Raw genomic sequence first — 56,147 nt, 5'->3', positions numbered from 1 at the left:
AGGTCCGAACTCTTCAGCGTCACCGCCAGCGCCCGGCGGACGAGCTCGGCGGCGTCATCGGCTAGGATGCGCAGGATCTTCTGCGCCGCCTGCCGGTCTTCATCCGTCAGGTCGATCGAGTCCATGCTGCGGCACAGCTTGTGCGCGGCGGCCGCCCGGTCATCATCGTCGGACGCCTTGATCAGGCGGCGGATGTCGAACTCGGTCAGTCGGGCGCGGGCGGCGGTCATGGCGGAGGCGAGTGTCCCTTGAGTCGCGTAGAATGGTGAGCGGCCAGGCTTAACGCCCGGTTTACCACCCCGCGTCGGTCGCCGATTTCTCCGGCCCGAAGGCCCCGCCGAAGCCGACGCCCGAGCCGGACTTGAACTGGCCTTCTCCATCCTGACCGAGCAGCAGGGCGAGCAGGCTCTGGTCCTGCTTCAGCCGGTCCATCCGCGCCGCCAGAGCCATCGCCTGCTCGTCCAGTGGCGGCGCCGACGGCGTTGTCGGGCCGATCACAGGCGCGGGCCCGCCCGCCGTGCTCTGCAAGTTGGCGTGAACTTCCGCCACCGTCGCGGGGCGACCATCGCGGTAGAAGATCGACCGGTTGGCGGCCGCCGCCTGCGGGAACATGGCGACCGCGCTGGCGCCGGGCCGCGTCGCCATCGCCTCCATGATCTGCGCCGCCCCGGCCGGTCCCAGGAAATGGGCCGCATACAGGTCGCCCGCCCCAGGCTCCCGCCCGGTACGCCCCCGCAGATAGGCGGCGTTCTGGGCCGTCAGCTCGCCCGCCATCAGGGACGCCGCCTGCGGATCGAACCTCAGATCCAGCACAACGTTGCGCGCCGAGCCCTCGACCCGCCAGCGCCCGTCGGCGCCCCTGTGGATCAGGTCGGCGTACTGGCCATAGCCGTGCTTGGCCCCGTGCTGCTTCAGCGTGGCCAGCCAGGTCTGCTCGATGAACTGGAACAGGCCCGACGCCGAGGATGTCGGCGCCCGGGCATTGGGGTTGAAGGCGCTTTCCCTGCGCGCCGTCTTCATCAGGAAGTCGAAATCGACGCCGGTCGACTGGGACGCGCGACGAATCGCGGCCTCCACCCCTCCCGACGCTGGAATCGCCCTGATGCTCATGCGCGAAAGGCTGAAAGAACGTGGTTAAGCGGCCGTTAACGTCGGTTAACGGCCCAGCTCGACGCCGGCGCTCAAGCAGCGAGCGACCGCGTCGCGAGCGGTAGCGCAATAAACACTCCCGTCAGGAAGCATCAGAAACCGTCATTACTCCCTGCCCCAATCCCGACATCGGCCGCGCGCGCCATCGTCGCGGGCGCTGTGGAGCGCCGCTGCAACAGGGAGTGACGACCATGATGATCCAGGCCGCGGGCGGACCCCGCATCACCCATCCGATGGACTATGGCGAGCGCCGCCGCTCCCTGCCCCGCTCGACCGTCGCGGTCGTGGGTGCGGTCGTTCTGGCCCACGCCGGACTGGCCACCGCGCTCTACTATCAGCGGTTCGAGCTGAAACAGATCGAGGCCGCCCCGGATCGCGTCATCGACGGGATCACCCTGCTCCCGCCGCCCCCGCCCCGTCCGCCCGAGCCGACTGTGACGCCGCCCGCGCCCAACCCGCGCCTGAACGTCACGCCTCTACCCACGACGCCGACGGAAACCCTCCCGGCCGTCATCAACGAGACCGCGACCACGACCACCGGCCCGACGATCAACCTCGAAACCATCGTCCCGTCCGACACCGCGACCGGAACGGCCGCCGAGCCCGTCGTCGAGACCCCGCGCGGCCCGCCGGTCATCACCTCGCCCCGCTGGATCAGCCGCCCCAACGGCGACCAGCTGGCCCGCGCCTATCCCGACCGGGCGCTGGATCGCGAGATCGAGGGCGTGGCCAGCCTGACCTGCACAGTCAACGCCAACGGCACGGTGTCGGCCTGCGCCGTGGCGTCCGAGAGCCCCGCCGGAAACGGCTTCGGCCGCGCCGCCCAGGGCCTCAGCCGCTACTTCCGCATGAGCCCCCAGACCGTGGACGGCCAGCCGGTCGACGGCGCCCGCGTCACAATCGGCATCCGCTTCACGCTTCCCGAGGACTGAACCGCAGCCGCGGTTCAGGGGCCGGAAGACTGAACCGCAGAGGATCGAGGGCGGCCGCGCGCGGCCTGCACGGCCGCCCTTCGATCCCGTCGGCCACCACCCCCGCCACCAGCGGCCCCATCAGCCAGCCGTTCCGCCGCGGCGCCAACGCCAGATGCAGCCCCTCGCCCACACCCCCGGCCAATGGCAGCCCGTCGGGCGTCGCCCCTCGCACCGCAGCCCGCCACGCGACGGGCGCATCGATGCGCTCGCCGATCAACGCTTCCGCCTCCGTGATTAGTCGCGCCGAGGCCGTCGCATTCACGACCGCCTCCGGCTGATCTTCGACCATCGTCGCCCCGATCAGCGCACCGCCCTTGGACGGAACCACATAGCCGCCCGGCCCGCGTAGCACCCGGTCGGTCAAGGGACGCTCGACCCACCCGATCTGGCCCGCGATCGCGCGAACGGTGCCAAAGGCCCGAACGGCCGCGTCCGGGAGCCCGGCCGGGGACGGGCCAGAACCCGTGGCCAGAACCACGGCCGCCGCCCGCACCCATCCGCCAGGCGTGGCCACAGCCCAGCCCTCGTCGGTCCGCTCCAGCGCAGACGCCCGTCCGGGGATCAGCGTCACGCCAACTCGGTTGACCAGTCGCGCAAGCGCGTCGCCCGGCTCTATCCGGACATCGTCCGGTACAGTGACGACCCCGCCACGCCGCTCCATGCGAAAGCCCAGCGCGACAAGCCGCTCGGCGACCCCATCTGGATCCGGTCCGCGCCATTCCGCCGGATTCGTATCGATCGCGATCCCATGCGCCTCGCCGAAGCCCGGCCAGAGCGCCGACGCCGCTCGCAGCAGCGCCGCCCGTTCCGCATCTGCTCGGTCCAGCAGGCTCTCGAACGCCGGCGCGATCATCCCAGCAGCCACCAACGACGCATTGGCCGCACCGGGATCGACCACGGCCACGCGATGCCCCCGCGCCGCCAGTTCAGCCGCGACCGACAGGCCCAGCACGCCCGCGCCGATGATGACGATGTCGCTGGAGAGGTCGGCCACGGCCGCTGCATCGTCCCGCCCGCACCCGATTGCAAGCGGCCCGGCCGCGAGGGGGTGCGTCATTTCCGGACGCACCCTCCGTCCACCCCCCTGCCCCAGCCGTTCCGACTCCTGTATCCCCGCCGCATGGCTCGAGACGGCGCGATCTATGTCTGTCAGTCCTGCGGAGCGGTCCACGGCAAGTGGTCCGGCCAATGCGGGGCCTGCGGCCAGTGGAACACCATCGTCGAGGAGAGCCGCTCGGCCCCGCCCGGCGCGCTCAAACCCGCCGCCACGGCCCGCAGCCGGGGTCTGGCGTTCGAGTCCCTTCAATCCGAGACGCCCGAACCGCCGCGCATCATCACCGGCGTGGCCGAGTTCGACCGCGTCTGCGGCGGCGGCGTGGTGCCGGGCTCCGCCATCCTGCTGTCGGGCGACCCCGGGGTGGGCAAGTCCACACTGCTGCTCGACGTCGCCGGTCGCGCGGCGCTGGCGGGCAAACGGGTCGCCTATATCTCCGGCGAAGAGGCGATCGAACAGATCCGCAGCCGGGCCAAGCGCATGGGCCTGTCTTCCGCGCCCGTGGAACTGGCCAGCGCCACGGCGCTGCGCGAAATCCTCGGCACGCTGAAGCGCGAAAAGTTCGACATCGTCATCGTCGATTCCATCCAGACCCTGTGGTCCGAGGCCCATGAGGCGGGGCCCGGCTCGGTCACCCAGGTCCGCGCCTGCGCCGGCGAACTGGTCCGCCTGGCCAAGGCGGGCGGGCCCGCCCTGGTCCTAGTCGGCCATGTCACCAAGGACGGCCAGGTCGCCGGTCCTCGCGTCGTCGAGCACATGGTCGACGCGGTGCTCAGCTTCGAGGGCGAGCGCGGCTATCCGTTCCGCATTCTGCGCGCCGGCAAGAACCGCTTCGGCGCCACCGACGAGATCGGCGTCTTCGAGATGGGCGACGCCGGCCTGTCCGAGGTCTCCAACCCCTCGGCCCTGTTCCTAGGCGAATCCAAGGAACGCGCCCCGGGCTCCGCCGTCTTCGCCGGCATCGAGGGCAGCCGCCCCGTGCTGGTCGAGGTCCAGGCCCTGGTCGCCCCCTCCGCCTACGGCACGCCGCGCCGCGCCGTCATCGGCTGGGACACGGGGCGCCTGGCCATGGTGCTGGCGGTGCTGGAGGCGCGCTGCGGCGTCGGCTTCGGCAATCAGGACGTTTATCTGAACGTCGCCGGCGGCCTGCGCATCAACGAACCCGCTGCCGACCTCGCCGCCGCCGCCGCCCTCATCTCCTCCGTAACCGACACCCCCCTGCCCCAGGGCTGCATCGTCTTCGGCGAGATCAGCCTGTCCGGAGAGGTCCGCGCCGTCGGCCGCGCCGAGGCCCGCCTGCGCGAGGCCCAGAAGCTCGGCTTCGACCAGGCCCTGTCCCCGCCTCTCACCGTCAAGGGCGGTGGCGTTTCGGTCACGCCTGTCAGCCGCCTGACCGAGGCCGTCGAACGAATCTCGCAGAACAGCTATTAGGACGGCATGGCCGCAGCCGCTGACGCATGACCGGGTTCGACGCCTTCGCCTTGCTCGTGATCCTCGCCTCGGCCGCGGCCGGCTGGGTGCGCGGCGGCACGCGCGAAATCATCACCCTGCTCAGCTTCGTGCTGGCGGCCTTCATCGCCCTGGTCGCCCTGCCCCTAACCGCGCCCTTGGGTCGCGCCCTGATCGATCCGGACTGGGCGGGCTCCATCTTCGCCGCGATCGGATCGTTCCTGCTGATCTATTTCGGCATCCGCATCTTCGGCTCGATCCTGTCCAAGAAGGCCCAGGCCCATCCGACGCTGGGCGGCGTCGACCGCTTCCTCGGCATCCTGGTCGGTACGGGTCGCGCCCTGGTGCTGCTGGGGGCGATCCACCTCGTCATCGTCGCCGCCCTGCCGGGAGAGCGCACGCCAAACTGGCTGTCGGAAGCCGCGCTTCGGCCCATCAGCGCCGGAGCCGCCCGCGCCATCCAGATCATCCTGCCCGGCATCGGCCGGGGCGCCGACGCCATCAGCCCCGTGGTGGATTCGTCCGTCCGCAGAGGCTTTTCCAACGATCCCGCCTTGCCTCCGGAGCCATCCGAGCCTACCTCGCCGCCTGCCGCCGCCGAATAGAGTTCTCGCCTGTCATCGGAGCCCCCACGATGATCAAGCTCGACCACGCCATCGCCGCCCCCGTCGTGCACCGCGAGCACCATCGCGACGCCGACGACGATCGACCGCGTCTGGAATGCGGCGTCTGCGGCGTCTGGGGCGCGCCCAATGACGAAGCCTCCTCCATCGTCGCGCTCGGCCTGCACGCGCTCCAGCACAGGGGCCAGGAGGCCTGCGGCATCGCCTCGGTGAAGGCGGCCCGTTTCCACACCGAGCGCCACATGGGCCATGTCGGAGAGGCCTTCGGCGGCTCGGACCTGCCGACCCGCATGCCCGGACCGGCGGCCGTGGGCCACACCCGCTACTCCACCGCCGGTGGGTCGTTCCTGCGCAACATCCAGCCGATGTTCGCCGACCTTGACCAGGGCGGCATCGCCATCGCCCACAACGGCAACCTGACCAACTTCCACTTCCTGCGGAACCAGCTGGTCGGCGAGGGCTCGATCTTCCAGTCGACCTCGGATAGCGAGGTCATCCTCCACCTGATCGCCCGCAGCCGGAAGGCGAAGATCGTCGACCGCTTCATCGATGCGCTGGCCCGCATCGAAGGCGGCTACGCCCTGGTCGCCCAGACCCGCACCAAGATGATCGGCGCGCGCGACCCGCTGGGCATCCGGCCGCTGGTGCTGGGCCAGCTCGGCGACGCCTGGATCTTCGCGTCCGAGACCTGCGCGCTCGACACCATCGGCGCCACCTTCGTGCGCGACGTCGAGCACGGCGAGGTCGTGGTGATCGACCACGAGGGCGTCCGCTCGATCAAGCCCTTCCCGGCCCGCGCCGCCCGCCCCTGCCTGTTCGAGTATGTCTACTTCTCCCGTCCCGACAGCGTCGTGAACGGCCGCTCGGTCTATGGCGTCAGGAAGCGCATGGGTCAGGGCCTGGCCCAGGAGCACGCCGTCGAGGCCGACGTCGTCGTGCCTGTCCCGGACTCAGGCGTCCCGGCCGCCCTCGGCTACGCCCAGGAGAGCGGCATTCCCTACGAGATGGGCATCATCCGCAGCCACTATCTGGGCCGCACCTTCATCCAGCCCAGCCAGGGCGCCCGCCAGAAGGGCGTGGCCATGAAGCACAGCCCCAACCGCTCGGTGATCGAGGGCAAGCGCGTCGTCCTGATCGACGACTCCATCGTGCGGGGCACCACCTCGGTGAAGCTGGTCCGCGCCGTCCGCGCGGCGGGGGCCAAGGAAGTCCACCTGCGCTCGGCCAGCCCCCCGATCCTGTGGCCCGACTTCTACGGCATCGACATGCCCGAGCGCGACCAGCTGATCGCGGCCAACAAGTCGATGGAGGAGATGCGCGAGTATCTCGAGGTCGACAGCCTGGGCTTCCTCTCGGTCGAGGGCCTATACCGCGCCATGGGCGAGGAGCGCCGCGACCCCGCCAGCCCCCAGTTCACCGACCACTACTTCACCGGCGACTACCCCACCCGCCTGCTCGACCGCGAGATCGAGGAGGGCGGCCGGGACCTGACCAACAAGCAACTTTCCCTGCTGGTCAGCGCTTAAGCCGCTGATGCAAACGCAACTCGGCTACTTCACCCTTGAAACCCTCGACATCGCCAAGGCGAGAGCCTTCTACGGCGCGCTCTTCGGCTGGACCTTTGACGCCGAGGCCTCGAAGTCGACCTACGCCCACGTCGCGGGCTCCAGTCCGGCCTTCGGCTTCACCAAGGTCGAGCGCACCGGCGGCCATCCCAACCTCTACTTCCAGGTCGCCGACATCGACGCCGTCTGCGCCAAGGTGACCGAGCTCGGCGGCCGGGCCGCCATGCCGTCGGACAGCCCGTCGGGCCGCTCGGCCACCGTCCACGACGACCAGGGCGTCGCCTTCAGCCTGTGGCAGTCCGCGCCCGGTTACGTCTGACCGCATGGCGAAGCGGAACGGCACGCGCTATCAGGCGCCATGACCGACGACGCCCTCCCCCTCGATGACCGCATCGCGCTGGTGACCGGCGCCTCGCGCGGCATCGGCTATCAGAGCGCCTTGGCGCTTGCGCTCGCCGGCGCCCACGTCGTCGCCACGGGCCGCACGCAAGGCGCTCTGGAGGAGCTGGACGACGCTGTGTATGCCGCCACCGGCCGCCACGCCACGTTAGTGCCCTTCGACCTCGTGGATGGGGGCGGCATCGACCGGCTTGGCGGGGCCATCTTCGGCCGCTTCGGCAAGCTCGACATCTGGGTCCACGCCGCCGCTACGCTGGGCGCGCAGGGCCTGACGCCGGTCAGCCACATCGACCCGCGCGGCTTCGCCAAGATCGAGAAGACCAACTTCACCGCCACCTACCGGCTGATCCGCTCGCTGGAGCCTCTGCTGCGCCAGTCCGACGCCGCCCGCGTCATCCACCTGACCAGCAGCCTGGCGCGAGAACCCAAGGCCTTTTGGGGCCTCTACGCCGCGACCAAGGCGGGGGCGGAGGCCATGATGCTGTCCTGGGCCGACGAGATCGAGAACACCTCCATCCGCATCGCCGTGCTCGATCCGGGACGCATGCGCACCCAGATGCGCGCCCAGGCCTTCCCCGGCGAAGACCCAGAGACCCTGACGCACCCTTCGGAGATCGGCCCGCTCATCGTCGAGCTGGCGCGCGGTGACCGCACGCCGCCTCAGCGCGTCTCGTTCAAGGAGTGGAAGGCGGCATTGCCGCCTGAGGCGCTGATCTAGCCAAGAGGTTCACACAGCGAGCACAGCGAAGGCGCTCCGCCTCAATCGTCCCGATGCACGCGCTCGCGGCGCTCGTGCCGCTCCTGGGCCTCGACCGACAGGGTCGCGGTCGGGCGGGCTTCCAGACGACCCAGGCCGATCGGCTCGCCGGTGTCCTCACAGTAGCCGTAGGATCCGTCCTCGATCCGGCGCAGCGCGTCGTCGATCTTGGAGATCAGCTTGCGCTGCCGGTCCCGCGTCCGCAGTTCCAGCGCCCGGTCCGATTCCGAGGAGGCCCGGTCCACAAGGTCCGGGTGGTTCTCGGTCTCGGCCTTCAGATTGACGACGGTGCCCTTGGATTCGCGAAGGATCTCGTCCTTCCACGCCAGCAGCTTGGATTTGAAGTAGGCCAGCTGCCGTTCGCTCATGAACGGCTCGTCCTCGGTGGGCCGGTAGCCACCCGGTTCGTCCGATGGGACCGAAGCTAAAGCGGTCGTCGCACTCACACTTAAGAACAACGCCCCCCGTGGCGTTAGGCGGCGTATAGGCATGTCCGAGATTCCCGGCAACACGGTTCTCGTTTCCGTGATCACGGCGACGCTTTGGTTGGGTCGTCGGCGTGACATTTCTTCATCACCCGGCGCGTCGATCCGGGGATAGTTCCGGAAAACCCGGCGCTTATGCTGCGTTGCGGCGAACCTCGGCCTTGGCCAGCTCGACGGCGGCGCGGAGGTCGATCTGATCCAGCAAACCGGTCAGGGCCGGATCGGGATCTTCCGGCCGTTCCTCGCGCAGCGACCGCGACAACCGCTCCAGCGACGCCTCCCCGCTCTCGCCCGCCAGCAGGGCCAGCTTGAGTTCGTCGAGCCGGTCGAGCAACCCGCCACCCCGACGCACCGCCCGCCGGCGCCGCTCGGTCGGGCTCTCGACGCCCTGGAGCGCCATCAGGGCGGAGACATCGGAAAGGCCCGACGTTGTCGATGCCGCCTGGGCTGGCGCGGCCGAACCCGCCCCACTCCCCTGGGACACGGCGAACCCGCCCGTCGTCGTCCGCGCCGGACGACCGGGAGCGGCCGGACCGGGACCGTAAGGGCCGGTAATCTTCATCGCGGGGCGCTCCGAGGCATGACCGCACCATCCACGCGTGACCGTCACCGTTTGGTTAACGCCCCGGCAGGATTTGCCCACACGCCGAGACTTCCGCATCCCAATGCGTTGTCATTCCTAGTGATTTCATCCGGCACGTCTCCTGCATCACGCCCAGAGAACGCGTTGTCGAAAGACCGTCCATGCAGAAGTTGCTCACCGCCCTGCTCGCCCCGCTGGCCGCATCGCTGGTTCTCGCAGGTCCGGCGATGGCCCAGTCCCGCATCAAGGACATCGCCTCCATCGAGGGTGTCCGCTCCAACCAGTTGGTCGGCTACGGCCTCGTCGTCGGCCTGAACGGCACGGGCGACAGCCTTCGCAACTGTCCCTTCACCCGCCAGTCGCTGGAGGGCATGACCGAGCGGTTGGGCGTCAACATCCGCGGCACCAACGCCAACTCCAAGAACCTGGCCGCCGTCATGGTCACGGCCGAGCTGCCCCCCTTCGCCACGCCGGGCGCCCGCATCGACGTCTCGGTCTCAAGCCTGTGCGACGCCAAGAGCCTCTTGGGCGGCACGCTTCTGGTCACGAGCCTGCAAGGCGCCGACAGCCAGGTCTATGCCGTCGGCCAGGGCTCCATCCAGACCGGCGCGGTCTCCGGCGCGGGCGGCTCGGGCTCCTCGGTGACGCGCGGCGTACCCACGTCGGGCCGCATCGCCTCGGGCGCCACGGTCGAGCGCGAGACCGGCTTCAACCTCGACAGCATGCCGGAAATCCGTCTGACGCTGCGCAATCCGGACTTCACCACGGCCCAGCGCATCGCCGCAGCGATCAACGCTACCTTCCCGGCCACGGCGCTGGCCGAAAACGGCTCGGTCGTGACCCTGCGGCCCCCTCCCGCTCTGGGCATGGCCGCCTTCATCAGCCGCGTCGAGAACATGCCGGTCGCCGTCGACACGCCGGCCCGCGTCATCATCGACGAGGTCAACGGCGTCATCGTCATGGGCGAGAACGTCCGCATCTCCACCGTCGCGATCGCGCAAGGCAATCTGACCATCTCGGTCCAGGAAAGCCCCCAGGTCAGCCAGCCCGCCCCTTTCAGCCAGGGCGAAACCGTCGTCGTCCCCCAGTCCGACGTGACCGTCGAAGAGGAGCTCGGCCGCGAGATCCGGCTGGTGAACGGTTCGACCTCGCTGTCGACGCTGGTGGAGGGCCTGAACGCGCTGGGCGTCTCGCCCCGCGACATGATCTCCATCCTCCAGGCCATCAAGGCGGCGGGCGCGCTCCAAGCCGACATAGAGGTGATCTGATGAACGACCTCGCCGTCTCTCCCGCCCTGCTCCAGACCGCGCCGACGGCTCCCTCCGGCCCCGAGGCGCGGCGCATGCGCGAGACCGCCGAGCAGTTCGAGGCGTCCTTCCTGTCCCAGATGCTGAAACCCATGTTCGAGGGCCTGGACACCAACGGCCTGTTCGGCGGGGGCGAGGCCGAAGCGACCTGGCGCGGCTTCCTGGTCGACGCCATGGCCCAGCAGACCGTGCGCGCGGGCGGCATCGGCCTGGCCGACACCGTCATGGCCGAGATGATCCGCATGCAGTCCGAACAGACCGCCGGAGCCGCCGCATGACCGCCGACCCGACCACCGCCACCGCCTATCTGCGTCGCCTGACCGAGCTCACCGACCGGCTGACCGCGCGGCTGGAGAAGGAGACCGACGCCTTCGCCTCGCGTCGGCCTCAGGAGGTCGCCGCTGGTCTCGCCGAGACCCAGGAGCTCGCCAACGCCTATCGCCGCGAGACCGCCCAGGTGAAGGCCAACCCCGGCCTGATTGCCTCCGCCCCTTCCGCCGAACGCACCGCCCTGATCCGAGCCACCGAGGCGTTTGAGGCCGCACTCGCCATCCACGCCCGCACCGTCGAGGCCGCCCGCAGCGTCTCGGAAGGCCTCGTCCGCGCCATCGCCCAGGAGGTCGCCAGCGCTCGCGCGCTCGGCACCGGCTACGGCGCCTCGGGGCAGGCCTACGCCGGCGACAGCCGCGCCGTCACCCTCAATCGCACCGCCTGATAGCGGGCGTTAACCGCGCCTCTGCGGCGAAGATTAAGAGTTCGGTGGCAGGGTAGACCCATGCTTACGCGCACCCGTCTGCTCGGCCTCGCTTTTGCCTCGGCCGACCTGCTCATCGAACTGAACGAGCAGGGCACCGTGGTCTTCGCTCTGGGCTCGGGTCCGCACGCCGATCTGCCCAGCGAAGCGATCATGGGCCATGGCCTGCCCGACCTGCTGAACGCCGGGTCAGCAGAGGCGCTGCGCAATGCCCTTGCTGACCTTTCCCCCGGTCGCCGGACAACGCCGCTGGAAGTGCACATTCTCTGCGGCGAGCACCGTGTGCGTCGCGCGACCGCGCGGCTATTCCAGTTGCCGGATCTCGCCCCAAACATCTCCTGCGCCATCCATTATGAAGGGGCGGCTTATCGCCTGACCAGCATCGGCTCGGCGCCCGTTCTGACACCGGTGGCTTTTCTGGAGCGGGCCCATCGGGTCCTGACCGACGCCGACGACGCTCGCCCGCTGGCGGTCACCTTCGTGGACGTCGATGGGTTGGAAGCTGCCGCTGCCTCTGGTGAGGTCGGTGAACGCCTGGTCGCCCGTGTCGAGGCCGCCATCCAGTCCGCCTCGCTGGATGGCGCAAGCGCCGGGAGGCTGGGTGCCGAACGATTCGCCCTGATCAAGGACCGCATCGACCAGACCGATCTGATCGGTGAGGTCCGGGAACTTGGCCGCAGCGAGGGAATCGAACTGTCGCCTCGCGCCGCGGAGGCCGCGATCGAGCACGGCGGCGAACCCCTCAATGCCCTCCGCGCTCTGCGCTTCGCGGTTGAAGGGTGTCTCGCCAACGGCGGGCTTCAGAACCCCGAGATGAGCTTCCAGTCGTCTCTCGCGCGCACGCTGCGCGACGCCGACGCCTTTCGGGCCGTCGTGCGCAGCCGGGACTTTGAGCTTCACTACCAGCCCATCGTCACGCTCGGCACCGGTGCCGTTCATCATTTCGAGGCGTTGGCTCGCTTCAAGAGCCCCGGCGGCCCGGCTGACACCATTCGCATGGCCGAGGAACTGGCCCTTATCGACGGCTTCGACCTCGCCGTCGCCGAAAAGGCTCTGGGTCACCTTCGTCGGCCAGGCGCTGGCCTGATGAAGTTCGCTGTCAATGTTTCCGGCGCCTCGCTCGCCGACGATCGCTACGTCGAGGCCCTGCTGCGCATGACCGCCTCCCGCCCCGAGGATCGCAAACGCCTGATGGTCGAGGTGACCGAGTCCGCCGCCATGGCCGAACTCGACGCCGCCAACCGTCGCCTCGGCGCGCTCAGGGCCGCCGGGATCAAGGTCTGCATCGACGACTTCGGAGCGGGTGCCGCCTCCTACGACTATCTGCGCGCGCTCTCGGTCGATGCGGTCAAGATCGACGGCCGCTTCGTCCAGAACCTGGACGATGATCCTCGCAGTCAGACCATGATCGCCCACCTCGTCGGCATGTGCGCCGACCTCAAGGTCGAGACCATCGCCGAGATGATCGAGACCCAGGCCATCGCCGACATCCTGCTCAACCTCGGCGTCGACCACGGCCAGGGCTGGCTGTTCGGCAAGGCCGAGGCCGAACCCCGCACCAACCTTGCCCCCCCCGAGCCCGCGCGGCGCCGCGGCGAGGTCGTCGGCTGGGCCTGAGCTCGCCACCCTGCTGACAGAGCGTGGCAACATGGCCTTGATGTTCCCACATTGTTCTTGCTGAATCGTCAGTCTCGATCCCCATATAGCGATGTTGCTCCGGACACCGCGTCCGGTCCTTCCGCGTTCTCCGGACAGCATGACCGAAAAGCACAACTTCATCCGCGTGCGCGGCGCGCGCGAGCACAATCTCAAGGGCGTGGACGTCGACATCCCGCGCGAGAAGCTGGTGGTCATGACCGGCCTGTCGGGCTCGGGCAAATCCTCGCTCGCCTTCGACACCATCTACGCCGAGGGCCAGCGCCGCTATGTGGAATCCCTGAGCGCCTACGCCCGCCAGTTCCTGGAGCTGATGGGCAAGCCGGACGTCGACCTGATCGAGGGCCTGTCGCCGGCCATCTCCATCGAACAGAAGACGACGTCCAAGAACCCCCGCTCGACCGTCGGCACGGTCACCGAGATCCACGACTACATGCGCCTGCTGTGGGCGCGGGTGGGCGTGCCCTATTCGCCCGCCACCGGCCTGCCGATCGAGAGCCAGACCATCAGCCAGATGGTCGACAAGCTGTCGGCCCTCCCCGACGGCGAACGCATCCTGCTGCTCGCCCCCGTCGTCCGGGGCCGCAAGGGCGAGTACAGGAAGGAGATCGCCGAGTGGCAGCGGCTGGGCTTCCAGCGGCTCAAGATCGACGGCCAGTTCTACGCCATCGAGGATGCGCCGGCGCTCGACAAGAAGTTCAAGCACGACATCGACATCGTCGTGGACCGCCTCGTCACCAAGGCGGGGCTGGAGAGCCGCTACGCCGACAGCCTGCAGACCGCGCTCAACCTCGCCGACGGCATCGCCACGGCGGAGTGGGCCTCCGCGCCGGAGGGCGAGGAGCCGCGCCGCATCGTCTTCTCCGAGAAGTTCGCCTGCCCGGTCTCCGGCTTCACCATCAGCGAGATCGAGCCCCGGCTGTTCAGCTTCAACAACCCCTTCGGCGCCTGCCCGACCTGCGACGGCCTGGGGCTGAAGCTGACGTTCGACGCCGATCTGGTCATCCCCGATCGCGACAAGACCCTGCACAAGGGCGCCGTCGCCCCCTGGTCGCGTGGTCCGTCGCCCCTTTACACCCAGACGCTGCAGGCGCTGGCGCTCCACTACGGCTTCTCGATGGACAAGCCCTGGCGCGACCTGCCGGAGAAGGCCCACGAGGTCATCCTGCACGGCACGGGGTCGGAGAAGATCAAGTTCGTCTATGACGACAACGCCCGGAAGTACGAGGTCTCCAAGCCCTTCGAGGGCGTCATTCCCAACCTCGATCGTCGCTGGCGCGAGACCGACAGCGCCTGGGTGCGCGAAGAACTGGGCCGCTTCCAGTCCGAGACCCCTTGCGAGGCCTGCGGCGGCAAGCGCCTGAAGCCCGAGGCCCTGGCCGTCAAGGTCGGGGGCGAGGACATCGCCGATATCTCCAACCTGTCGATCTCCAAGGCCTACCTCTGGTTCTCGACGCTGGAGGACAGTCTGACCGAAAAGCAGATGGAGATCGCCCGGCGCATCCTGAAGGAGATCACCGACCGCCTGCGCTTCCTGAACAACGTGGGCCTGGACTACCTCAACCTGTCGCGCAGTTCGGGCACCCTGTCCGGCGGCGAGAGCCAGCGCATCCGCCTGGCTTCGCAGATTGGCTCGGGCCTGACCGGCGTCCTCTATGTGCTGGACGAGCCCTCCATCGGCCTGCACCAGCGCGACAACACCCGCCTGCTGGAATCCCTGTCCGGTCTGCGCGACCTCGGCAACACCGTGCTCGTGGTCGAGCACGACGAGGAGGCCATCCTGACGGCCGACTACGTCATCGACATGGGCCCGGCCGCCGGCGTCCATGGCGGCGAGATCTGCGCCGAAGGCACGCCCCAGCAGGTCATGGCCAACCCGCGCTCCCTGACCGGCAAATACCTGACCGGCGAGCGCGAGATCGAACTGCCACCGGACGGCCGCCGCCCTGTCAACCGCAAGAAGATGCTGAAGGTCTCCGGCGCCACCGGCAACAACCTCAAGGACGTCACGGGCGAAATCCCGGTCGGCCTGTTCACCTGCATCACCGGGGTGTCTGGCGGCGGCAAGTCGACGTTCACGATCGAGACCCTGTACAAGGCCGCCGCGCGTCGCCTGAACAACGCGTCGGACGCCCCCGCTCCGTTCGACCGCATCGAGGGGCTGGAGCATTTCGACAAGGTCATCGATATCGACCAGTCGCCCATCGGCCGCACGCCCCGATCGAACCCCGCCACCTACACCGGCGCGTTTGGCCCCATCCGCGACTGGTACGCCGGCCTGCCGGAATCCAAGGCGCGCGGCTACGGCCCCGGCCGCTTCTCGTTCAATGTGAAGGGCGGGCGCTGCGAGGCCTGCCAGGGCGACGGCGTCATCAAGATCGAGATGCACTTCCTGCCCGACGTCTACGTCACTTGCGACGTCTGCAAGGGCAAGCGCTACAACCGCGAGACGCTGGAGATCGTGTTCAAGGGCAAGTCGATCTCCGACGTGCTGGACATGACGGTGGAGGAGGCCGCGCGCTTCTTCTCGGCCGTGCCCTCCATCCGCGACAAGATGAAGACGCTGGAGCGCGTCGGCCTCGGCTACGTCCAGGTCGGCCAGTCGGCCACCACCCTGTCCGGCGGCGAGGCACAGCGCGTCAAGCTCAGCAAGGAGCTGTCCAAGCGCGCCACCGGCAAGACCCTCTACATCCTCGACGAACCCACCACCGGCCTGCACTTCGAGGACACGAGGAAGCTGCTGGAGGTGCTCCAGGAACTGGTCGAGACCGGCAACACCATCGTCGTCATCGAGCACAACCTGGATGTCATCAAGGTCGCCGATTGGCTGATCGACTTCGGCCCCGAAGGCGGCGACGGCGGCGGCGAGATCGTCGCCGTGGGCACGCCCGAACAGGTCGCGGAGAACAAGGCCAGCTGGACCGGCAAGTACCTCAAGGAGGTCCTGGACCGCCACGAGCAGCGCCGCCGCGCCCGGGTCGCGGCTCTGCCGGAGGCGAAGCCGAAGACGGCGCGCAAGAAGGTCAGCGCCTGAGCCGCAGGCATCGACGTTCCGAGTGAGGCTTTGTTATCATCCCGGCCGAAGCGCAGCGGAGAGCCGGGACAGCCGCTTCGCGTCTTCCGGGAGGTTCGGTCATCAGCGCTCTCGTCCCGGATAATCGATCACGCGATTTCCGGGATGACAATGGAGACGGCAGGGCTCATCCCTCGTGCGGCAACCCCTTGATGTCCCGATAAGCCGCCGAGAACGGCGCGTAGATCACCGCCAACTGCAACGCCGAGAAGATCGCCTGAACCACGCCCCAGGCCAGCAGCCCCGGCCCCGCTGCCTGAATGATCTGCGCGGTCGACATGCCGTCCATGGGCGCCAGCTGCTCCAGCCCGCCGCCGGTCATCATCATGACCGGCAGGGAGATGATGGTCCCCAGCAGGCTGACCAGCATCGACATGATGAAGGCGATCACCGCCATGCCGAGGATCGGCAGGACCTTGCCCCTGGTCACGGCGAAGGACGCGAAGGGCGTGATCCGCTTCTCGGCAACGGTGATCGGCACCGCCAGACTCAACCGGATGGCGAGCCAGCACAGCAGGACGAGCGCGCCCAGCCCCAGCAGCACCCCGGTCAGGACGCCCGCGCCCTGGTTGCCCTGCGCCACCAGGCCGGTCGCGAAGGCCACGACCATGAAGACCACGAAGGAGCCCACGCCCATCACGATCCCGAGGATTATGTTCACCGCCATCACCCGCAGCTCGTCGCCGCCAAGCCGCAGATAGCCGAACGCCTTCTGCGACGGGAACAGCACGCCCCGCGCCACGCCGGCGCTCAGCACCGCGCCCACGATCAGCCCCATCGGCAGGGCGAAACCCAGCAGGGTCGCATAGCTGGCGCCCAGCGCCTGCAGGTCGGCGATATCGGGCTCTCCGCCCTGCAGCGCCTCGGCCTGGGCGATGATCGTGGCCATCTGCCCGCCTACAAGCGCGAAGAAGGCGACGAAGAAGATCACGTATGCCAGACCCCAGAACAGGATCGCCAGCGGGTTCCGCCGCACGATGCGAAAGCCCTCGAACGCGGCCTCGGTGGCTGAAAAGCTCATGGCGAATCCTCTCCCTGCTGTCGGCGACCCTAGGCGTTCGCCGTCTCGACGTCAGCCCCGGCGGGCTCGGGCCGCTGGACCAGGCCTTCCGCCGCCACCGCGAACGGCGCGGTCCACAGCGCCTGCGAGAAGCCGCTGATCCAGGCCAGGATCGGCAGCAGCAGCGCGCCGATGCCCAGTATGGGCCAGGGATTCTCCAGCTGCGCCAGGATCCACGCCTCGACCGCGGCATCGTCCCAGGACCCCGGATCGCCGAACTGCGCCAGCCCGGCTCCCAGCGCCACGGCCGCGATCAGGATGAGCACGAAGAAGACCAGGCCAATCAAGATGGTCACGGCGAAAAGCGTCAGTATCAGCAGGAACAGCTTGCCCGTCTGACCGCGTCCCGCCTTCCATCCCTCATCGAAGGCGAGCGTCTTCAGGATCACGGCGGCCGGCGCGATCAGCGAAAGCCGTCCCCAGATGACCAGGGTGGCGAACAGGCCGAGCAGCCCGATCCCCACCGCCGTCAACGCCGACCATGTCATCTCGCCGCCGGAGGCCCCCGCCGCAATACCGAAACCCGCGATCAGAACCCCCAGCACGATCCAGACGATCACCGTGCCGACGACGATGGCGATGCCGATCACCGCCACATGGAACTCGTCCCGGCTGAACCTCAGGAAGGCTGCGCCGTCCCTGCGCCTTCCCGCCATCGCCGCCCGGATCACCGCTGTGGTGACCAGCAGCGTCGCCAGCAGGCCGAGGATGTTCGACAGCCCGCTCCAAGCCTGGAACTCCATGTACTGGCCAAAGCTCTCGAAGTCGCTCGGCCCGCCCTCAGCGGCCAGCACGGCCGCGTCGCCTGTCTGCATGGCCTCGGCGAACAGAGGCGCGAACGCCGCGAACGCCACGACCGACGGGATGAGCAGCACCAGGCCCCACGCCAACGTCGACAGTGGCTTGCCGAACGCCAGCCGGAACGGCGCGGCGACCGCTTCCCCGATGGAAAATCCGCGTCTCATGCCGGGCCCTCCTGCGGCGACCAGTACTCGAGCTGTCGATAGGCCGCGCCCAGGAACGCCATCGTCAGTGGCAGCTGCACCCCGACCAGCCCCACGACCCATGCCACCGTCGCCGATGTCCCCGTCAGCACTCCGCCCCCGATCAGGGCAATCAGCGCGATCTTGGGCAGGCTGGTCACCACCAGCCCCGCCATCAACTGCCAGAAGCTGCCGTAGGCGATGCCCATGCTGTTGAGCGACACCATCTGCCGACGCCCCAGCGTCGCATGCGCAAACAGCGACAGCCGGACCGCCAGCACCAGGGGAATGATCAGAGCCCCGGCTACCACGACCCCGACCACCGCCAGCCGCCACGGCGCCCCGACCGCCGCCCAGTCCCGCGTCTGGATCGCCTCGACGTTCAGCTCCGCCCCGCCGGCGATGGCCAGCACGATCACGCCCAGCACCGACACGATCATGGCCAGGAAGATCAGGCACAGGAGCGCCGCCCCGATCAGCCTCAGCTCGGGCCATTTGAACTGAAGTCCCCCAGGCCCCAGCCCGAGATCGCGCGCGGCCCTCAGGCTCGGCGTGATCGACAGCCGCGCCAGCGCCCCGACCGCCACGACGCCCAGCACCACCGCAGCGCCCGTCGCCCCAGCGACCGCGCCGCCCAAGGCATCCACGAGCACCGGGGCCAGACACGCCGCCGCCAGCAGGATCAGCGCCCCCGCCGCCCCGGCCCACAGACGCGGAAACGCCGCCCCCGCGTCGCCCAGCGCCCGCGTCAGCTTCAGCCTACGGCTTCCGACATCCCTGTGGCTCATCAAGCCCCCTCTTTGAGCACGGCCGTCCTTATAGCCGTGCGACGCCTTCGCCGACAGACTTCGGCTGACGAACCGGCCGCGCGTGGCTAGAAAGCCGCATGTCTTCCTTCCCCCCTCCCATTCACGTCGTCGGCGGCGGCCTCGCCGGCTCCGAGGCCGCCTGGCAGATCGCCCAGGCCGGCGTCCCCGTCATCCTGCACGAGATGCGTCGACCCGGCGTGACGACCGACGCCCACCACACCGACGGCCTCGCGGAACTCGTCTGCTCCAACTCCTTCCGCTCCGACGACTGGGAGTACAACGCCGTCGGTCTGCTCCACGCCGAGATGCGGGCGCTCGATTCCATCATCATGGCCTGCGGCGACGCCCATCAGGTGCCTGCAGGCGGCGCGCTGGCCGTCGACCGGGAGGGTTTCTCCAACGCCGTGACCCAGCGCCTTCATGCCCACCCGCTCGTCACCGTGGTGCGCGAGGAGATCGCGGGCCTGCCGCCCGCCGACTGGGACAGCGTCATCGTCGCCACCGGCCCCCTGACCTCGCCCGCGCTCGCCGACGCCATCCTCGATCTGACCGGGGAGGAGAGCCTCAGCTTCTTCGACGCCATCGCCCCCATCGTTCACGCTGACTCCATCGACTTCGATATCGCCTGGCGTCAGTCGCGCTACGACAAGGAAGGCCCGGGCGGCGACGCCGCCGCCTACGTCAACTGCCCGATGGACAAGGCCACCTACGACGCCTTCATCGACGCCTTGCTGTCCGGCCCCAAGGCCGAGTTCAAAGAGTGGGAGAATGTCCCCTATTTCGACGGCTGCCTGCCCATCGAGGTCATGGCCGAGCGCGGCCGCGAGACCCTGCGCCACGGCCCCATGAAGCCCGTGGGTCTGACCAACCCCCGCGACCCGACGGTCAAGCCCCACGCCATCGTCCAGCTGCGTCAGGACAATGCGCTCGGCACCCTGTTCAACATGGTGGGCTTCCAGACCAAGTTGAAGCACGGCGCCCAGGCCGAGGTCTTCCGCATGATCCCGGGCCTCCAGAACGCCCAGTTCGCCCGCCTAGGCGGTCTTCATCGAAATACATACCTGAACAGTCCCAAGCTCTTGGATCGTCAACTGCGCCTGAAACCTCAACCCCGCCTGCGCTTCGCCGGCCAGGTCACAGGCGTGGAGGGCTACGTCGAAAGCGCCGCCACCGGCCTGCTCGCCGGCCGCCTCGCCGCCGCCGAGCGGCTGGGCCAGCCGCTGGAGGCCCCGCCCGCGCACACCGCCATTGGCGCGCTGGTCGAGCACATCACCGGCGGCCACCTCGAGGGCGCGAAGTTTTCCCCAATGAACGTCAACTATGGACTGCTGCCCCCGCTGGAGGCGCCGCGGGTCGACGCCGAGGGCAATCGCATCCCGCCCAAAGACCGCGGCCGGGCCAAGAAGCGGCTGATGAGCGTCCGCGCCATCGAGGGCCTCACCGCCTGGCGCGACGCCGCCTGACCGCCATGCGCCCCTCGGAGTTCGTCAAGGTCCGCGTTCGCCGTCGCATCAACGAACTGTTCAACGACTACGAGCGGGGCGAGCGGCCGGCGCTGCGCCGCGCCGACGCCCTGTTCCCGCCGGACTCGGTCGCCTGGCGGGTCAACGGCGACATCGTCACCATGATGATCGGCGGGGTGTCGGGCCTGCTGCTGCAGATGCTGCACCCGGCGGTGCTGGCCGGCGTCTGGGACCACTCCGACTTCCGCGCCGACATGCACGGCCGCCTGCGCCGCACCGCCAAATTCATCGCCGTCACCACCTACGACCACGCCCACAATGGCCAGGCCGCCATCGACCGCGTCCGCCGCATCCACGACAAGCTGGGCGGCACCCTGCCCGACGGCGCACCCTATCGCGTCCGCGACCCGCGTCTGCTCGCCTGGGTTCATGTCACCGAGATCACCAGCTTCCTCGACGCCTGGGTCCGCTACGGCGAGCCGGCGATGAGCCGCGCCGACCAGGACGCCTACATCGCCGAGATGGCACGCATCGGCCGCGTCCTGGGAGCGGATCCGGTGCCGAGCGACCGCGTCGGCGCGGACGCCCTGATCCAGTCGATGCGCCACGAACTGAAGGCCGACGCCCGCACGCGCGAGGTGGCCGACCTCGTCATGCGCCAGAGGATCGGCGGCGCGGCCGAACGCGCTTCGGCCGCCCTCGTCATGGCCGCCGGCGCCGACCTGCTGCCCCGCTGGGCGCGGGACATGCACGGCCTGCCGGCCGCCTCGCCCGCCACCCAGGCCGCGGCCCGCGCGCTCGCCCGCACCTTGGCGTGGGTCTACGATGGCTCTCCCAATCGCCGCGTCTGGCCTGCGGAAGTCACCGCCTGGCCCGAGAGCCGCTAGACGCGCCCCCGGGCCACGGCCCATGTCAGCCGGAGCGCTCTCGTGGGATCGTCGGCCGCGACCCCGATCAACGCCGCATGCGCCACCGCCGGAAATGCCGCCGCCGGCAGCGCTCTCAACGCCGGGTTCGCCACGGCCCGCATCGCCCGCGCCTCCTCGACCCGCCCGGTCTGAGCGAGGCCCCATATGCGCCCGGCCTCGACCACCGACGCCTCATGTCCCGCCCCCGCCAGCACCCGCACGCCCGCCTGCATCGGCCCGACGTAGAAGGCGTCCAGGTCGTGCGGCTCGCCATGCACCCGGCCTATGTGCGCCTCGATCAGGGCCTCGAACGGGTCCCGCTCCAGCCCGCGGCGCCCGACCGCTGTCGTCAGGGCCTCCAGCACCGGATGGCCGCGCCTTGGCTCGCCCGCGAAGACCCCGTCCATCTGCTCGCGCCACCAGGCATAGCGCATCTCGGCCAGGAGCGGCTGGGTCACCCGCGTCGGAATGGCCAGGAGCTCGGCCTCGAACGCATAGAGCGCGACCAGGTCGGCGCGCGCCTCGGCTTCGCCCGCGAAGCGGCTGGACAGCCAGCGGTCCGGATCTGCCGTCCGGACCTGGTCATCAAGGCTGGCCTCGCTCAAGATCCGACGGCCATCGCCGGTCGCGTCAGGCCCCAGCCCAACGACAGGGTGAAGACCATGATCGCGCCTTCCAGCCCCCGCTGGATCAGGCCAGCAGGCTCAGCTTCCGCGATCACACCGCCGAAGCCGAGGGCCGTCACTACAGTGCAGACGATCGATAGCAGGACCAGCCCGGGCCGTCCTTGAGCCGCCGCGACGAAGCCACCGAGCGCGAGGCCGACGATGGCCGTCAGATAGCCGCTTCCGCCGAACAGGTCGTGCATCAAGGCATTGAGCGACGGCGCCGCGCGCGAGCACTCGAATTCGCAGGGATAAACGCCAGCCGCTGAAAGGCTTAGCCCGTACCAGCCAAGCAGTAGCCAGACCGCGACAGCGAGACCGTTGCGGCGAGAAACCCACGCGGCAATCAGGCAACCGGCAGAAATGATCACGCCGGAGGGCACGAACCCGAGCCAGCTGACCGCCGGTCCGGTGACCGCTCCGGTCGCGCCCAGTTCGCTGATGTATTGCCGACTATGGTCATAGCCGGGATAGAGCGCTCCGCCGATCATGATCGTCAGGACCTGGATCAGGTTGCCCACGACCAGCAGCAAGAAGGCGAGGCGCCCGGCTGGCATCTGGAGATCAGCCAAACAGGGTCTGGTACATGGCCATGCTGGTCAGCATCGGCAGGCTCAGCAGCAGATTCGTCCGGCTGCCCAGCATCGCCACGCGCGCCGCCTTGGCCTTCTTGTCGTCGTCCACCACGACGATGCCCAGCGCCCGCTTCTGGTTCGGCCAGATGACGCCCCAGACGTTCAGGAACATGACGATCGCCAGCCACACGCCGACGCCCAGCAGCATGTAGCCCTGATCTCCCTGCACCACGCCGCCGGCCAGACCGAAGCTCATCACCTCCATCGCATAGCCGTGCCCGCGCAGGCCCAGGATCGCGAGGCCCGCGACCACGGTCGCCAGCGCCGCCCAGCGGAACCAGAACAGGGCCTCCGGAGCGATGTATTTCGTCACCGCCGGCTTCAGCTCGCCGGGGATGGTCGGCATGACCCGGATCTGCACGAAGTTGAAGTAGTACAGTAGCCCGATCCAGAGGATGCCGAAGCCCACGTGGCTCCAGCGCGCGACGGCCTGCCAGAAGCTGAGGTCGAATCCGCCCGGCGACACGCGCCCGAAGGCGAAGATCATCACCCCCGCCAGTACGAGGCTGAGGATCAGGGTGTTCCTGAAGTTCGAAAGCAGTCCGGCCATGTGAGTCCCCCGTGTCGTATGGCGGAGGCTTAGCGGCTAAGCGCGTCGGGGAGAAGGTGATTGGTGACCGGTGATGGGTGGTTAGGGCTCGTTCGGTCTGGTGTGGCGCCGCCAGACGCTCGCACCTTCGCCAATCACCAACCACCAACCACCAATCACCCGGCCCGTCAGGGCCGGCTCGCCATCCCCAGCTTCACCGGCTTGGCCTCTTCCGCGAACTCCCCGCGCTTGACGCCCCACAGCAGGATGATCGGCGCGGCCACATAGACCGAGGAATAGGTGCCGATGATGATGCCGGCCATCAGGGCGATCGAGAAGCCGAACAGGGCCACCCCGCCGAACACCGCCAGGGCCGCCAGCACCATGATCGCCGTCACGCCGGTGATGATCGTCCGGCTCAGGGTCTCGTTGATCGACAGATCGATCACGTCCCTCAGCGGCATGGTCTTGTACTTGCGAAGGTTCTCACGCAGGCGGTCGAACACCACGACGGTGTCGTTCATCGAATAGCCGATGACCGTCAGGATGGCCGCGACCATGTTCAGGTTGAACTCGAGCCGGAACAGCACGATCAGGCCGAACACCAGCACCACGTCATGGACCAGGCCAGCCACGGCGCCGAAGCCGAACTGCGGCTCGAACCGGAACCAGATGTAGGCGAACATCAGGGCGACGGCGGCGCCCAGCGCCAGCAGGCCCGAGGTGAACAGTTCGCTCGAGACCTTGGACCCCACCACGCTGACGCCGGAATAGGTCACGGCCCCGACCTCTGTCGTCACCGCGTTCTGAACGCGCTCGACGACGTCCGCCTGGGCCTGCCCTTCTGGGATCTGGAACCTCAGGATGGCGCTGGAGTCGTCGTCGATCCCCTGCACGCCGACGTCGCCCATGCCCAGGCCATCGACGGCCGAGCGCACCTGTTCCAGGTTCAGCGGCCGACCATCGGCGGTCGTCAACTCCATCGCCGCGCCGCCGCGGAAGTCGATGCCCATGTTCATGCCGGGATAGAAGACCCCGATCACCGAGGCGATGCACAGCACGGCCGACAGGGCGCCGAAGAACTTGGCGAACTTGACGAATTTCAGGTTCGTCTTGATCGGAACGATCTTGATGAGGGGCCACCAGGTCATCGCATTCACTCCGCGATCGGCAGTTTCTTGGGCCGCGTCGACTTCAACCAGTAGGCCAGCAGCACCTGCGCCACCAGCACGGCCGAGAACACCGAGGTGAACACGCCGATGGTCAGGGTCCAGGCGAAGCCGCGCACCGGCCCGGCCCCGAACACGAACATGATCAGCGCCGCCACCAGCGTCGTGACGTTGGCGTCTAGGATGGTGCCCCAGGCCTTGTTGAAGCCCGCGTCCATGCTGGCGATGACGGACCGCCCGGCCCGCGCCTCGTCGCGCATGCGCTCGTAGATCAGGACATTGGCGTCCACCGCCACGGCGAAGGTCAGGATCAGACCCGCGATGCCCGGCAGGGTCAGCGTCGCCTGGGTCATCGACATGGCCGCGATGATGAGCAGGCCGTTCAGCAACAGTCCCAGCACCGACACGCCCCCGAACAGGAAGCCGTAGGACAGGATCATGAAGACGATGATGATCGCGAACGCGATCGCGGTCGAAAGTGCGCCCGCCGCCACGGCGTCGGCGCCCAGTTCTGCGGTCACGGTGCGCCGCTCCTCGACCGTCAGGGGCGCCGGCAGCGCGCCGCCGTTCAGCAGGTTGACCAGCTCCGCCGCGCTCTCGATCGAGAAGCTGCCGGTGATCTGGCCGGTCCCGCCGGTGATCGCGCCCTGAATGGTCGGCGCCGAGATGACCCGTCCGTCCAGGATGATGGCGAAGGGCAGGCCGATGTTCTGGGCCGTCGCCTCGCCGAACCGGCGCGCGCCCTGGCCGTCGAAGCGGAAGTCGATGGCGGGACGGCCGCTCTCGTCGGCGCCGACGTTGGCCCGGGTCAGGTTCTCGCCCGACACCAGGATGCGGCGCTTGACCAGGTACGGCGTGCCCGTCTCGTCCTGCAGCAGTTCCGCGTCCGGCGGGATCAGGCCGGTCTGGAGCGCCTGGGTCTGGTTCTCGACGTCCACCATCTGGAAGGTCAGCTGGGCCGTCTGGCCGATGACCCGCTCCAGCGCGGCCGGATCGCTCTCGCCCGGGGCCTGGACCACAATGCGGTCGGCGCCTTGGCGGGTGATCGACGGTTCACGGGTGCCGAGCGAGTCGATGCGACGCCGCACGACCTCGATGGACTGATCCACGGCCTGCGAGGCCATGCTGTTCCAGACCGCGTCGGTGAAGGCGAACCTCAGCCGGTCCGAACCCACGCGCTGCACCGTCCGCTCGGGCTGGCCGTTCGCCCCCGGCGCGCCGGCCGCCTGTTGCAGAGCCTCATAGGCGGCGTCCTGCTGGGCTGCGCTGGCGAGCGTGATCAGGGCGCCGCGCTCCTCCCGCGCGATGGCGGTCGTGGCGATCCGCTCCTCGCGCAGGGTCACCCGCACATCCTCGACCAGGTTGGAGACGCGCTTGGCCCGCATCTCGGCCGTATCGACCTCGAGCAGCAGATACGATCCGCCGCGCAGGTCCAGACCCAGGTTCAGCGTGCCCTTGGGCAGGAAGCCCGGCAGGGCCTCGCGCTGCACAGGCGTCAGCACGTTCGGCAGGGCGAACAGCACCCCGAACACGACCGACAGGACGACGAGGATGACCTTCCAGCGCGACAGCTGAACCATGGACGGCGCTTTCGTTGCAGCGGACGGCGATCAGGCCTTGGCGGCGGGCTTGGAATCGTTGGCGGCGATGGCGGTGCGGTTCCGGACCTCGGCGATCATCGCCTTGACCACGCGCACATTGACCGACGGCGCGATCTCGACATTGACCTCGGCGTCCTCGACGCGGGTCACCTTGCCGATCAGGCCGGACGACAGGACGATGGTGTCGCCCCGCTTCACCGCCGCGATCAGCGCCGCATGCTCCTTGGCCCGCTTCTGCTGCGGACGGATCAGCAGGAAGTAGAACAGCACGAAGATGGCGATGAACGGCACGAACTGCACGATCAGCGCGACGATGCCGCCGTCAGCGGGTGTGGTCATGGTGTCTTCCCCGACAGTCGGGCCAGCCTCACAGTCGGGCGCCCTCACGAAAACAAGGCGCGTTACCTAGGGCCGGGCGTCGCAAGATGCAACGCGACTATCTGGGAAGCACCGTCAGCGGATCGATCGCCACCGGTTCGTCGCCCTGCATGCGCCGCGTCTCGAAGTGGATCGAGGGCCGTCCATCCCCCGCCGTCAGCCCGACCGTGCCGATCTGCTGACCTGCGCGAACGTCCTGATTGTCGTCGACCGTGGCCGAGCCCAGGTGCCCATAGACCGTCCGCCACCCGTCGCGATGGACGATCAGCACCGTCAGTCCCTGCCCCACCAGATCGTCACCGACATAGGCCACCCGCCCGTCCGCCGCCGCGACCACGCTGGCTCCGGCGGGCGCGCCGATGTTGATCCCGTTGTTGCGCTCGCCCAGACCCACCGGCCCGAAACGTCGCACGATCTCGCCGCGCACCGGCCACTGCAGGGCGACCGAGCCCGGCGCGGCCACGCCCGTCTGCCCGCTGGACGCCGGCTGGCGCGGCGGCGGCGGCGCGGCCGGATTGCCCGAAGGCGGCGGAGGCGGCGGGGGCGCGACCCCGTTCTCAGGCACCAGCACGCCCCTCGGCGTCGGCCCCGTCGCATAGGGGTCGGTCCCTGTGTCGACCGCGCTGTCCGGCAGGATGATCGACTGACCGACCGTGATCGCGCCCCTCGGCCCCAGGCCATTCAGGTCGATCAGGATCTGCACCGGCGTCTGGAACCTGCGCCCCACGCCCGAGATCGTGTCGCCCGGCTGGATCACATAGGCCGCGCCCGCGCTCACCGTCGTCGGCGCGCCGGCCGAGGGCGGCGGGACATAGGCGGGAGGCGGGGGATTGTAGGCGGGCGGCGGGGGCGCATCGCTCGCCCCGCCCGGCGGTGGCAGCGCCCCGCCCTCGATCGCCTCGACCGGCGCGGTCGCCGGCGGCGGGGCCTCATAGACCGGCGGCGCGGGCTGGCTCGGCGCGCCATAGGCCGGAGGCGGCACGTTCGCCCCATACCCCGTCATAGGCCGCGTCGAGTATCGCGGCGCTTCTGGATAGCTGGCGCAGGCCGTCGCCGCGAGCCCTGCGAGCGCGATCGCCCCTGCCTTGATCCACTGTCCGAGCGCCATCCGCCCCTCCGCCTTCATCGCCCCGAGTCGAGTTGCAGGCATACCCCCAAACCGCGCGAAAGTGGGGCGGAAAGGTTAATCGGGCGGCCCTGTCTCCTCCCCGTTCGCCTTCGGCGAACGGGGAAGGTGGCTGCGAGCTCTTGCGAGCAGACGGAGGGGTTCTCAGTGCGGCGAAAAACCCCTCCGTCACTCCGCTTCGCTCCGTGCCACCTCCCCATCGCTGCGCGACAGGGAGGAGACGCCTGCTCTCACCCCTCCTTCGCCGTGCCCTCGACGAGCGGCACGAACCGCACCTCGCACAGGCTCTCGCGCCGGAAGCTCCCGTCCGCCTGCCCCACATAGCGATGCAGCATCTGAACCGAGGTCCGCCCCACGGGCGCGACCAGCACCCCTCCGGGCTTCAACTGCTTCAGCAGTTCCGTCGGCTCGGTCGGCGCCGCGGCCGTGACCATGATCCGGTCGAACGGCGCCTGCTCGGGCCAGCCCAGTCCGCCGTCGGAATGCTTGGTGATGACGTTGTCGATCCCCAGCGTCCGCAACTTCGCCTCGGCCTCGACCAGCAGGCTCCGGTACCGCTCCACCGAATAGACGTACCGCGCCAGCCTGCTCAGCACCGCGCACTGGTATCCGCTGCCTGTGCCAATCTCGAGCACTCGGTGGCGCGGCTCGACCATCAGGGCCTGGGTCATCAGGCCGACGATGTAGGGCTGGCTGATCGTCTGGGCGCAGTCGATCGGCAGGGCCTGGTCCTCCCATGCCTGATCCAGGAACTTCTCGTGCACGAACACGGCGCGGTCGATGGACTCCATCGCCCCCAGCACCCGTGCGTCCGTCACCCCCTGCTGCCGCAGCGACAGGATCAGACGCCCGGCCCGGTCGTCCGACAGGTTCATCTGGGCGGAACCCCGCCCAGCACGCCCTTCAGCGCATGGATGCTCTCGCGGTGCGTCAGGTCGATATGCAGCGGCGTGACCGAGATCTTCCCCTCGTCCATCGCCCGCAGGTCCGTGCCGGGCGCATGGTCCTGCTTCGTCCCGCGGAAGCTCATCCAGAAGTAGTCGCGCCCGCGCAGGTCGGTGCGCCGGACCGCATGCATCTCGCCCTCGCCGCGAAAGCCCTGCCGCGTCACCTCGACCTCGGTGACGTCCTCCGGCGCCCGGGCGGGGAAGTTCAGGTTCATCACCACGCCCTCGGCCCAGGTCTGATCCAGCAGGCAGGCGATGATGGCGGGCGCGAACGCCTCCGCCGTCTCCCAGTGCGCGGTCACCTCGTCGTGAAACCGCTCCAGGCTCTGGCTCAGCGCGATCGATCGGATACCGAACGCCATCCCCTGCAGCGCTCCCGCCACCGTCCCGGAATAGGAGCAGTCCTCCCCCACATTGTGCCCCCGGTTGACGCCCGACAGCACGAGGTCCGGCCGCCCATCGAGGATGTCGTTGACCGCCAGCACGACACAGTCCGTCGGCGTCCCCGTCACCGCGAACCGCCGCTCCCCCAGCCGGTTGACGCGCAGAGGCTCGGTCAGGGTGATCCCCCGCCCCTTGCCCGACTGCTCCTCCTGCGGCGCCACGATCCAGACGTCGTCGGACAGCGTCCGCGCGATGCGCTCCAGACAGTGCAGGCCTTCGGCCTCCACGCCGTCGTCGTTGGTCAGCAGAATCCGCATCTATCCTTCGTCAGTCCGGGCGGCGCAGGGCGCGACCCGGAATGACGAAAGCGGGAGTGATCCGCAAGTCGTCAGGCGATGGCGTCGATCTCGGTCGCCAGGATCACGACCTCGCTCTCGCACTCGTTTCGGATGTTCGAGCCTTCCCAGGTGTAGCGGTCGCCCGGCAGGTCGTCGGACCATTCCATCGTCATGCCCGTGATCCGCACCTTCTGCCCGGCATATTCACCCACGGTGCGCTGGATGTTCCGGGGCAAGGCGCCCGACACGCAGGGCCGAGACAGGCCGGTGCGATAGCGGTTCTCGTTGGTGATCAGCTGGAACTCCTCGCCCGACACCCGGATCCAGCCTTCGAAGGTGGTCGGCTCCGACAAGGTCGGCTGGGCGGGCGTCTCAGCCACGGCGGGCGCGGACAGGATCATAGCGGCGGCGGCGATCAGAAGGGGGGTCTTCATCACTCAGGCTCCGATGTGGGTCACGCCCCCCATATAGGGGGCCAGCGCGGACGGAACGACGATCCGGCCGTCCTGATCCTGATAGTTCTCCATGATCGCGACGAGAGTGCGACCGACCGCCAGCCCCGATCCGTTCAGCGTATGCACGAACTCGGTCTTCTTCTCGCCCGCTCGCTTGAAGCGCGCATCCATCCGCCGGGCCTGGAAGTCCCCGCAGTTGGAGCAGGAGCTGATCTCCCGATACGTCCCCTGCGACGGCAGCCAGACCTCCAGATCATAGGTCTTCTTCGCCGAGAACCCCATGTCGCCCTTGCACAGCAGCATCCGCCGATAGGGCAGCTCCAGCTTCTGCAGCACGGCCTCGGCGCACGCCGTCATCCGCTCGTGCTCGGCGTCAGAGTCCTCCGGTCGCGTGATCGACACCAGCTCGACCTTGGAGAACTGATGCTGCCGGATCAGCCCGCGCGTATCCCGCCCCGCCGACCCGGCCTCGGCCCGGAAGCACGGCGTCAGCGCCGTCAGCCGCATCGGCGTCGCCAGCTCGTCCTCGGACAGGATCGTCTCACGCACGAGGTTGGTCAGGGAGACTTCGGCGGTGGGGATGAGCCAGCGGCGGTCTGCATCGTCAGTGAGCTCCGCGTCAGGGTTCTGGTCGAAGTAGGCTTTAGCCTCCGCCGGCCCGATCTCGGCCGCAAGTTTCAGCCCCTCTTCAACCCCAATGCGGAAATCAGAAAGGGCGTTTGAAAAAATGAGTTCACCGCGCTGCGCTTCGAACAAGTCCTCATGGAACTTCGGCAACTGCCCCGTCCCGAACATCGCCTCGTCCCGCACGAGGTACGGCGGATTGACCTCCAGATAGCCGTGCTCGGCGGTCTGCAGATCCAGCATGAACTGGCCGATGGCCCGCTCCAGCCGCGCCAGCCCGCCCTTCAGCACGGCGAACCGCGCCCCCGACATCTTCGCCGCCGCCTCGAAGTCGAGCAGCCCCAGCGCCTCGCCCAGGTCCGCATGGTCCTTGGACGGCCCGCCCTCCCGAGGCGTCCCCCAGCGCGAGACCTCGACATTGCCCGCCTCGTCCTCGCCGTCCGGCACGTCTTCAGTAGCCAGGTTCTTTTGCGCCGCCAGCAGGTCGTGGAGAGCCTTGCCCTTGTCGAGTTGTATGATCTCCTGAACCGCAATCTCGTCCTTGAGCGCCGTCACCTCGGCCTTCAGCCGCTCGGCCTCGGCCATGTCCTTCTTGCCCATCGCCGCGCCGATGGCCTTCGACGCCGCGTTGCGCCTGGCCAGAGCCTCCTGCCCCGCCGTCTGCGCCGCCCTCAGCTCCCGATCCAGCGCCAGCGCCTGATCGACGATGGCCTGGGCTTCCTCCACCCCCCGCGACCGCCAACCGGCGATGAAGTGGTCGCGATTCTCGCGGATGGCGCGGATGTCGTGCATGGCGGGCGGTCTTCGTCAGGAGGAAGCGGTTGCTCTAGCGGGCGTCGCGGGCGTCCGCAAAATCTTCCTTTGCCTCTCGCGGGTCGAGGAGGCCGCATGCAGCCGACGACCGGTGGCAGCCGAAGACTGACGGATGAGGGGTGAAACTCAGTGTCGGACGTGAGCGGCGAGGGTCGCTACCCATTCTCCCCGACGCCTCTCACCCTTATCCGTCTCGCTCCGCGAGCCACCTTCTCCCGCAAAGGGATAAGGCCCTCAGGCGGTCAGTCGTCTAGATCGCCCAAGCCGTAGCGGCGTAGCTTGGAATAGAGGCTCTGTCGGCTCAGCCCCAGCACATCGGCGGCCGAGGCGCGGTTGTCGTTGGTCAGCTTCAGCGCCGCCTCGATGCACAGCTTCTCGATCAGGTCGGTCGAGTCGCGTACGATGTCCTTCATCGGGGCCCGCCCGATCAACTGGGTCAACTGCTCGACCGACCGCGCCGTCGCGCCCAGTCCCACCGGCGTCGTCGACGCTTCCGCCCGCGCTATCCGCCGCGAAACGTTCCTGATGCTGAAGCCATAGGTCGGGGCCGCGTCGTCGGGCACGATGACCGCCGTGACCTCCACCTCCTCCGGCTCGCCATAGCCGGAGCGAACGACAGTTGCGAAATTCCGCAGCGAGCCATGCTCCTTCAGCTGGGCCAGCATGACCTTCAGATCGATCTGCGGCCGCCCCAGGAATCGGTCGAGCGGCAGGTGCGTCGCCTCCTCCCGACTGGCGAGATGGACCAGATCGAGGAAGGCCGGATTGGCGGTCAGGATGCGCAGGTCGGTGTCGGTCACCACGAAGGCGTCCGAGATCCGCGACAACACCGCTGTCAGGGCCGCGTTGGGATCTGTGACTGGCGCCAGGCTCTCGGGCGTGAGCCGCACCAGCAGCGAAGCCGTCCGGTCGTGGCGGTAGAGTGAGGCGGACAGCAGGCACGGGGCCCCGCCCGCCAGCCGCACGGTGGTGGACGCCCCTGCGGCGCTGCTGTTGGCCGACGACAGCAGCTCCTCGGCCTCGGCGAAGCTGGAGGAATCCAGCAGGGTGTTGAACGGCTGGCCGATTACGGCGACGGGATCGCGGCCGGTCACCTTCTGGACCGCCGGATTGGCCTCGCGGATGCGCCGGCTGGCCCCGTCGAGAATCAGCACGGCCTCGGACGCGCTCTGGAACAGCAGGCGATAGCGCTGCTCGGCCTGGCGCAGGCGCAGGTAGTCACGCTCCACCGACTGCTGCACGGCGAGCAGCCGCTGCTGCAGGATGGCCGAGGCCTGAAGATCGCGGCCGATGACGATGACGCGGCCGTCATCGCCCGCGGACAGGGCGAAATAGCGGACCGGAATGTCGGCACCGTCATCGGCAGGATGGTTCACCTGGCGCCAGCGGGCGGCCTGTCCCTTGAAGGCAGCGTCCAGCATCTCGGACACCTTGGCCTTGCTCTCGTCGGTGACGGTGTCGATCCAGCGCCGGTCCAGCCAGTCGCCAATGCCGTGCTCGGCCAGATCCCCGCTGGAGACCGAGACGTCGCGGATGACGCCTTCACGATCCAGAATCAGGGCGAGGTCGCTGGCTGCGGCGACGAGCCCCGCCGCAGTGTCTGCCGCCAAGCCTCCGAAGGCCCGATCAGGCTCCCGAAACGCGATGGCTGCCGGGGAGGGCGGCTGAACGGTCATCGGGGGCCATTATCGATGCGGCGCCCCATATTCAAGCGACCGATTGCCGGCGCTGAAACAGGGCTTCGGCCACGCGGACGGCCTGGCGGGCGTCTCCGGCCGTCTCGTCGGCGCCCACAAGGACGACGCGGGCGGGGTCGACCTCGAAGGCGCGGCCGCCGACGATCACGCGCACATCCTCGTTCATCGAGGCGGTGCGGACGTCGGCGATGACGGGACCCAGGGTGTCCAGCCACCGCTCGTCGGCCATCGAGAAGCCGACCAGGTCGAACCACTCGCCGCGCACGGCGTCGCGCAGATCCCGCGCCGTGGCGTCGGGCATGCAGACGGTGCGCCAGCCCGCGCGACGGAAGTACTCCACCACCAGCACCAGGCCGAAGGAATGGTGATCGCCAGGCGTCAGGGCGAACAGGGCGGTGCGACCGTCCCCGCCGCCTGCCTCGACGTGCATGCGGTCGGCGAACTCATAGACCAGCTGCTGCAATCGACACAGACCGATGGTGACGTCGGTGAAGGCGCAGTCGTCGGCCTCCCACATCTCGCCTAGCCGCTTGGCCGCGGGCGACAGCAGGTCGAAATAGATGGTCTCCATGCCGACGCCGCGCCGGGTCAGCAGGTCGACGTGCTCGGTCAGGGCCGCGAGGTCCGACGTCATGACCATGCGAGAAAACCGCTCCAGTTCCGCCTGGGCGATCACCCCGGTCGTCATCGGGATGACATCCGGATCGGTCCCGTCGCGGTGGGCCATCAACAGGCGGGGGATGATCTCGCCCTCGATCAGCCGGGCCAGCGTCAGGGGTGAAGGGTCGGCGATCAGCGAACGGTCGGGCCGTCCCAGCGACACGACGTTGCTTTCGGACTTGGACGTCCGAGCGCGACGGTCAAGCGGTTCGCCGGTGGCAGGATGGGTGTCGGCCATCGAACTCCTCCCCAGGAGTGTCGTCCAACGTCAGGCGTGATCCCCACCCACCCGGCGATGCGTTCTCATATGACCGTCGGGCGGAATATCCCGGCGGGTCGTCTCCGCATCCTGGGCCAGGTCTCCGCGATCGCGCGCGGATCAGAGTTATGGCCAGGCGACGCACGCGCGTCAGTCTCAACTCACGGGCGACATTTCGCCGCCTGTTTCCAGCGTTAGTCAAGACGATAAAGCCTCGGTGTGTCAATTTCGGTTTACGTCCAATCTATTTGACACTTGTGCGTCGGCGGTCCTAACCTTCGTCATCGTCCCTATTTCGGGGCGACCCGGAGTCGGTCGATGTCCTCGAGCGCTTTCCACCCATCGGACGGGGAAAACCCCCGCCGTGACGCCGGCCTCGGGGGAGGCGCCAGCCTGCTGGATCGGGGGGTCGGAGCGTTGTTCGACGCCCTCGTGGCCGCGCCCTGGGGGGCCCACACCGGCGATCACCGCCAGACGCTGAAGAGCCTGCGCGTGCTTCGCGCCCGGCGTCCCCTCTACACTCCGGAAGAGCGCGCCCGCCGCGACGCCACGCCCTGGACCCTGGTTCAGGGCATCCTGGCTCCCATCCAGTTCATCGCCTTCGGAATCAGCTTCGTTCTGGTCCTCAGATATCTGTGGACAGGTGAAGGCGCGGCCGCCGCGACGGTGTCGATCCTGATCAAGACCGGCTTGCTGTACCTCATCATGGTGACCGGCGCGGTGTGGGAGAAGGTCGTCTTCGGACGCTACCTCTTCGCCCCGGCCTTCTTCTGGGAAGACGTCTTCTCCATGCTCGTGCTGGCCTTGCACACCGCCTATCTGGCGGCGGTGCTGGCCGGATGGGGCACGCCGGCCGAGCAGATGGCGATCGCGCTCGCCGCCTACGCCGCCTACGTCATCAACGCCTTCCAGTTCGTCTGGAAGCTGCGTCAGGCCCGGCTCGAAGGCGACCGCACGGCGCAATCGCCTCCGCAGGCGATGCCCGCATGAGCGCGCCCGCAGCCCTCCTCGATCGCTCCCCCGCGTCGGGGGGCTGCGCCGAATCCCCGGTCCTGCGCGAACGCGGCCAGCGCGAGGTCTTCTGCGGCCTGACCGGCATCGTGTGGCTGCACCGCAAGATGCAGGACGCCTTCTTTCTGGTCGTCGGCTCGCGCACCTGCGCCCACCTGATCCAGTCCGCCGCCGGCGTCATGATCTTCGCCGAGCCCCGCTTCGCCACCGCCATCATGGAGGAGAAGGATCTCGCCGGCCTGACCGACACCAATGACGAGCTGGACCGCGTCGTCGACCGCCTGCTGGCGCGTCGCCCCGACATCAAGCTCTTGTTCCTCGTCGGCTCCTGCCCGTCGGAAGTCATCAAGCTGGACCTCAGCCGCGCCGCCGGCCGCCTGTCGGAGAAGCACAGCCCCAATGTCCGCGTCCTGAACTATTCCGGCAGCGGCATCGAGACGACCTTCACCCAGGGCGAGGACGCGTGCCTGGCCGCCCTTGTGCCCCAGATGGCCCAGGCCCCGACCGACGCCGCCCAGTCCCTGCTGATCGTCGGCGCCCTGCCCGATGTGGTCGAGGACCAGTTCCGCCGTCTGTTCGCCGCCATGGGCATCGAGCGCTTGGACGCCCTGCCCGCCCGCAAGATCGCCGACCTGCCCAGCGTCGGCCCCAACACCCGCTTCTTGGTCGCCCAACCGTTCCTCGGCGATACGGCGCGGGCCCTGGAGGATCGCGGCGCGGTCCGGCTGGACGCCCTGTTCCCCTTCGGCGCGGAAGGCACCACCGACTGGCTGCATGCCGCCGCCCAGGCCCTCGGCGTCGACGAGATGCTGTTCCGCTCGGTCGTAGCACCCGGTCGGGAACGCGCCGCCCGCGCTCTGGAAAAGGTCCGGCCCGCACTGGACGGCAAGTCGATCTTCTTCTTCCCGGACTCGCAGCTGGAGGTGCCGCTGGCGCGGTTCCTGTCGCGCGAACTGGGCATGGTGCCGCTGGAAGTCGGCACCCCCTATCTGCATCGCGTCCACCTCAACAAGGAACTGGCGCTGCTGCCCGCCTCGACGGTGCTCAGCGAGGGCCAGGACGTGGATCGTCAGCTGGATCGCTGCCGCGATGCTCGCCCGGACCTAAGCGTCTGCGGCCTCGGCCTCGCCAATCCGCTGGAGATGGAAGGCCTGACGACCAAGTGGTCGATCGAGCTGGTCTTCTCGCCGGTCCACGGCTTCGACCAGGCGGCCGATCTGGCCGAGCTGTTCGCCCGCCCCATGAACCGCCAGGACCGGCTGTCCGACGCCATCGTGCCGATCCGCCGGAGGGCTGTCTGATGCAGCTGACCGTCTGGACCTATGAAGGCCCGCCCCACGTCGGTGCGATGCGGATCGCGACCGCGATGTCCGGCCTGCACTACGTCCTGCACGCGCCCCAGGGCGACACCTACGCCGACCTGCTGTTCACCATGATCGAGCGGCGCGGCGCCCGCCCGCCCGTCACCTACACCACCTTCCAGGCGCGCGACCTGGGCACCGACACGGCCGAGCTGTTCAAGACCGCGGTCATCGACGCCCACGCCCGCTTCCAGCCCCAGGCCATGATCGTCGGCGCCTCCTGCACGGCCGAACTGATCCAGGACGATCCCGCCGGCATGGCGCTCGCCATCGGTCTGCCGATCCCGGTCATTCCCCTGGAGCTGCCCAGCTATCAGAAGAAGGAAAACTGGGGCGCGGCCGAGACCTTCCGCCAGCTGGTCCGCCACCTGACCACCGCCGTCGAGCGCACGCCGATGGCGGGCAGGAAGCCGGTCTGCAACATCCTGGGCCCCACGGCGCTGGGCTTCCGCCACCGCGACGACGTGGTCGAGATCACCCGCCTGCTAGAGCGGATGGGCGTCCAGATCAACGTCACCGCGCCCTTGGGCGCGACTCCCGCCGACATCGCCCGGCTGGGCGCTGCCGACTTCAACGTCGTGCTCTATCCCGAGATCGCCGGAGAGGCCGCCAAACAGCTCGAGAAGCAGTGCGGCCAGCCCTCCATCAAGACCGTGCCGCTGGGCTACGGCGCGACCATCGACTTCATCAAGGAAGTCTGCGCCCTGACCGGCCTGGACCCCGCGCCTGTGCTGGACGGCGTCCCCTCGCGGATGCCTTGGTGGTCCCGGTCGGTGGATTCCACCTACCTGACCGGCAAGCGGGTGTTCGTCTTCGGCGACGCCACCCACGTCATCGCTGCCGCCCGCGTCGCCTCCGAGGAGCTCGGCTTCGAGGTCGTGGGCCTGGGCTGCTACAATCGCGAGTTCGCCCGCGAGGTCCGCGCCGCCGCTGAGAAGCTGGGCCTCACCGCCCTCATCACCGACGACTATCTGGAAGTCGAGGCCGCCATCGCCGCGCTGCAGCCCGAGCTCGTTTTGGGCTCGCAGATGGAGCGCCACATCGCCAAGCGGCTGCGCATCCCCTGCGCCGTCATCTCGGCCCCGTTCCACGTCCAGGACCACCCGGCCCGCTTCTCGCCACAGATGGGGTTCGAGGGCGCCAACGTCCTGTTCGACACCTGGGTGCATCCGCTGGTCATGGGGCTGGAGGAGCACCTCCTCCACATGTTCCGCGACGACTTCGAGTTCAGCGACGAGGCTGGGGCCTCGCACCTGGGCGGTCATGGCGCGGGGGCGGCGAAACCGACCGAGGACGTCGCTTCGACCGAAGTGGCCGCGGTCTCATCGGAGATCGCCTGGTCCCCCGACGCCGAGGCTGAGCTGAAGAAGATCCCATTCTTTGTCCGCGGCAAGGCCCGAAAGAACACAGAACGCTTCGCCGCAGAGCACGGCCTGGCGACCATAGGACTGGAGACGCTGTACGATGCGAAATCGCATTACAGCCGCTAGTCCGGACGCCCGGACCGGAACGACGCCCGAGGTGCGGGTCTGCGTCGTCACGCTCGACAACCATCTGGCGGGTGCGATGGCGATCGCCGAGCAGCGCCTGCGCGCCGACGTCCCCGGCCTGAGCATCGCGCTCCACGCCGCGTCGGACTGGGGCAGCGACGACCGGGCGCTGGAGGCTTGCCTGGCCGACATCGAACGCGCCGACATCGTCGTCGCTTCCATGCTGTTCGTGGACGACCACATCCAGCGCGTCCTGCCCGCCCTTCGCGCCCGCGCCGAACGCTGCGACGCCATGGTCTGCATGATGTCAGCCGCCGAGGTCGTGCGCCTGACCCGCATGGGGCCCTACCGCATGGACGGGTCCGATAAGGGCCCTCTTGCGCTACTGAAAAAGCTGCGTGGCAAGTCCACGGCAGGAGCGCCTCCCGGGGCCCAGCAGATGGCCATGCTGCGCCGCCTGCCCAAGATCCTGGCCTTCATCCCGGGCACGGCCCAGGACGTGCGGGCCTACTTCCTCACGCTGCAGTACTGGCTGGCCGGCTCGACCGAGAACATGGTCGGCATGGTCCGCTGGCTGATCGACCGCTACGCCGACGGCGAGCGCCGCATCTATCGCAATGCGCTGAAGGCCGCCGCCCCGATCGAATATCCGGAGATCGGCGTCTACCATCCCGACATGGCGGGCCGCATGGCCGACAGCGCCTCCGCCCTGCCCGCCCGCGACGGCGCGAACGGCACCGTCGGCCTAATCGTGCTGCGCTCCTACGTCCTGGCCGACGACGCGGCCCACTACGACGGCGTGATCCGTGCCTTCGAGGCGCGCGGCGTGCGCGTCATTCCCGCCTTCGCCAATGGGCTGGACGCCCGCCCGGCGATGGACAAGCTGTTCCTCAGGGACGGTCGGCGAACTGTCGACGCCATCGTCAACCTGACCGGCTTCTCCCTGGTCGGCGGCCCGGCCTACAACGACTCAGGCGCGGCGGCCGAGACGCTGGCCGGATTCGACGTGCCCTACGTCGCCGCCCATCCGCTGGAGTTCCAGAGCTTCCAGCAATGGAGCGCGGGCGACCGCGGCCTGCTGCCGCTCGAGGCCACCATGATGGTCGCCATCCCCGAACTGGACGGCGGCGTCGCCCCGACCCTGTTCGGCGGCCGCACCGACGGATCGGGCCAGCCCTGCACCGGCTGCCGCCGCCGCTGCACCTTCCCCGGCGCGGACGCCCGCGCCATGGTCGCCTGCCCCGAGCGTGCCGAGACGCTGGCCGCCCGCGTCGTCAGGATGATCGACCTCGCCCGCGCTGACCGGGCCGAGCGCAGGATCGCGGCGGTCCTGTTCAACTTCCCGCCCAACGCCGGAGCCGCCGGCACCGCCGCCCAGCTGTCGGTGTGGGAGAGCCTGTATCGCACCCTCATCCGCCTCTCGGCCGAGGGCTACACCGTCGAGGTCCCCGCCAGCGTGGATGCCTTGCGCGCCACGATGCTGGAGGGCAACGCCGCCCGCCTCGGCACCGACGGCAACGTCCACGTCCGCATTCCGGCCGAGGACCACGTCCGCCGCGAGACCTGGCTCAACGACATCGAGGCCGTCTGGGGCGCCGCGCCCGGCAAGGCCCTGACCAACGGCTCGGACCTGTTCGTGCTCGGCGCCCGCTTCGGCAACGTCTTCGTCGGCCTGCAGCCGCCCTTCGGCATCGAGGGCGATCCGATGCGGCTGATGTTCGAAGGCGGCTTCGCCCCCACCCATGCCTTCAGCGCCTTCTACCGCTGGATCCGCGAGGACTTCGCCGCCCACGCCGTGCTCCACTTCGGCACCCACGGCGCGCTGGAGTTCATGCCCGGCAAGCAGACGGCCCTGTCGGAGGCCTGCTGGCCCGACCGCCTGATCGGCGACCTGCCCAACCTCTACCTCTACGCCGCGAACAACCCGTCCGAGGGCATGATCGCCAAGCGGCGCTCCAACGCCACCCTGGTCTCCTACGTCACCCCGCCGATCTCCGACGCCGGCCTCTACAAGGGCCTCTTGGACCTCAAGGCGCTCGTCGAACGCTGGCGCGGCACGGACGTCGAGGCCGCCGTCGAGCGCGCCCAGCTGGTGCCTATGATCGAGGAGCAGGCGCAGGTCCTGAACCTCGACCTGATCGACGGCGCCGACGATGCCCGCATCGAAGCCCTGATCGCCACGCTCCAGGAGCTGGAGCAGACCCTGATCCCCAACGGCCTGCACGTCCTGGGTCAAGCCTTCGACCCCGCCGAGCGCGTCGACATGCTGCTCGCCGTGGCCAAGGGCCGCGAAGGTCCCCAGCCGGGCCGCGACGCGGTTCAGGCCATCGTCGACGGCGCAGACGCCCGCACGGCGCTCGGCATCAGCGGCCTGACGTCGGACGCCACCAACCTCGACCTGTTCCGCCACCTGCACGCCACCAACGTCGCGCTGTCGACCAATCCCGAGATGGACGCCCTGATCGCGGCGCTGGACGGCGGCTATGTGCGGCCCTCGCCCGGCGGCGACCTGATCCGCACGCCCGGGATGCTGCCGACGGGCCGCAACATCCACGGCTTCGACCCCTTCCGCATTCCTTCGGCCTACGCCGTCGCCGACGGCCGCCGCCAGGCCGAGCGCCTCCTGGAGCGCCACCGTCAGGAGACGGGCGCCCTGCCCGAAAGCCTGGCCATCGTCCTGTGGGGCACCGACAATCTGAAGTCCGAGGGCGGCCCCATCGCCCAGGCCCTGGCACTCATGGGCGCGCGCCCCCGCTTCGACGGCTACGGCCGCCTGACCGGCGCCGAGCTGATCCCGCTGGAGGAGCTCGGCCGCCCGAGGATCGACGTCATCGCCACCGTCTCGGGCATCTTCCGCGACCTGCTGCCGCTCCAGATGAAGATGCTGGCCGACGCTGCCTGGCTCGCGGCATGCGCCGACGAGCCGATCGAGCAGAACTTCGTCAGGAAGCGCGCGCTCGAGCATCAGGGCCGCCTCGGCTGCGATCTCGAAACCGCCAGCCTTCGCGTCTTCTCCAACGCCGAGGGGGCCTACGGCGCCTCGGTCAACAGCCTGATCGATTCCGGGGCCTGGACCGAAGAGGGCGAACTTGCCGACGCCTTCGAGAGCCGCAAGGGTTTCGCCTATGGCAGGAACGGCAAGCCGATGAAGCAGCCGGCGCTGCTGAACAGCGCGCTCTCCGGCATCGACCTAGCCTATCAGAACCTCGACTCGGTCGACCTGGGCGTCACCACCATCGACCACTACGTCGATACGCTCGGCGGCGTCGCCAAGTCGGCGGAACGTGCACGCGGCCGGGCCACTGCCGTCTACATCGGCGACCAGACCCAAGGCGAAGGCAAGGTCCGCACCCTGTCGGAACAGGTCACGCTGGAAAGCCGTACCCGCGTCCTCAATCCGCGCTGGTTCGAGAGCCAGCTGAAGCACGGCGCCGAGGGTGTCCGCCAGATCGAGGCCCAGGTGACCAACACGCTGGGCTGGTCGGCCACGACCGGCGAGGTGCAGCCCTGGGTCTATCAGGAAATCAGCGAGACCTTCGTGCTCGACGCCGCCATGCGCGATCGCCTGGCGACCCTGAATCCGAAAGCGTCCGCCCGCATGGCCAACCGCCTGCTGGAGGCTTCGGACCGCGCCTACTGGGCGCCCGACGCGGCGACCTTGCAGGCGCTGCGCGACGCCGCCGACGACCTTGAAGACAGACTCGAGGGCTTGAGCCCCGCGGAGGCCGCATGAGCATCACCCTCGAAATGCCCCAGACGCTGAAGCGTCGTCCGCCCATCGACGGTGACGGCTCGGTCCAGGTCAAGATGGACGCGCCGCTCAACATCGGCACGGCCAAGGTCTTCGCCGTCTACGGCAAGGGCGGCATCGGCAAGTCGACCACCAGCTCCAACCTGTCCGCCGCCTTCTCGCTGCTGGGCAAACGGGTGCTCCAGATCGGCTGCGATCCCAAGCATGACTCGACCTTCACCCTGACCAAGCGCCTGGTCCCCACCGTCATCGACGTGCTGGAGACGGTGAACTTCCACTCCGAGGAACTGCGCCCCGAGGACTATGTCTACGAGGGCTTCAACGGGGTGCGCTGCGTGGAGGCGGGTGGACCGCCGGCCGGCACCGGCTGCGGCGGCTATGTCGTCGGCCAGACGGTCAAGCTGCTAAAGGAACACCACCTGCTCGAGGACACCGACGTGGTGATCTTCGACGTGCTCGGCGACGTGGTCTGCGGTGGCTTCGCCGCTCCGCTCCAGCACGCCGAGCGTGCGCTGGTGGTCACCGCCAACGACTTCGACAGCATCTTCGCGATGAACCGCATCGTCGCGGCCATCAAGGCCAAGTCCAAGAACTATGAGGTGCGTCTGGGCGGCATCATCGCCAACCGCAGCTCCGGCACCGACGAGATCGACCGCTTCAACGACGCGATCGGGCTGACGCGCATCGCCCACTTCCGCGACCTGGACGAAATCCGCCGCTCGCGCCTGAAGAAGTCGGTCGTGTTTGAGATGGACGGCTCCGACGAACTGGAGGCCGCCAAGGCCGAATACATCCGTCTGGCCCAATCGCTGTGGGACGGCATGCCGGCCATCGAGGCCGAGCCCATGCGCGACCGCGACATCTTCGAGTTCCTGGGGTTCGATCAATGACCTCGGCGACCTGGGACCAGTATCGCGGCCGGCTCGAAACCTATTTCGACCGCACGGCGCTCGACGCCTGGGCCCAGCTGACCTCTGACGCGCCGGTGTCGAAGATCCGCGCCACGGTGCGGGCCGGGCGCGACGAGATGCGCGGCGTCCTGCTGAACTGGCTGCCCGCCGATCTGACGGGCCTGCGCATCCTCGACGCCGGCTGCGGCACCGGGGCGCTGGCCGTCGAGGCCGCCCGTCGCGGGGCCGACGTCGTGGCCATCGACGTCTCGGCCAGCCTCGTCGACATCGCCCGCGAGAGGGCGCCCACCGACATGCCTGGCGCCATCGACTGGCGCGCCGGGGACATGATGAGCCCGGACCTCGGCGACTTCGATCACATCGTGGCGATGGACAGCCTGATCCATTATCCGACCGACGACATCGTCGCGGTGCTGGCGGCTCTGTCGCAGCGGACGCGTGGCTCGATCGTCTTCACCGTCACGCCGCGCACGCCCGCCCTGATGCTGATGCTGACGATGGGCAAGCTGTTCCCGCGCGCCGACCGCGCTCCGGCAATCGTGCCCGCGAAACTGGACGCGCTGGCCGCCCGCCTCTCGGCCCTGCCGGGCGTCTCGGTGGGCCGCACCCGCCGCGTCCAGGGCGGCTTCTACACCTCCCAGGCATTGGAGCTCGTGCGCCGATGACCGACCTGCGGCAGAGAGCGGACGCCAACCGGGCCGCCTTCGCGCGCCTGATGCGCGCCTGCCTGCCGTTCGCCGATGCCGCCACGACCGAGCTGCCGCTGTCGCGCCTCTTGCGCCTGTCGCTGTTTCAGGTCTCGGTCGGCATGGTCACCGTGCTGCTGACCGGCACGCTCAACCGCGTCCTGATCGTGGAGCTGAACGTCCCGGCGGTGCTGGTGGCGACCATGGTCGCCCTGCCCTTCCTGTTCGCCCCCTTCCGCGCCCTGATCGGGCACCGGTCGGACACCCATCGCTCCCACCTCGGCTGGCGGCGCGGGCCCTACATCTGGTTCGGCACGCTTCTGCAGTTCGGCGGCCTCGCCATCATGCCCTTCGCCCTGCTGATCTCGGGCGGTCAGGGCGTCGGCGCGGTCTGGATCGGCCACGTCGCGGCCATGGTCGCCTTCCTCCTGACCGGTGCCGGCATCCACACCACGCAGACGGCGGGTCTAGCGCTCGCCAACGACCTGGCGCCCGAGCACGCCCGGCCCCGAGTCGTGGCCCTGCTGTACGTCATGCTGCTGGTCGGCATGCTGATCGCGGGCATCGCCATGGGTCTGATCCTGATGGACTTCCAAGCGGTGAAACTGGTCGGCGTGGTTCAGGGCGCGGCCATGGTCGCTGTCGTTCTCAACATGACCGCCCTGTGGAAGCAGGAGGCCCAGAACCTGGCCCTCACCGCCCCGTCCCAGCCCCGCCCCCCGTTCAGGGACAGCTGGGCCCAATTCATCGCCGGGGGCCGCTCGGGCCGCCTGCTGGTGGCCACCGGGCTCGGCGCCGCCGCCTTCTCCATGCAGGACGTGCTGCTGGAACCCTATGGCGGCCAGATCCTCGGCCTGTCGGTCGGCCAGACCACAGGCCTGACCGCGCTCTGGGCGCTCGGCACCCTGATCGGCCTGGCCTGGTCCGCGCGTCGCCTCAACCACGGCGGAGAGCCCCACCGCATGGCCGGCCACGGCCTCGTCATCGGCGTGCTGGCCTTCGCCGCCGTCATCTGCGCTGGACCCTTCGCCTCGGCCCCCCTGTTCTGCGCCGGGGTCACGATGATCGGCCTCGGCGGCGGCCTGTTCTCTGTCGGCACCCTGACCAGCGCCATGGCGCTCGCCCGCGACGGCCGCTCGGGCATCGCGCTCGGTGCCTGGGGCGCGGTCCAGGCGACCGCCGTCGGCCTCGCCGTCCTCACCGGGGGCGCGCTGCGCGACCTCGTTTCCGCCCTGTCCTCGTCAGGCCTGCTCGGCCCGGCGATGAGCCAGCCCTTCACCGCCTACGGTGTCGTCTACCACCTGGAGATCGGCCTCCTGTTCGCCGCCCTGGTCGCCATCGGGCCGCTCGCCCGCTACGCGCCCGCCGCTTCGCCTCAGTCGCTTACCCCTCAACGGTTCGGCCTCGCCGATCTGCCCGCCTGATCCTGGTTCGCAAAGGAGCCTGACATGGAAAACAGTCCCTTCCTCTTCGGTGATTTCGACGCCGCAGAACTCGCCCTGATGGTCTTCTGGCTCTTCTTCGCCGGACTGATCGTCTACCTCCGTCGCGAGGATCGCCGCGAAGGCTATCCGCTGGAGAACGATGTCACCGGCCAGCACGAACCTCTGGGCGGCCTCTTGTTCACCGCCAAGCCCAAGACCTTCATCCTGCCCCACGGCCACGGCACGCGCGTCCTGCCGCGCGCCGACAACCGCGACACCCGTCCGCTGGCCGCGCGTCGCAGCGCCCCGACCGACGGTTCGCCGCTGGAGCCCACGGGCAACCCCCTGCTGGATGGCGTCGGACCCGGTGGCTATGCCGAGCGTCCGAACTACGCCGACCTGACGCTGGAAGGCCTGCCGCGCATCGTGCCGCTGCGGGTCGCGCCGGACTTCTACATTCCGCGTGAGGACATCGATCCGCGCGGCCTCGCGGTCCTCGGCTGCGACGGCAAGAAGGGCGGCGAGGTCTCCGATGTCTGGGCCGATCGCTCCGAGCAGCTGATCCGCTACCTCGAGGTCGCTGTCGGGGCCAAGAAGGTGCTCCTGCCCATGCAGATGTGCATCGTCGACGGGGCCGCGCGCGCCGTGAAGGTTCGCGCCATCACCTCGGCGCAGTTCGCCGATGTCCCGACCACGGCTAGCCCCGATCAGGTCACCCTGCTCGAGGAAGAGAAGATCATCGGCTATTACGGCGGTGGTCACCTCTACGCGACGCGCGACCGCCAGGAGCCCTGGCTGTGAGCCGCCCCGCCGGTATCAGCGCCGCCATCGGCCAGGAGCATGAAGGGGAGCCCGTCCGCGGGCTTCCAGGCCGGCTCCCCGAGGGCGAGCACATCCTGTGGCAGGGCGAGCCGGACTGGCGCGTCCTGGCCCGGACCGCCATGCGCGCGCACTGGGTGGCGACTTACTTCGGCATCCTCGCCGTCTGGAACCTGGTCAATGGCGTCATGCAGGGCTCCGGCCTGGCCTCGACCCTGATCTCGGTCGGCCTGACCCTCACGGTCGGCGCCGTCGCGGTGGGCCTGCTGGTCGGCTACGCCGTCCTCGTCGCCCGGACGACGGTCTATACGATGACCAATAAGCGGTTCGTGCTGCGCCACGGCGTGGCCCTGTCGAAGTGCTTCAACATCCCCTACCGCACCATCGGCGCGGCGGCGGTGAAGGTGGACGCCAAGGGCTTCGGCGACATTCCGCTCAGTCTCGCCGACGGCGCCCGCATCGCCTATCCGCACCTATGGCCCCACGTCCGGCCGTTCACCATCCTGAACCCCCAGCCGATGATGCGGGCCCTGCCCGAGGTCGCCTCGGTCGCCGAACGCTTGAGCCTGCAGCTCCAGCTCGCCGCCAACGCCGCCGACAAGCCCTTCGTGGCCGAGCCGGTGCGTGCTCCGGCCCGCGCCTCCCGCCCCGCCCCGTCCGACGGCCAGCCCGCCGCCGCCTGAGGATCTCAGGAACCCAGCCCAGAGAAACGAAGATGTCCAACCTCGACGAACAGCCCTTTCCCCGAGCGCCCCTGATCGCCGCCATCCTGGTGGTCGGGCTGACGGTGGCCGGCGTCGGGGCGACGCGGCTGGGCCTGATCTCGCCCAGCGTGGCCGAGGCGTCGAACGCCACCCCCGTCACTGCGGCCGACATGCGCTTTGCCGACATGGATGACGGCGGCGTGCTGGTGACGGTGATCGACGACGGCGAGCGGATCATCCCGCCCGCCACCGGCGGCTTCGTCCGGGGCGTGCTGCGCGGCCTGGTCCGCGACCGCCGCGCCCAGGGCCTGGGCTCCGAACAGCCCTTCCGGGTCACCGAATGGTCCGACGGCAAGGTGACGATCCAGGACCTGGCCACCGGCCGCGTGGTCAAGCTGGACGCCTTTGGCCCCACCAACCGCCAGGCCTTCCTGGACCTGATGACCCCGCCTTCGGAGACCGCCGCATGAGCCGTCGTTTTGACACCGGCTGCACGATCGAGGTCGAGCACTCCGACGAAAATCTCTGCGCCCATGTGGCGCTCGACGGCGATCCCGTCATCGGCCCCGGCGACGCGGTCCAGGTGCATGGCGAGCCAATCCACGTCGCGTTTGGCGAACGCCGCACCTTCCGCCGCACCGCCACGGTGACCCGCGCCACCTGGCTGGAACGCACCTTCACCCGGCTGACGTCGGGTCTGGAGTTCGGCGAACTCTACGACGTCAGCTTCACACCCCGGAGGACCCTGTGACCGCCGTCCCCTTCGATCAATATGAAGAAACCCCCGGCCTGACCGAACTCCGCAGAGAGGCGGCGCGCCAGAAGGTCAACGCCGAGTCCTCCCTGAAACTGGCGACCCAGGACACGGTCCTGTCGCCCCGGTTCTACACCACCGACTTCGCCGCGCTGGACCGCATCGACGTCACCCCCGTCCGGGCCCAGTGGGACGCCCTGATGGCCGAGTTCGCCGAGGACCGAAACAAGGACCATTTCAAGCGCGACGCGGCCTTCGACGGCATCATCGAGAACCTGCCCGAGGACCTGAGGAAGGAGTTCACCGACTTCCTGGTCTCGTCCCTGACCTCGGAGTTCTCCGGCTGCGTCCTCTATGCCGAAATCGCCAAGCGGGTTCAGAACCCCGACATCCGCGCCCTGTTCAAATACATGAGCCGCGACGAGAGCCGCCACGCCGGCTTCATCAACGACACGCTGAAGGACGCGAAGATCGGCGTTGACCTGAGCTTCCTGACCAAGGTCAAGAAGTACACCCACTTCAAGCCCAAGTTCATCTTCTACGCCGTCTATCTGTCGGAGAAGATCGGCTACGCCCGCTACATCGCCATCCACCGCCACCTGCAACGGAACCCGGACCGTCGCTTCCACCCGATCTTCAAATGGTTCGAGCAGTGGTGCAACGACGAGTTCAAGCACGGCGAGGCCTTCGCGCTGCTGATGCGCAATGACCCGAAACTGCTGTCGGGCGGAAACGTCTGGTGGATCCGCTTTTTCCTGCTGTCCGTCTACGCCACGATGTACGTCCGCGACCACATGCGACCGGCCTTCCACAAGGCGCTGGGCGTCGACATCACGGACTACGATTACGAGGTCTTCCGGATCTGCACGGAAATCTCCAAGCAGATCTATCCGGTCTCGCTCCGCACCGATGAGCCCCGGTTCCGCACCGGCATGGAGCGCCTGCGCCGGACCTCGGACGCCCTGGGCGACGCCAAGGCCAGGGGCGGCCTGGTCGCCGGCATCCAGCGCCTCGGCCTGACGCTGAAGGCGGGGGCGACGTTCCTCGGCCTGCTGCTCCTGCCGGTCGACCGTCACCCCCTTCCCGCTGACGTCCGCATGGATCCTCGCTGGTAGTCATGGACGCGGTTCAGCCCCTCATCGTCGCCGCCGGTCTGTGGTGGGCGTCCACGGGACTGATCCTGTGGCTGGTGCGTCGTGACGCCGCCAGCTTCGGCGTGTCGCTGATGCTCGGCGCGATCGTGGCCTGCGCGGCCATGCTGGGGCTGTGGATGTCGGCCGACGACACCACCGCGAACGGCGCCTACGTCGCCTTCGGCGCCGCGCTCGCGGTCTGGGGCTGGCACGAGATGGGCTTTCTGATGGGCAAGCTGACCGGCCCACGCCGCACGCCCTGCCCGCCCGAGGCCGCCGGCTGGCGCCGCTTCGCCGTATCGACGGAAACCGTGATCCACCACGAGATCGCGCTGGCCCTGACCGCCCTGCTGTTCATCGCCCTGACCTGGGGCCAGCCCAATCAGGTCGGGACCCTGACCTTCCTGCTGCTCTTCGGCATGCGGTTGTCGACCAAGCTCAACATCTTCCTCGGCGTGCCCAATCCGCCGTCGAGCCTCCTGCCAAAGGGCCTGGCCTATCTGGGCAGCTACTTCCGCCGCGCCCGCTTCAACGCCCTGTTCCCGGTCTCGCTCGCCGCCTCCATCATCGTGACCATCCTGCTGGCCGAGGCCGCCTTGCTCAGCAGCGGCGGCGCCCGCACCGGCTACGTCCTGATGCTGTCGCTGGCGGCGCTGGGCCTGCTCGAACACGGCTTTCTCATGCTTCCGGCCAATCGCCGCCGCCCTGCGCCCGAGAGCGCGCTGTGGGCCTGGGCGCTGGGCCGCAACGCCAAATCCAACCACGTCGCCCTCGCAAAGGCCGACCAATGACAAAGACCACCGGGGGACTGTCCGCCATGAACTATGAAACCTTCTTCCAGGCGGAGCTCGACAGCCTTCGTGACAGCGGCAACTACCGCGTCTTCGCCGAGCTGGAGCGCAAGCGCGGCTCGTTCCCGCGGGCCGTCAAGCACGGCGACGGCCCCGACGAGGTCACCGTCTGGTGCTCCAACGACTATCTCGGCATGGGCCAGTCCGCCCACGTCCTGAAGGCCATGCACGAGGCGCTCGACAGCTGCGGCGCCGGCGCGGGCGGCACGCGCAACATCTCCGGCACCAACCACCACCACGTCCTGCTGGAACGCGAGCTCGCCGACCTCCACGGCAAGGAGGCGGCGCTGCTGTTCACCTCCGGCTATGTCTCCAACTGGGCGGCGCTGGGCACTCTGGCGGCGCGGCTGCCGAATTGCGTGGTCCTGTCCGATGCCCAGAACCACGCCTCCATGATCGAGGGCATCCGCCACAGCCGCGCGGAACGCCAGATCTTCCGCCACAACGACCCCGAGCACCTGAACCAACTCCTGTCCGCGATCGACCCCTCGCGGCCCAAGCTGGTCGCCTTCGAGAGCGTCTATTCCATGGACGGCGACATCGGCCCGATCCGCGAGATCGTCGAGGTGTCCGAGGCCCACGGGGCCATGACCTATCTGGACGAGGTCCACGGCGTCGGCCTGTACGGCCCGCGCGGCGCGGGCGTGGCTGAGCGCGAAGGCCTGATGGACCGCATCACCGTCATCGAGGGCACGCTGGGCAAGGCGTTCGGCGTCATGGGCGGCTACATCGCCGCCTCGACCGCCCTGTGCGACTGGGTGCGCAGCTATGCCTCGGGCTTCATCTTCACAACGGCGCTTCCGCCCGCCGTCGCCGCCGGCGCCTGCGCTAGCGTTCGCCACCTGAAGTCATCCGAGATGGAGCGCGCCCGCCACCAGGACCGTGTGTCCCGCGTCCGCTGGCGGCTGGACCTCGCCGGCATCCCGCATATGCCGAACGACAGCCACATCATCCCGGTGATGGTCGGCGACCCGCATAAGTGCAAGATGATCTCCGACTGGCTGATGGAGCACCACGGCATCTATGTGCAGCCCATCAACTACCCGACCGTACCCAAGGGCACCGAGCGGCTGCGGATCACCCCCTCCCCGGTCCACACCGACGAGGACATCGACCGCCTGATCGACGCCCTGTCCGAGATCTGGAGCCACTGCGCGTTGGCGAGGACGTCGGTCGCGGCTTGATAGCCCTCTCCCAGAGGGAGAGGGCTTGAGGCTCGGAGAGCGCAGCGATCCGCCAGCCGAAAGGGTGAGGGGTTTCCATCTTGCCGTCTGATCGCCGAAGCGCTTTCGCCCGCCGACTTCGCCAGAACCAGACCCCCGCTGAAGCCCGCCTCTGGACGGCCCTGCGCGGCGGCAAGCTCGATGGTCACAAGTTTCGCCGCCAGCACACAATCGGCCGCTACTACGCCGACTTCGCCTGCGAGAAGCTCAGGCTCATCATCGAGCTGGACGGCGGTGTCCACGACCAGGACGAGCGTGACCTCAAGAATCAGTACCGGCAACGGGACCTTGAACATCTCGGCTGGAGCGTCCTCCGCTTCCGCAATGACGATGTGTTCGCCCGCCTCGATGATGTGCTGTCGGCGATCCGCGATCACGCCAGGCTGGCGAGACCGTAACCCCTCACCCTTTCGGCTGGCGCATCGCTTCGCTCTGCGAGCCTCAAGCCCTCTCCCTCTGGGAGAGGGGTCCGGCCCCGATCACCCAACCGTGACCCCGCCCCGGTAGCCGCGCCACGCCCTCGCGCCTAGGTTCCCGGTAACGAACCCACACGCCCAGCGTATCCAGACCGAAGAGAACCCCCGCCGCCCACCGCCTTCCGGAGTCCACGATGTCCAGCATTCCCGTCTCCCCGCGCGCCGCCGCCCCCGCCGTCCGCCGCATCACCGGACGCGACCTCGACTGGGCCCTGGCCGAAGGGTGGAAGGACTTCAACGCCAAGCGCGGCGACATCCTGGTGCTCGCGGTGCTCTATCCGGTGCTCGGCCTGCTCGCCGCCGCCATCGCCCTGAACGACCGTCTGCTCCCCGTGTTCTTCCCGCTGGTGGCCGGCCTGTCGGTCATGGGACCGGCGGTGGCCGCAGGTTTCTACGAGATCGCCCGTCGCCGCGACCTCGGCATCTCGTCCAGCTATCGCCACTTCTTCGATCCGCTGAACGGCCGCAGCCGAACGCCTCTGATCATGCTGACCCTGATGTCGCTGGTCTTCTTCGCCGCCTGGATCGCGGCGGCCTGGATCATCTATGAGTTCACGCTCGCCCGCGTCGCGCCCATGACCATCGCCGGCGGCTTCGAGCAGCTGCTTTCCACGCCCGAGGGCCTGCAGATGGTCGTCATCGGCAACGCCGTCGGCGCCGTCTTCGCCGTCCTGACGGTCTTCCTGACGCTGGTGTCCTTCCCGATGGTGGTGGACAAGCCGGTCGACGCCGGAACCGCCGTCGGTACCTCGCTCCGCGCCGTCGGGGCCAACATTCCCACCGTCGCCTCCTGGGGTGTCCGCGTCGCGGTGCTGCTGGTGCTCGGCGCCCTGCCGCTGTTCGTCGGTCTGGCGGTGGTCCTGCCGGTGCTCGGCTATGCGACCTGGCACCTCTACACCCGTATGGTCGAGCGCTGATCAGGCGGACAGGTCGACGTCCTTGCGCTCCCTGACCAGCAGGGCGCCCAGCACCACCGTCATCACCGCCACAGCGACCGGGTACCACAGCCCGGCGTAGATGTTGCCCGTCGCCGCCACGATGGCGAAGGCCGTGGTCGGCAGGAAGCCTCCGAACCAGCCGTTGCCGATGTGATAGGGCAGCGACATGGAGGTGTAGCGGATGTTGGTGGGGAACATCTCCACCAGCGTTGCGGCGATCGGCCCGTAGACCATGGTCACATAGAAGACGAGCACGAACAGGATCGCCACCACCAGCGGCCGGTTCACCAGCGCGCTGTCCGCCCTGGCCGGATACCCCGCCGCGGTCAGGGCCGCCCCGAGCTCCGCCTCGAACGCGGTCTTGGCCTCCCCGAACGCCGCCGGGTCCAGCGCGGCCCCGCCGAAGCTGGCCACCGTGGCCTGCCCGATCCGCACCTGGGCCACCGTGCCGGCCGGCGCCGCCTCATTGGCGTAGCTGACGCCGGCCTTGGCCAGCCAGCCCTTGGCCAGGTCGCAGGAGCTGTCGAACACGGTCTTGCCCACGGGATCGAACTGCACCGAACAGTCCGCCGGATCGGCCACGATTGTCACCGGCGCCGAGGCCGTCGCCGCCGCCAGCCTTGGATTGGCCGCCTCGGTCAGCATGCCGAACAGCGGAAAATAGGTCGCCGCCGCCAGCAGGCACCCGACCAGAATGATCGGCTTTCGCCCCACCTTGTCCGACAGCCAGCCCCAGAAGATGAAGAAGGGCGTGGCCAGCAGAAGCGCCGTCGCGATCAGCACATTGGCCAACGCCGCCTCGACCCTCAGCACCTTCTCCAGGAAGAACAGGGCGTAGAACTGCCCCGTGTACCAGACCACCGCCTGGCCGGCCGTCAGGCCCACGAGCGCGATCAGCACCAGCTTCAGATTGGGCCAGCGCCCGAAACTGTCCTTCAGCGGCGTCGCCGACCCCCGCCCTTCCGCCTTCATACGTGCGAACGCCGGGCTTTCCGCCAGCTTCAGCCGGATCCACAAGGACACGCCGAGCAGCAGGATCGACACCAGAAAGGGGATCCGCCACCCCCAGTCGGTAAAGGCCTCCTCCCCCACCGTCGTCCGCACGCCCAGGATGACCACCAGGCTCAGCATCAGCCCGGCCGTCGCCGTGATCTGGATGAAGCTGGTGTAGAGCCCCCGCCGGCCCGGCGGCGCATGCTCGGCCACATAGGTCGCGGCCCCGCCGTACTCCCCGCCCAGGGCCAGCCCCTGGATCAGCCGCATGGCGATCAGGATCACCGGCGCCGCCACCCCGATCGCGGCATAGGACGGCAACAGCCCGACCACGAAGGTCGACAGCCCCATCAGCAGCATGGTCACCAGAAAGGTGTTCTTCCTCCCCCACAGGTCGCCGAGCCGCCCGAAGAACACCGCCCCGAACGGCCTGACCGCGAACCCGGCCGCGAACGCCATCAGGGCGAAGATGAAACCGGTCGTCTCATTCACGCCCGAGAAGAACTGGGCCGTGATGATCGCCGCCAGCGAGCCGTACAGATAGAAGTCGTACCACTCGATCACCGTCCCGACCGAAGAGGCCAGGATCACCAGCCGGTCATCGCGCTTGAGCCTGGCGTCGGCTGTCGGTTCGGCAGTGTCGGTCATCCACGCGGGCCTCCCCGCCCATGCACAGACTGCCGCAACCCGGACAAAAGAAAAGGGCGGCTAGTGCGAGACCAGCCGCCCAATCTTTTCAGTCGAACCCCTGCTTAGAAGCGGGCGGTCAGGCCGACATAGTAGCGACGACCCAGGACGTCATAGGTCGACGGGTCGGTGTTGGACGCGATCGACGGGGTGTAGACCGGAGCCAGCTCGTCGGTGAGGTTGTTCACACCGGCGCGCAGCGACACCGTGTCGTTGACGGCCCAGGACGCGTTCAGGTCGAAGTAGTCGATCGCTTCGATGATCTGGGTGCGGTTGTTGAAGTTGGCGACTTCACCCTGATAGCGCCAGCGGACGCCCAGGTTGACCGGACCATAGGACCAGTTCAGCGACGACAGCCACTTCCACTCGGGGAAGGTCAGGCCCAGCGTGTTCGACACCGTGCCGAGACGGTCGGTGAAGGCACCGCCCGGCAGGTCCTGACGCTGCCACTCCTCCAGCTTGGTGCCGGTGATGTTGAAGGCCAGACGGCCCCAGTCCGGCGCGCCGAGGTCAGCGAGTTCCGCCGCCCAGTCGACCTGGAAGTCGATGCCCGAGGTTTCGAGCGTCGCCAGGTTGGCGTTCGTTTCGAAGGTATTGATCACCTGACCCGAGTTCGGATCACGCTGGAACAGGGTGCAGAAGAAGTTGTTCTGATCGTAGCTCGGGTTCGAGGTGCCGTCGAAGTTGAAGCAGCGACGGAACTGTTCCGTCACCGAGACCGTGCCGACGACGTTTTCGATGGCGATGTCGTAGTAGTCGATCGAGGCCGACAGGTTCGACAGCCAGGGGTTCGAGAACGGCGACTGCCAGGTGAGACCGACCGTGAACGAATCGGCCGTTTCTTCCGTCAGATTCGGGTTGCCACCCGTCAGACCCGACACCTGCTGGTTGGCGAAGGTGTAGGTGTCGATGACGGCGGCCGGGACGCCCTGCGCCAGGCAGAGGGTCCGGACACTGGCCGCGCCCGCGGCGCCCGGAGCGCGGTAAGCGCCGCGGATGTCGCAGGGATCGCCCGAGAACTGGCGAGCGCCGGTCGTCGAGGTCGGAGCGCCGACGTTGGGGAAGTTCAGGTTCTGGGGCCCGAACAGTTCACCGATCGAGGGCGCGCGAACGGCGCGCTGGATGCCGCCGCGCAGACGCAGGCCATCCACGATTTCCCAGTTCAGGTCGGCCTTGTAGGCCTCGGTCGTCCCGATCCGGTCATAGCTCGACAGGCGGTAGCCCAGGTTGGTCTCGAGGTTGCGGATCAGAGGCAGATCGCGCAGCAGCGGGATCAGGATTTCACCGTAGCCTTCGTAGACCTTCTGGGCGCCCGACAGCGGCTGGGCGGCGTTGAAGCCGGCGACGTCAGGACCCGTCACACCGTTCAGGACGAAGGTGCCGGACAGCAGGGCGTCGGGAACGAAGTTGTAGTTCTGCTCGCGATAGCCGCCACCGAGGGCGACGCGGACCTCGCCGGCCGGCAGGTCGAACCAGCCGCCCTGCAGGTTGATTTCGAAGACGCGCTGGTCGTTGGTAACCGTGTTCTTCGAGAGGCGACCGATGAAGCTGGCGCAGGCCGCGCTCAGCTGCGTCTCACCGAACGGGTTGAAGCCGCCGGCGCACAGGCTGCGGCCGCCATCCGGCGCTTCCAGCAGACGCTGGACGGCCGAGCGCGAGACGTTGCCCGACTGGGTCGTGACGTTGTCCACGCGGCCGTACGACAGGAACATGTCGTAAGTCCAGTCGCGGGTGCCGGCCAGGTCGCCGCGGATGCCCGTGGTGATCTGGTAGACGCTGTAGTTCTCCGAACCACGGCGCGGCCCCAGAGCCGAGAAGCGCTTGTCGAGGCGGAAGGTCCCCGTCGGGTTCGGGCGGCTGGCCAGAAGAGCGGCGAGTTCGGCCGGGATGAAGGGGTTGGTCGAGGGCACGCGGAAGCCCGTCACCGGACCGGCTGCCGGCGTGGCGGCCAGGACGTTGGCGGTCTCATACTGCGAGAAAAGGAACTCGGTGTAGACCTCGGCGGCCGGGTTGATCTCGTAGTTGACCGCGCCGAACACATTGTAGCGATCCTGAGGCAGGATCATGTAGTTCAGCGGAGCCGTCGTATACAGGAAGTCGGCCGACTGAAGCGGACCCGGTTGACGCGAGCCGTCATAGTCGATGCCGCCGGGGCTGACAAAGTCGCGGTAGCCCTGGTGCGTGAACAGCGTGCCGTTGTTGTTGAAGCCAAACGTATGGCTGGGGATCGCGCCGTTGATCGCGGCGGTAACCGCCGCCGCGCTGGGCAGGTTGGTCGCGTCGAACACGGTGTTGCCAAGGGGCGAGGCACCCGAGAAGCCGCCGATCTGCGCGAAATCGCGCGCGGCGTTGAAGATGGCCTCACGGTGCGAATAGCCCAGCGAGATCACGGCGTTGCCGCGGCCGTCGGCGATATCGCCGCCAACGGTCAGGTTGATGGAGTCGGTGCCGCCGTCGTTGCGGTCGGTCTCACCGTACTGGAAGTCGACCTGCACGCCTTCGAAGTCGTCGTTCAGCAGGAAGTTCAGCACGCCGGCCACGGCGTCCGAGCCGTAGGTCGACGAGGCGCCGCCCGTGATCGTCTCGATGTTCTGGATCAGGGCGGTCGGCAGGATGTTCAGGTCGACCACCGACGAGGCGTTCGACGGAACGATGCGGCGACCGTTCATCAGCACCAGGGTGCGGGTCGTGCCCAGGCCGCGCAGCTGCACGTTGGCCTGACCGCCGTTCGACGGATTGTTCGAGGTGGCGTTGGTCGCGGGGGTGAACTGCGGCAGGTCGTTGATCAGGGTGTCGATGGTCACCGAGCCGGTCGCCTGGAAATCTTCCTGGCTCACGGTCACGATCGGCGAGTTGGCGACATAATCCTGACGCGCGATGCGCGAGCCGGTGACGACGATGTCTTCGACCTGGTCGTCCTCGGCGTCCTGAGCCAGGACCGGCGTAGACATCAGGGCGCTGGCGGCGACGATCGCGGCACCCGCGAGCATCGAAGTGCCGAGAAGTCGGCGGCGATAGGTTGTGTCGGTCAAAGCTGCTTCTCCGTGAGCCGTTTGTCGAAAGCAGGGCTCTCGGTGAGCCCGCCCGCCCCTTCGCCCCCTCCTGAGGAGGCGGATTCAGAGCTTGAAGCCTCCCATGAGGCGGCCACGCTTCCGGGTCAATCGGAATGGCGAAAAGACGACGCTTTCGTGAACGAATGTCACATTCAGACCACGCCCTTGGCGCAATAACGTGACGATTTCTTGCAGTTGTCGGCCGACTGGCTTGAAGAGCGCATTTCAGACAAAATGCTACTGGTTTGTCGCAGGATGAGCGCCATGAAATCGATTACAGTTCTGTTCGTCTTGTCGGCGACTTTCGGCGGTGTCGGCTCCGCTGTGGCCCAGGACGGCACCGTCCAGAGACCCGCGCTGATTGAGACCCTCCTGGCCTGCCGCAGCGTCGTCGGCGAGGCCCAGAGACTGGTCTGTTTCGACCGCGCCGCCGCCGCCTTCGAGACGGCCGAAGCCGCGGGCGAGGTGACCGTTGTCGATCAGGCCCAGGCTCGCCAGACCCGCCAGCGCCTGTTCGGCCTCGACCTGGACGCTGTGAACATCTTCGGCAA

General features: G+C 68.6%; 53 protein-coding genes (2 of these 53 only partly in view). 30 read left to right on the top strand and 23 right to left on the bottom strand.

Going from position 1 to position 56,147, the window contains the following annotated elements; genetic code table 11:
* Positions 1-230, bottom strand: partial view of a DUF2336 domain-containing protein gene (locus tag Q333_RS0103570; RefSeq protein ID WP_029415376.1) — the 5' portion only. It extends 916 nt beyond the left edge of the window; only the first 230 of its 1,146 coding nucleotides appear in the window; it begins with the start codon at positions 228-230; its stop codon lies beyond the left edge, outside the window.
* 61 nt (positions 231-291) lie between these two features.
* Positions 292-1,110, bottom strand: a complete 819-nt coding sequence (locus Q333_RS0103565) for a transglycosylase SLT domain-containing protein (RefSeq protein WP_029415375.1) — start codon at positions 1,108-1,110, stop codon at positions 292-294.
* Positions 1,111-1,340: 230 nt separating this feature from the next.
* Between Q333_RS0103565 and Q333_RS0103560 the strand changes: the two genes are divergently transcribed.
* On the top strand, positions 1,341-2,081 hold the full coding sequence (locus tag Q333_RS0103560; protein WP_029415374.1) for a TonB family protein: 741 nt from the start codon (positions 1,341-1,343) through the stop codon (positions 2,079-2,081).
* Here Q333_RS0103560 and Q333_RS0103555 read toward each other — a convergent pair.
* Positions 2,062-3,180 carry an NAD(P)/FAD-dependent oxidoreductase gene (locus Q333_RS0103555; RefSeq protein WP_084175714.1) on the bottom strand — a complete coding sequence of 373 codons (1,119 nt, stop codon included), beginning with the start codon at positions 3,178-3,180 and terminating at the stop codon, positions 2,062-2,064. The two genes, Q333_RS0103560 and Q333_RS0103555, sit on opposite strands and share 20 nt — an antisense overlap.
* A gap of 63 nt (positions 3,181-3,243) precedes the next feature.
* Here Q333_RS0103555 and radA point away from each other — a divergent pair, with 63 nt between their 5' ends.
* Genes radA through Q333_RS0103530 form a run of 5 tightly spaced genes read left to right on the top strand, consistent with a single transcriptional unit; the run spans position 3,244 to position 7,931 of the window.
* Positions 3,244-4,608, top strand: a complete 1,365-nt coding sequence (gene radA, locus Q333_RS0103550) for a DNA repair protein RadA (RefSeq protein ID WP_029415372.1) — start codon at positions 3,244-3,246, stop codon at positions 4,606-4,608.
* Positions 4,609-4,634: 26 nt separating this feature from the next.
* Positions 4,635-5,231, top strand: coding sequence for a CvpA family protein (locus tag Q333_RS0103545; protein ID WP_029415371.1), 597 nt, complete (start codon positions 4,635-4,637; stop codon positions 5,229-5,231).
* A gap of 29 nt (positions 5,232-5,260) precedes the next feature.
* On the top strand, positions 5,261-6,775 hold the full coding sequence (gene purF / locus Q333_RS0103540) for an amidophosphoribosyltransferase (RefSeq protein ID WP_051651094.1): 1,515 nt from the start codon (positions 5,261-5,263) through the stop codon (positions 6,773-6,775).
* A gap of 7 nt (positions 6,776-6,782) precedes the next feature.
* A complete protein-coding gene (locus Q333_RS0103535; RefSeq protein WP_029415369.1) occupies positions 6,783-7,133 on the top strand; it encodes a VOC family protein in 351 nt (116 codons plus the stop codon).
* 39 nt (positions 7,134-7,172) lie between these two features.
* Positions 7,173-7,931, top strand: a complete 759-nt coding sequence (locus Q333_RS0103530; protein WP_029415368.1) for an SDR family NAD(P)-dependent oxidoreductase — start codon at positions 7,173-7,175, stop codon at positions 7,929-7,931.
* Between the two features lie 41 nt (positions 7,932-7,972).
* Here Q333_RS0103530 and dksA read toward each other — a convergent pair whose 3' ends face one another.
* A complete protein-coding gene (gene dksA, locus Q333_RS0103525) occupies positions 7,973-8,338 on the bottom strand; it encodes an RNA polymerase-binding protein DksA (RefSeq protein WP_245591469.1) in 366 nt (121 codons plus the stop codon).
* A 250-nt stretch (positions 8,339-8,588) separates the two neighbouring features.
* The gene (locus Q333_RS0103520) at positions 8,589-9,017 is read right to left on the bottom strand and encodes a flagellar assembly protein FliX (RefSeq protein WP_029415366.1); all 429 of its coding nucleotides are present in this window, start codon (positions 9,015-9,017) and stop codon (positions 8,589-8,591) included.
* 182 nt (positions 9,018-9,199) lie between these two features.
* Here Q333_RS0103520 and Q333_RS0103515 point away from each other — a divergent pair, with 182 nt between their 5' ends.
* From Q333_RS0103515 to uvrA, 5 genes are all read left to right on the top strand, one after another.
* On the top strand, positions 9,200-10,306 hold the full coding sequence (locus Q333_RS0103515) for a flagellar basal body P-ring protein FlgI (protein ID WP_029415365.1): 1,107 nt from the start codon (positions 9,200-9,202) through the stop codon (positions 10,304-10,306).
* Positions 10,306-10,623 carry a rod-binding protein gene (locus tag Q333_RS0103510; protein ID WP_029415364.1) on the top strand — a complete coding sequence of 106 codons (318 nt, stop codon included), beginning with the start codon at positions 10,306-10,308 and terminating at the stop codon, positions 10,621-10,623. Before Q333_RS0103515 ends, Q333_RS0103510 begins: the two co-directional genes overlap by 1 nt.
* Positions 10,620-11,060: a hypothetical protein gene (locus tag Q333_RS0103505; protein WP_029415363.1), complete on the top strand. Its 441-nt coding sequence runs from the start codon at positions 10,620-10,622 to the stop codon at positions 11,058-11,060. The genes Q333_RS0103510 and Q333_RS0103505 overlap by 4 nt, the downstream gene beginning before the upstream one ends.
* Positions 11,061-11,120: 60 nt before the next feature.
* Positions 11,121-12,716, top strand: a complete 1,596-nt coding sequence (locus Q333_RS0103500) for an EAL domain-containing protein (protein WP_029415362.1) — start codon at positions 11,121-11,123, stop codon at positions 12,714-12,716.
* A 139-nt stretch (positions 12,717-12,855) separates the two neighbouring features.
* Positions 12,856-15,789: an excinuclease ABC subunit UvrA gene (uvrA, locus tag Q333_RS0103495; RefSeq protein WP_029415361.1), complete on the top strand. Its 2,934-nt coding sequence runs from the start codon at positions 12,856-12,858 to the stop codon at positions 15,787-15,789.
* A gap of 166 nt (positions 15,790-15,955) precedes the next feature.
* Here the strand turns inward: uvrA and Q333_RS0103490 are convergent, their stop codons facing one another.
* From Q333_RS0103490 to Q333_RS0103480, 3 genes are read right to left on the bottom strand one after another with little or no spacing between them, the layout of a single operon-like run.
* The gene (locus Q333_RS0103490; protein ID WP_029415360.1) at positions 15,956-16,849 is read right to left on the bottom strand and encodes a hypothetical protein; all 894 of its coding nucleotides are present in this window, start codon (positions 16,847-16,849) and stop codon (positions 15,956-15,958) included.
* A 29-nt stretch (positions 16,850-16,878) separates the two neighbouring features.
* Positions 16,879-17,853 carry a hypothetical protein gene (locus Q333_RS0103485; RefSeq protein WP_029415359.1) on the bottom strand — a complete coding sequence of 325 codons (975 nt, stop codon included), beginning with the start codon at positions 17,851-17,853 and terminating at the stop codon, positions 16,879-16,881.
* Positions 17,850-18,659: a hypothetical protein gene (locus Q333_RS0103480; protein ID WP_029415358.1), complete on the bottom strand. Its 810-nt coding sequence runs from the start codon at positions 18,657-18,659 to the stop codon at positions 17,850-17,852. Before Q333_RS0103480 ends, Q333_RS0103485 begins: the two co-directional genes overlap by 4 nt.
* A gap of 98 nt (positions 18,660-18,757) precedes the next feature.
* Here Q333_RS0103480 and trmFO point away from each other — a divergent pair, with 98 nt between their 5' ends.
* Together trmFO and Q333_RS0103470 are read left to right on the top strand one after the other, a co-directional pair.
* A complete protein-coding gene (trmFO, locus tag Q333_RS0103475) occupies positions 18,758-20,143 on the top strand; it encodes a methylenetetrahydrofolate--tRNA-(uracil(54)-C(5))-methyltransferase (FADH(2)-oxidizing) TrmFO (RefSeq protein WP_029415357.1) in 1,386 nt (461 codons plus the stop codon).
* A gap of 5 nt (positions 20,144-20,148) precedes the next feature.
* Positions 20,149-21,030: an oxygenase MpaB family protein gene (locus Q333_RS0103470; RefSeq protein WP_051651093.1), complete on the top strand. Its 882-nt coding sequence runs from the start codon at positions 20,149-20,151 to the stop codon at positions 21,028-21,030.
* On the opposite strand, the gene Q333_RS0103465 is transcribed toward Q333_RS0103470, so the two are convergent.
* From Q333_RS0103465 to Q333_RS0103405, 13 genes are all read right to left on the bottom strand, one after another.
* Positions 21,027-21,656, bottom strand: coding sequence for a squalene/phytoene synthase family protein (locus tag Q333_RS0103465; RefSeq protein WP_029415355.1), 630 nt, complete (start codon positions 21,654-21,656; stop codon positions 21,027-21,029). The two genes, Q333_RS0103470 and Q333_RS0103465, sit on opposite strands and share 4 nt — an antisense overlap.
* A complete protein-coding gene (locus tag Q333_RS0103460; protein WP_029415354.1) occupies positions 21,653-22,273 on the bottom strand; it encodes a DUF998 domain-containing protein in 621 nt (206 codons plus the stop codon). The genes Q333_RS0103465 and Q333_RS0103460 overlap by 4 nt, the downstream gene beginning before the upstream one ends.
* A gap of 7 nt (positions 22,274-22,280) precedes the next feature.
* A complete protein-coding gene (locus Q333_RS0103455) occupies positions 22,281-22,901 on the bottom strand; it encodes a membrane protein (protein WP_029415353.1) in 621 nt (206 codons plus the stop codon).
* A 167-nt stretch (positions 22,902-23,068) separates the two neighbouring features.
* Positions 23,069-24,031 carry a protein translocase subunit SecF gene (secF, locus tag Q333_RS0103450; RefSeq protein ID WP_029415352.1) on the bottom strand — a complete coding sequence of 321 codons (963 nt, stop codon included), beginning with the start codon at positions 24,029-24,031 and terminating at the stop codon, positions 23,069-23,071.
* Positions 24,032-24,036: 5 nt separating this feature from the next.
* Entirely contained in the window at positions 24,037-25,629 is a 1,593-nt protein-coding gene (secD, locus tag Q333_RS0103445; RefSeq protein ID WP_029415351.1) for a protein translocase subunit SecD, read from the bottom strand.
* A gap of 30 nt (positions 25,630-25,659) precedes the next feature.
* Positions 25,660-25,989 (bottom strand): preprotein translocase subunit YajC, encoded by a 330-nt coding sequence (gene yajC, locus Q333_RS0103440; RefSeq protein WP_029415350.1) that lies wholly within the window; start codon positions 25,987-25,989, stop codon positions 25,660-25,662.
* Positions 25,990-26,086: 97 nt separating this feature from the next.
* Positions 26,087-27,136 carry a peptidoglycan DD-metalloendopeptidase family protein gene (locus Q333_RS0103435; RefSeq protein WP_029415349.1) on the bottom strand — a complete coding sequence of 350 codons (1,050 nt, stop codon included), beginning with the start codon at positions 27,134-27,136 and terminating at the stop codon, positions 26,087-26,089.
* A 248-nt stretch (positions 27,137-27,384) separates the two neighbouring features.
* Positions 27,385-28,029: a protein-L-isoaspartate(D-aspartate) O-methyltransferase gene (locus tag Q333_RS0103430; protein ID WP_029415348.1), complete on the bottom strand. Its 645-nt coding sequence runs from the start codon at positions 28,027-28,029 to the stop codon at positions 27,385-27,387.
* Positions 28,026-28,802, bottom strand: coding sequence for a 5'/3'-nucleotidase SurE (surE, locus tag Q333_RS0103425; RefSeq protein ID WP_029415347.1), 777 nt, complete (start codon positions 28,800-28,802; stop codon positions 28,026-28,028). Before surE ends, Q333_RS0103430 begins: the two co-directional genes overlap by 4 nt.
* A gap of 71 nt (positions 28,803-28,873) precedes the next feature.
* Positions 28,874-29,257 carry a hypothetical protein gene (locus tag Q333_RS0103420; protein WP_029415346.1) on the bottom strand — a complete coding sequence of 128 codons (384 nt, stop codon included), beginning with the start codon at positions 29,255-29,257 and terminating at the stop codon, positions 28,874-28,876.
* A 3-nt stretch (positions 29,258-29,260) separates the two neighbouring features.
* Entirely contained in the window at positions 29,261-30,694 is a 1,434-nt protein-coding gene (gene serS / locus Q333_RS0103415; protein WP_029415345.1) for a serine--tRNA ligase, read from the bottom strand.
* Positions 30,695-30,957: 263 nt separating this feature from the next.
* The gene (ppsR, locus tag Q333_RS0103410; RefSeq protein ID WP_035293750.1) at positions 30,958-32,325 is read right to left on the bottom strand and encodes a transcriptional regulator PpsR; all 1,368 of its coding nucleotides are present in this window, start codon (positions 32,323-32,325) and stop codon (positions 30,958-30,960) included.
* A gap of 97 nt (positions 32,326-32,422) precedes the next feature.
* On the bottom strand, positions 32,423-33,310 hold the full coding sequence (locus Q333_RS0103405; protein WP_051651092.1) for a cobalamin B12-binding domain-containing protein: 888 nt from the start codon (positions 33,308-33,310) through the stop codon (positions 32,423-32,425).
* Positions 33,311-33,649: 339 nt separating this feature from the next.
* On the opposite strand from Q333_RS0103405, the gene bchF reads away from it, so the two are divergent.
* The 16 genes from bchF to Q333_RS0103325 all read left to right on the top strand — a co-directional run bounded on the left by bchF (position 33,650) and on the right by Q333_RS0103325 (position 50,842).
* Entirely contained in the window at positions 33,650-34,321 is a 672-nt protein-coding gene (gene bchF, locus Q333_RS0103400) for a 2-vinyl bacteriochlorophyllide hydratase (RefSeq protein WP_084175711.1), read from the top strand.
* Positions 34,318-35,643: a ferredoxin:protochlorophyllide reductase (ATP-dependent) subunit N gene (locus Q333_RS0103395; protein ID WP_051651091.1), complete on the top strand. Its 1,326-nt coding sequence runs from the start codon at positions 34,318-34,320 to the stop codon at positions 35,641-35,643. Before bchF ends, Q333_RS0103395 begins: the two co-directional genes overlap by 4 nt.
* Positions 35,643-37,193, top strand: a complete 1,551-nt coding sequence (bchB, locus tag Q333_RS0103390; protein WP_029415340.1) for a ferredoxin:protochlorophyllide reductase (ATP-dependent) subunit B — start codon at positions 35,643-35,645, stop codon at positions 37,191-37,193. Before Q333_RS0103395 ends, bchB begins: the two co-directional genes overlap by 1 nt.
* Complete coding sequence (locus Q333_RS0103385; RefSeq protein ID WP_029415339.1) at positions 37,168-40,926, top strand: magnesium chelatase subunit H; 3,759 nt, start codon at positions 37,168-37,170, stop codon at positions 40,924-40,926. Before bchB ends, Q333_RS0103385 begins: the two co-directional genes overlap by 26 nt.
* Entirely contained in the window at positions 40,923-41,834 is a 912-nt protein-coding gene (bchL, locus tag Q333_RS0103380; protein WP_029415338.1) for a ferredoxin:protochlorophyllide reductase (ATP-dependent) iron-sulfur ATP-binding protein, read from the top strand. Before Q333_RS0103385 ends, bchL begins: the two co-directional genes overlap by 4 nt.
* A complete protein-coding gene (gene bchM / locus Q333_RS0103375; RefSeq protein WP_029415337.1) occupies positions 41,831-42,520 on the top strand; it encodes a magnesium protoporphyrin IX methyltransferase in 690 nt (229 codons plus the stop codon). The genes bchL and bchM overlap by 4 nt, the downstream gene beginning before the upstream one ends.
* A complete protein-coding gene (locus tag Q333_RS0103370) occupies positions 42,517-43,965 on the top strand; it encodes a BCD family MFS transporter (protein WP_029415336.1) in 1,449 nt (482 codons plus the stop codon). Before bchM ends, Q333_RS0103370 begins: the two co-directional genes overlap by 4 nt.
* Before the next feature lie 24 nt (positions 43,966-43,989).
* Positions 43,990-44,766: a photosynthetic reaction center subunit H gene (puhA, locus tag Q333_RS0103365; protein ID WP_029415335.1), complete on the top strand. Its 777-nt coding sequence runs from the start codon at positions 43,990-43,992 to the stop codon at positions 44,764-44,766.
* Positions 44,763-45,467: a photosynthetic complex putative assembly protein PuhB gene (gene puhB / locus Q333_RS0103360; protein ID WP_245591468.1), complete on the top strand. Its 705-nt coding sequence runs from the start codon at positions 44,763-44,765 to the stop codon at positions 45,465-45,467. Before puhA ends, puhB begins: the two co-directional genes overlap by 4 nt.
* Before the next feature lie 32 nt (positions 45,468-45,499).
* A complete protein-coding gene (gene puhC / locus Q333_RS0103355; RefSeq protein ID WP_051651090.1) occupies positions 45,500-45,958 on the top strand; it encodes a photosynthetic complex assembly protein PuhC in 459 nt (152 codons plus the stop codon).
* Positions 45,955-46,239: a hypothetical protein gene (locus tag Q333_RS0103350; protein ID WP_029415332.1), complete on the top strand. Its 285-nt coding sequence runs from the start codon at positions 45,955-45,957 to the stop codon at positions 46,237-46,239. Before puhC ends, Q333_RS0103350 begins: the two co-directional genes overlap by 4 nt.
* Positions 46,236-47,357, top strand: coding sequence for a magnesium-protoporphyrin IX monomethyl ester (oxidative) cyclase (acsF, locus tag Q333_RS0103345; RefSeq protein ID WP_029415331.1), 1,122 nt, complete (start codon positions 46,236-46,238; stop codon positions 47,355-47,357). Before Q333_RS0103350 ends, acsF begins: the two co-directional genes overlap by 4 nt.
* A 2-nt stretch (positions 47,358-47,359) precedes the next feature.
* Entirely contained in the window at positions 47,360-48,166 is an 807-nt protein-coding gene (gene puhE / locus Q333_RS0103340) for a putative photosynthetic complex assembly protein PuhE (protein ID WP_029415330.1), read from the top strand.
* A gap of 26 nt (positions 48,167-48,192) precedes the next feature.
* Positions 48,193-49,410: a 5-aminolevulinate synthase gene (hemA, locus tag Q333_RS0103335; protein WP_029415329.1), complete on the top strand. Its 1,218-nt coding sequence runs from the start codon at positions 48,193-48,195 to the stop codon at positions 49,408-49,410.
* Positions 49,411-49,490: 80 nt separating this feature from the next.
* Positions 49,491-49,847, top strand: coding sequence for an endonuclease domain-containing protein (locus tag Q333_RS0103330; protein ID WP_051651089.1), 357 nt, complete (start codon positions 49,491-49,493; stop codon positions 49,845-49,847).
* A gap of 212 nt (positions 49,848-50,059) precedes the next feature.
* On the top strand, positions 50,060-50,842 hold the full coding sequence (locus Q333_RS0103325; protein ID WP_029415327.1) for a DUF2189 domain-containing protein: 783 nt from the start codon (positions 50,060-50,062) through the stop codon (positions 50,840-50,842).
* Here Q333_RS0103325 and Q333_RS0103320 read toward each other — a convergent pair whose 3' ends face one another.
* Both Q333_RS0103320 and Q333_RS0103315 read right to left on the bottom strand, forming a co-directional pair.
* Positions 50,843-52,504 (bottom strand): MFS transporter, encoded by a 1,662-nt coding sequence (locus Q333_RS0103320; protein WP_029415326.1) that lies wholly within the window; start codon positions 52,502-52,504, stop codon positions 50,843-50,845.
* A 104-nt stretch (positions 52,505-52,608) separates the two neighbouring features.
* Positions 52,609-55,575 (bottom strand): TonB-dependent receptor domain-containing protein, encoded by a 2,967-nt coding sequence (locus Q333_RS0103315; protein WP_029415325.1) that lies wholly within the window; start codon positions 55,573-55,575, stop codon positions 52,609-52,611.
* Between the two features lie 285 nt (positions 55,576-55,860).
* Here Q333_RS0103315 and Q333_RS0103310 point away from each other — a divergent pair, with 285 nt between their 5' ends.
* Positions 55,861-56,147: the 5' portion of a hypothetical protein gene (locus Q333_RS0103310; protein ID WP_051651088.1), read on the top strand. 241 nt of this gene lie beyond the right edge of the window; 287 of the gene's 528 nt are visible here — the first part of the coding sequence; the start codon lies at positions 55,861-55,863; the stop codon falls past the right edge of the window.

Origin of the sequence: Brevundimonas bacteroides DSM 4726 (assembly GCF_000701445.1) — a bacterium.
GTDB classification, from domain to species: Bacteria; Pseudomonadota; Alphaproteobacteria; order Caulobacterales; family Caulobacteraceae; genus Brevundimonas; species Brevundimonas bacteroides.
This window is presented reverse-complemented; position numbering and strand designations above follow the sequence as displayed.

Excerpts from the sequence above, each read along its gene's own strand:
- Q333_RS0103565 (WP_029415375.1), bottom strand. The coding sequence starts at position 1,110 with ATGAGCATCAGGGCGATTCCAGCGTCGGGAGGGGTGGAGGCCGCGATT.
- Q333_RS0103560 (WP_029415374.1), top strand. The coding sequence starts at position 1,341 with ATGATGATCCAGGCCGCGGGCGGACCCCGCATCACCCATCCGATGGAC.
- Q333_RS0103555 (WP_084175714.1), bottom strand. The coding sequence starts at position 3,180 with ATGACGCACCCCCTCGCGGCCGGGCCGCTTGCAATCGGGTGCGGGCGG.
- radA (WP_029415372.1), top strand. The coding sequence starts at position 3,244 with ATGGCTCGAGACGGCGCGATCTATGTCTGTCAGTCCTGCGGAGCGGTC.
- Q333_RS0103545 (WP_029415371.1), top strand. The coding sequence starts at position 4,635 with ATGACCGGGTTCGACGCCTTCGCCTTGCTCGTGATCCTCGCCTCGGCC.
- purF (WP_051651094.1), top strand. The coding sequence starts at position 5,261 with ATGATCAAGCTCGACCACGCCATCGCCGCCCCCGTCGTGCACCGCGAG.
- Q333_RS0103535 (WP_029415369.1), top strand. The coding sequence starts at position 6,783 with ATGCAAACGCAACTCGGCTACTTCACCCTTGAAACCCTCGACATCGCC.
- Q333_RS0103530 (WP_029415368.1), top strand. The coding sequence starts at position 7,173 with ATGACCGACGACGCCCTCCCCCTCGATGACCGCATCGCGCTGGTGACC.
- dksA (WP_245591469.1), bottom strand. The coding sequence starts at position 8,338 with ATGAGCGAACGGCAGCTGGCCTACTTCAAATCCAAGCTGCTGGCGTGG.
- Q333_RS0103520 (WP_029415366.1), bottom strand. The coding sequence starts at position 9,017 with ATGAAGATTACCGGCCCTTACGGTCCCGGTCCGGCCGCTCCCGGTCGT.
- Q333_RS0103515 (WP_029415365.1), top strand. The coding sequence starts at position 9,200 with ATGCAGAAGTTGCTCACCGCCCTGCTCGCCCCGCTGGCCGCATCGCTG.
- Q333_RS0103510 (WP_029415364.1), top strand. The coding sequence starts at position 10,306 with ATGAACGACCTCGCCGTCTCTCCCGCCCTGCTCCAGACCGCGCCGACG.
- Q333_RS0103505 (WP_029415363.1), top strand. The coding sequence starts at position 10,620 with ATGACCGCCGACCCGACCACCGCCACCGCCTATCTGCGTCGCCTGACC.
- Q333_RS0103500 (WP_029415362.1), top strand. The coding sequence starts at position 11,121 with ATGCTTACGCGCACCCGTCTGCTCGGCCTCGCTTTTGCCTCGGCCGAC.
- uvrA (WP_029415361.1), top strand. The coding sequence starts at position 12,856 with ATGACCGAAAAGCACAACTTCATCCGCGTGCGCGGCGCGCGCGAGCAC.
- Q333_RS0103490 (WP_029415360.1), bottom strand. The coding sequence starts at position 16,849 with ATGAGCTTTTCAGCCACCGAGGCCGCGTTCGAGGGCTTTCGCATCGTG.
- Q333_RS0103485 (WP_029415359.1), bottom strand. The coding sequence starts at position 17,853 with ATGAGACGCGGATTTTCCATCGGGGAAGCGGTCGCCGCGCCGTTCCGG.
- Q333_RS0103480 (WP_029415358.1), bottom strand. The coding sequence starts at position 18,659 with ATGAGCCACAGGGATGTCGGAAGCCGTAGGCTGAAGCTGACGCGGGCG.
- trmFO (WP_029415357.1), top strand. The coding sequence starts at position 18,758 with ATGTCTTCCTTCCCCCCTCCCATTCACGTCGTCGGCGGCGGCCTCGCC.
- Q333_RS0103470 (WP_051651093.1), top strand. The coding sequence starts at position 20,149 with ATGCGCCCCTCGGAGTTCGTCAAGGTCCGCGTTCGCCGTCGCATCAAC.
- Q333_RS0103460 (WP_029415354.1), bottom strand. The coding sequence starts at position 22,273 with ATGCCAGCCGGGCGCCTCGCCTTCTTGCTGCTGGTCGTGGGCAACCTG.
- Q333_RS0103455 (WP_029415353.1), bottom strand. The coding sequence starts at position 22,901 with ATGGCCGGACTGCTTTCGAACTTCAGGAACACCCTGATCCTCAGCCTC.
- secF (WP_029415352.1), bottom strand. The coding sequence starts at position 24,031 with ATGACCTGGTGGCCCCTCATCAAGATCGTTCCGATCAAGACGAACCTG.
- secD (WP_029415351.1), bottom strand. The coding sequence starts at position 25,629 with ATGGTTCAGCTGTCGCGCTGGAAGGTCATCCTCGTCGTCCTGTCGGTC.
- yajC (WP_029415350.1), bottom strand. The coding sequence starts at position 25,989 with ATGACCACACCCGCTGACGGCGGCATCGTCGCGCTGATCGTGCAGTTC.
- Q333_RS0103435 (WP_029415349.1), bottom strand. The coding sequence starts at position 27,136 with ATGGCGCTCGGACAGTGGATCAAGGCAGGGGCGATCGCGCTCGCAGGG.
- Q333_RS0103430 (WP_029415348.1), bottom strand. The coding sequence starts at position 28,029 with ATGAACCTGTCGGACGACCGGGCCGGGCGTCTGATCCTGTCGCTGCGG.
- surE (WP_029415347.1), bottom strand. The coding sequence starts at position 28,802 with ATGCGGATTCTGCTGACCAACGACGACGGCGTGGAGGCCGAAGGCCTG.
- Q333_RS0103420 (WP_029415346.1), bottom strand. The coding sequence starts at position 29,257 with ATGAAGACCCCCCTTCTGATCGCCGCCGCCGCTATGATCCTGTCCGCG.
- serS (WP_029415345.1), bottom strand. The coding sequence starts at position 30,694 with ATGCACGACATCCGCGCCATCCGCGAGAATCGCGACCACTTCATCGCC.
- Q333_RS0103405 (WP_051651092.1), bottom strand. The coding sequence starts at position 33,310 with ATGGCCGACACCCATCCTGCCACCGGCGAACCGCTTGACCGTCGCGCT.
- bchF (WP_084175711.1), top strand. The coding sequence starts at position 33,650 with ATGTCCTCGAGCGCTTTCCACCCATCGGACGGGGAAAACCCCCGCCGT.
- Q333_RS0103395 (WP_051651091.1), top strand. The coding sequence starts at position 34,318 with ATGAGCGCGCCCGCAGCCCTCCTCGATCGCTCCCCCGCGTCGGGGGGC.
- bchB (WP_029415340.1), top strand. The coding sequence starts at position 35,643 with ATGCAGCTGACCGTCTGGACCTATGAAGGCCCGCCCCACGTCGGTGCG.
- Q333_RS0103385 (WP_029415339.1), top strand. The coding sequence starts at position 37,168 with ATGCGAAATCGCATTACAGCCGCTAGTCCGGACGCCCGGACCGGAACG.
- bchL (WP_029415338.1), top strand. The coding sequence starts at position 40,923 with ATGAGCATCACCCTCGAAATGCCCCAGACGCTGAAGCGTCGTCCGCCC.
- bchM (WP_029415337.1), top strand. The coding sequence starts at position 41,831 with ATGACCTCGGCGACCTGGGACCAGTATCGCGGCCGGCTCGAAACCTAT.
- Q333_RS0103370 (WP_029415336.1), top strand. The coding sequence starts at position 42,517 with ATGACCGACCTGCGGCAGAGAGCGGACGCCAACCGGGCCGCCTTCGCG.
- puhA (WP_029415335.1), top strand. The coding sequence starts at position 43,990 with ATGGAAAACAGTCCCTTCCTCTTCGGTGATTTCGACGCCGCAGAACTC.
- puhC (WP_051651090.1), top strand. The coding sequence starts at position 45,500 with ATGTCCAACCTCGACGAACAGCCCTTTCCCCGAGCGCCCCTGATCGCC.
- Q333_RS0103350 (WP_029415332.1), top strand. The coding sequence starts at position 45,955 with ATGAGCCGTCGTTTTGACACCGGCTGCACGATCGAGGTCGAGCACTCC.
- puhE (WP_029415330.1), top strand. The coding sequence starts at position 47,360 with ATGGACGCGGTTCAGCCCCTCATCGTCGCCGCCGGTCTGTGGTGGGCG.
- hemA (WP_029415329.1), top strand. The coding sequence starts at position 48,193 with ATGAACTATGAAACCTTCTTCCAGGCGGAGCTCGACAGCCTTCGTGAC.
- Q333_RS0103325 (WP_029415327.1), top strand. The coding sequence starts at position 50,060 with ATGTCCAGCATTCCCGTCTCCCCGCGCGCCGCCGCCCCCGCCGTCCGC.
- Q333_RS0103320 (WP_029415326.1), bottom strand. The coding sequence starts at position 52,504 with ATGACCGACACTGCCGAACCGACAGCCGACGCCAGGCTCAAGCGCGAT.